The 57,671-nt window shown below is 75.7% G+C and carries 6 protein-coding genes (2 of these 6 running past the window's edge); 3 read left to right on the plus strand and 3 right to left on the minus strand.

Going from position 1 to position 57,671, the window contains the following annotated elements; translation table 11 throughout:
- The 3 genes from HCN08_RS13155 to HCN08_RS13165 all read right to left on the minus strand — a co-directional run.
- Window positions 1-626 carry the start of a helix-turn-helix transcriptional regulator gene (locus HCN08_RS13155; RefSeq protein WP_265738201.1) on the minus strand. It extends 2,206 nt beyond the left edge of the window, so 626 of the gene's 2,832 nt are visible here — the first part of the coding sequence; it begins with the start codon at window positions 624-626; the stop codon falls past the left edge of the window.
- Window positions 627-1,224: 598 nt separating this feature from the next.
- A complete protein-coding gene (locus HCN08_RS13160; RefSeq protein ID WP_167983206.1) occupies window positions 1,225-1,881 on the minus strand; it encodes a response regulator transcription factor in 657 nt (218 codons plus the stop codon).
- Window positions 1,882-1,897: 16 nt separating this feature from the next.
- Complete coding sequence (locus tag HCN08_RS13165; protein WP_206318736.1) at window positions 1,898-2,743, minus strand: thioesterase II family protein; 846 nt, start codon at window positions 2,741-2,743, stop codon at window positions 1,898-1,900.
- Window positions 2,744-3,075: 332 nt separating this feature from the next.
- Between HCN08_RS13165 and HCN08_RS13170 the strand changes: the two genes are divergently transcribed.
- The 3 genes in view from HCN08_RS13170 to HCN08_RS13180 are tightly spaced (at most 8 nt apart) and all read left to right on the plus strand, a layout consistent with a single transcriptional unit that may run on beyond the window.
- The gene (locus tag HCN08_RS13170) at window positions 3,076-29,979 is read left to right on the plus strand and encodes a type I polyketide synthase (RefSeq protein WP_167983207.1); all 26,904 of its coding nucleotides are present in this window, start codon (window positions 3,076-3,078) and stop codon (window positions 29,977-29,979) included.
- Between the two features lie 8 nt (window positions 29,980-29,987).
- Window positions 29,988-46,814: a type I polyketide synthase gene (locus tag HCN08_RS13175; protein WP_167983208.1), complete on the plus strand. Its 16,827-nt coding sequence runs from the start codon at window positions 29,988-29,990 to the stop codon at window positions 46,812-46,814.
- A 1-nt stretch (window position 46,815) separates the two neighbouring features.
- Window positions 46,816-57,671, plus strand: the 5' portion of a protein-coding gene (locus HCN08_RS13180; protein ID WP_407648753.1) for an SDR family NAD(P)-dependent oxidoreductase. Its footprint extends 109 nt past the window's final position; the window shows 10,856 of its 10,965 coding nt (coding positions 1-10,856); the start codon lies at window positions 46,816-46,818; its stop codon lies beyond the right edge, outside the window.

Below are 57,671 nucleotides of genomic sequence, written 5' to 3' on the forward strand. Positions count from 1 at the left end.
CGTTCGGCGAGGGCCTCTAAAACGCCCTCGGTGGACAGCAGTTGCAGCTGGATCCGGTGGCAGTTGGGCTGCCGCAGCAGCTCCGCGCGGAAGGCGGGGTGCGCCGGCCGCGGCCCGGTCCACTCGTTGAGGATCACCATCAGGCGCCCCGCCCGCAGCCGCCGTACGAGATACAGCAGCACTTCGAGCGACGGCTCGTCCACGTGCTGGACGTCATCCACGCCGATGACGACGGGCTGCCGGCCGCACAAGCCCAGCAGGACCTCGCACAGCCCGCGCGACAGCCGCAGCATCGTCTCCCTGCACACGGCGCCGACCGCGCCCGCGGTGACCGCGCACTCGCTCAGCAGCGCCGCCACCGTCTGCCGGGTCTCAGCCGGCAGTCCCAGGTTGAGGAACAGCTGGGTGAGGACGTCGAAGGCGACCGTGTGCTCCACCCTCGACCCGACGGCGGTCAGCATCAGCCCGCCCGACTCGTCGACCTGCTCCCCGAAGACGTGCAGCAACTCGGTCTTGCCGCTCGCCACGACGCCGTCGACCAGTACGATCTGCGCCTTGCCCTCGACGCTTCGGCTGTAGAGGTCTTTCAGCCGATTCATCTCGGAGCATCGTTCGATAAACGCCATACACTATCGCCCCCGTGCGAAAGCATCCAAGCTGCGTCAATCGGTTTGTGAACCGGCTTGGATGAATTACCAGTCGCCAAGCCTGGTTGCCTCGTGACCGCTTCATCGTTGGCCTGAAACCTAGCACTCTCTGCGAATCTCCACCCGTACTCTGAGTGACGACTGCGTGTAGACGGTCGGTTTTCACCGCCGGTAGGGGTAGGGGTTCGGGGGACGGGCGAGGTGCCCGATCAGCAATGTTGTCACATAGGGGCTGGTCGGCGGAGGGGGCCGAACACCCACAGTAAAGCCTTCCTAAAGGATCTGCGGCGGCGCTCGCCACGCAAAGTGACCACATGATCGCTGCACGCTACGCGGTGCGACCCGGGGTGCCGGCACTGAAGACGCCGGGCGCACGCTATGTGTGCGATCCATTCACCTCGTCGTCAGCGGGGCACAGTTGCCGCGACGTCCAGGTGACGAAATTGTCACCGTGTCGTCATGGCCGAAAGTCGGCACCGGGGGACTCGTTGAAATCGATACGGTCCAAAACGCGTACCGCGAAAAGCGGGAGCGCTCCCGGCGGCCCAATGCCGCCACCGTCCGTGAGCGCCCCCGGCTACAGCCAGCCCTGCTCCTCGGCGATCCGCACCGCCTCGGCGCGCGTACTGCCGCCGGTCTTGCTCATCGCGGACGACAGGCAGTTGCGCACCGTCCCGCCCGACAAATGCATCACCGCGGCCACTTCCGCCGCCGTCCCGCCCTTGCGCGCCGCACGCAGCACCTCCTGCTCGCGCGGCGTCAGCGGATTGGACCCGCTCGCCAGCGACTCCGCCGCCAGCGCCGGATCCACCACCCGCAGCCCCGCGTGCACCCGCCGTACGGTGTCGGCCAGTTGCTCCGGCGGCGCGTCCTTCACCACAAAACCCGACACGCCTATCCGCATCGCCCGGTACACATAGCCGGGCCGCCCGTACGTCGTGCAGATCACCACCCGGCACGACGGCAGCGCCTCCCGCAGCTCCGCCGCCGCCGTCAACCCGTCCTTGCCCGGCATCTGCACGTCCAGCAACGCCACGTCCGGGCGCAGCCGCAGCGCGGCCTCGACCGCCTCGTCACCCGAACCGGCCTGCGCCACCACCTCGATGTCGCGCTCAAGGCCCAGCATCGACGCCAACGCGCCCCGGATCAGCGCCTGGTCGTCCGCGAGCAGCACCCGGATGACCGTCCCCGCCGTCCCCGCCGGACGCGCCGCCGGCGCCCCGTCCGCGCTCACCCGCGGACCCCGGCCGTCACCGCTCCCGTACGGCCGGCCGCGCGGAGTCGCCGCACGCCATCAGCACATGGTCGGAAATGGCGTTGATGATCGCCGCCTGATGACCGGTCAGATAGAAGTGGCCGCCGCCGAACACCTGGAGCTCGAAGTCCCCGCTGGTGTGCTCCTGCCACGTGCGCACCTCGTCGAGAGTCGCCTTCGGGTCGTTGTCCCCGACCATCGCCGTGATCGGGCAGCGCAGCTTGCGCGACGCATTGTAGCGGTACGTCTCGATCGCCCGGTAGTCGCTGCGGATCGCCGGCAGGATCATCGACAGGATCTCCTTGTCCGCCAGCAGCCCGGAGTCCGTGCCGTTGAGATTCACGATCTCCGACACCACCCCCTCGTCCGGCATCAGGTGCACCCGCTCGTCCCGGTACGTCGCCGGACCCCGCCGCCCCGACACGAACAACCCCAGCAGCACGGTGTCCGCGTCGTCGAAAAGCCGCGCCACCTCGTACGCGATCACCGCGCCCATGCTGTGCCCGAAGAACACCAGCGGCACGTCCGCCCACGGCTGAAGCGCGTCGAAGGCATTCCGCGCGAAATCCTGCACGGAAGTCAGCGGCTCTTCCGCCCGGCGGTCCTGCCGCCCCGGATATTGCAGCGCCAGCACCTCGATCGAGGACGACATCGCCTCGGAGACCGGAAAGAAGAAGCTCGCCGAACCACCGGCGTGCGGGAAGCAGACAAGGCGCGCGATCGGCCGCGGCGAGGGGTGGAACCGCCGTACCCAGTCCGCACCGATCGCCGGTCCCGTTGCTGCTCCTGCCACGTCAACGCACCTTTCCTCGCACCCCTCGGCAGGGGTGTCCGATGCCAACGTGGCAGCGTGAACACCATGGCCACAACCCCTACGCACCCCCCGCCTCACCCCCGCGGCCCGCCCGCCCCGCACCCGCACCCCTACCACCGCCCGCCGGCGAGGGATCGGGGTGAGCTAGGGGTTGGTCACCCGAAGAGCCGCCCGTAGGTTGTCGTTCGACTGGAAATAGAGGCTATTTGCTTCCGGCACCGCAACGAACGGCCCAAACGACCGGCCGGCACCGATGCGCGAACCGCCCCGGAATAACGGCAGGCCCATTTCCTTCATGCCTGGGCACGCCTTGGCATGCCGAGGTTCATCAAGCCGTACGGGCTCTTGGGGTGGCGTCAGTGGGGAACGAGGAAAAACTTCTCACCTACCTGAAGCGGGCGACCGCCGATCTGCGCGAGACGCGCCGGCGACTGCGCGAGGTGGAGGAGAAGGACCGCGAGCCGATCGCGATCACCGGCATGGCCTGCCGCTACCCCGGGCACGTCAGCAGCCCCGAGGACCTGTGGCGGCTGGTCGCCGGCGGCACCGACGCCATCGCCGGCTTCCCCACCGACCGCGGCTGGGACCTCGACGGCCTCTACCACCCCGACCCCGACCACCCGGGCACCTCCTACGCCCGCGACGGCGGGTTCCTCTACGACGCCGCCGACTTCGACGCCGACTTCTTCGGCATCAGCCCCCGCGAGGCCCTGGCCACGGACCCGCAGCAGCGGCTGCTGCTGGAGGCGTCCTGGGAGGCCATGGAACGCGCCGGCATCGACCCGGCCACCCTGCGCGGCAGCCGCACCGGCGTCTTCGCCGGCGTCATGTACCACGACTACGCCTCCCGCATCACCGACATCCCCGACGGCCTCGACGGCTACCTCGGCAACGGCAGCTCCGGCAGCATCGCCTCCGGCCGGGTCGCCTACGCGCTCGGCCTGGAAGGCCCGGCGGTGACGGTGGACACGGCGTGCTCGTCCTCGCTGGTCGCGCTGCACCTGGCGGCGCAGGCGCTGCGCAACGGCGAGTGCGACCTCGCCCTCGCGGGCGGCGTGACCGTCATGTCGACGCCGGCGACCTTCGTGGAGTTCAGCCGGCAGCGGGGGTTGTCCGCCGACGGGCGTTGCAAGGCGTTCTCCGCGGACGCGGACGGCACCGGGTGGGGCGAGGGCGTCGGCATGCTGCTCGTGGAGCGGCTGTCCGACGCACTGCGCCACGGGCATCCCGTGCTCGCGGTCGTACGCGGCACCGCCGTCAACCAGGACGGCGCCTCCAACAGCCTCACCGCGCCCAACGGCCCCTCCCAGCAGCGGGTGATCCGGCGGGCGCTGGAGAGCGCGGGCCTCACGGCGGCGGATGTCGACGCCGTCGAGGCGCACGGGACCGGTACGCGGCTCGGCGACCCGATCGAGGCGCAGGCGCTGCTGGCGACCTACGGGCAGGAGCGTTCCGGGTCCGAGCCGCTGTGGCTGGGCTCGGTGAAGTCCAACATCGGGCACACGCAGGCCGCCGCGGGTGTCGCGGGGATCATCAAGATGGTCATGGCGATGCGGCACGGCGTGCTGCCGCGGACGCTGCACGTGGACGAGCCGTCGCCGCATGTGGACTGGGCTTCTGGTGCGGTGGAGCTGCTGACGGAGCCGCGGGAGTGGGCGGCCGTCGAGGGGCGGCCACGCCGGGCGGGTGTGTCGTCCTTCGGGATCAGCGGCACGAACGCGCACGTCATCGTCGAGCAGCCGCCGCAGGCGGGTTCCGGCGGGGACGAGGGCGGGGCCGAGGGCGCGGGTGACGGTGCCGACACCGCTGCCGGAACCGCCGCCGAGCCCGTCGCGGGCCTGGGGGTGCTGCCGTGGGTGCTGTCCGGCCGTACGCCCGAGGCCGTACGGGACCAGGCCGCGCGGCTGCGGGCACATGTCGAGGCCGCGCCGCAGACGCCGGCCCACGAGGTCGCGTACGCGCTCGCCACGACGCGGGCCCGCTTCGACCACGGGGCCGTCGTCACCGGCCGCACGCGCGAGGAGCTGCTGCACGCGCTGGACGCCGTGGCGAGCACGCCGCTGGGCGACCGCAGCGGCGGGACGGCGTTCGTCTTCACCGGGCAGGGGTCGCAGCGGGTGGGGATGGGGCGTGAGCTGCACGCTGCTTTCCCGGTGTTCGCTGCTGCTTTTGATGAGGTGTGCGGGCTGGTGGGGCTGGATCCGGCGGTGGTGTTCGAGGGTGCCGGGGATCTGGACCTGACGGGGAACGCGCAACGGGCGCTGTTCGCACTGGAGGTGGCGCTCTTCCGGTTGGTGGAGTCGTGGGGTGTGGCGCCGGACTTCGTGGCCGGGCATTCGGTGGGGGAGATCGCGGCTGCGCATGTGGCCGGGGTGCTGTCGCTGGCTGACGCCTGCACGCTTGTGGAGGCGCGGGGCCGGTTGATGCAGCAACTGCCCGCCGGTGGGGCGATGGTGGCGGTCGGCGCCGGTGAGGACGTGGTGCTGCCGCTGCTGGCGGGGCGTCCTCAGGTGGGGATTGCTGCCGTCAACGGGCCTGCGTCGGTGGTGCTTTCGGGTGCTGAGGGTGATGTCCTCGCGGTGGCGGGGGAGTTGGCTGCCGGCGGGGTGAAGACCCGGCGGTTGACCGTGTCGCATGCCTTCCATTCGCCTTTGATGGAGCCGATGCTCGACGATTTCCGCTCCGTCGTGGAGGGGCTGGACTTCGCCGAGCCGCGGATCGAGTTCGTGTCCGCGCTGGCTGCGGGTGACAGTGTGACCTCGCCTGCCTACTGGGTGCGGCACGTCCGGGAGGCCGTGCGCTTCGCCGACGCCGTACGCGAGCTGGAGTCGTACGGGGCCCGGACGTATCTCGAACTCGGGCCGCACGGCGTGCTGTCGGCGATGGGCCCGGAGTGCCTGGCGCACCCCGGGGCCTCGGCCTTCGTGCCCGTGCTGCGCAAGGACCGGTCCGAGGAGCAGGCGCTCGCCGAGGCGCTGGGCCTGGCGCACCTGCGGGGCACGCCCGTGGACTGGGCGGCGGCACTGCCGGGCGCGGAGCCGGTGGACCTGCCCACGTACGCCTTCCAGCACCAGCGGTACTGGCTGGACAACCCCGCTTCCGGCGCCCTGGACGTGGAGCTGGCCGGGCTCGACGCGACCCGGCACCCGCTGCTCGGGGCGGCGGTCGAACTGCCCGGCGGGGGCTGCCTGTTCACCGGCCGGCTGGCGCTGCGCAGCCACCCGTGGCTGCGCGACCACACGATCGGCGGCACCGCGGTGCTGCCCGGCACGGCGTACGCGGACATGCTGCTGCGGGCCGGCGACCATCTCGGGTGCGACCTGCTGGACGACCTCACGCTGCTGGAGCCGCTGGCCGTCGCCGAGGACGGTGACGTGCAGCTGCGGGTCGCCGTCGAGGGCCCGGACGCCGCCGGCCGGCGTGCCCTGACCGTGCACGCGCGCACCGGGGACGGCGACTGGACGCAGCACGCGAGCGGTGTCCTGGCCACCGGTGCGCCCGTGCCCGAGCCCCCGTCGCAGGAGTGGCCGCCCGCCGGGGCCGAGCCGCTGCCCGTCGACGGCCTCTACGCGGAGTCCGGCTCGGCCCTGCGGTACGGGCCGGTCTTCCAGGGCGTACGGGCCGCGTGGCGGGCCGGCGACGAGGTGTACGCCGAGCTGGTGCTGCCGGAACAGGCCCGGGAGGAGGCCGGGTTCGGCCTGCACCCGGCGCTCTTCGACGCGGCCCTGCATGTCGTCGGGCTCGGCGACCCGGCGGCGGACGGCACCGCGCTGCTGCCCTTCGGCTGGAGCGGGGTCGCCCTGCACGCCGTGGGCGCGACCGCGCTGCGGGCCCGTATCACCCCGGCCGGGAACGGCTCCCTCGCGCTGACCCTCACCGACCCCGCGGGCGCGCCCGTCGCGTCCGTCGGCTCGCTCGCGCTGCGACCGCTCGCCGCGGGGCGGGTGGCCGTGCGCACCGAGTCGCTGTACGAGGTGCGGTGGGCTCCGGTGACCGCGCCGATGGACGTGGCTCCTTCCGCCGTCGCCGCCCTGCACCTGGAGCCGGCGGGCGCCGCGCCCGACGCCGTACGGTCCGCGACCGGGCGCGTACTGGCCGCGGTGCAGGAGCACTTGGCCGGGGACGCCGAGGAGCCGCTGGCCGTCGTGACCCGGCATGCGGTGGCAGCCGGCCGCGAGGACGGCCCGCTCGACCCGGCGCATGCCGCCGTGTGGGGGCTGGTGCGGTCCGCGCAGGCCGAGAACCCGGGGCGCTTCCTGCTCGTCGACGCCGAGGGCCCGCTGGACGAGGGCGCGCTGAAGGCTGCAGTGGCCTGCGCCCTGGCCGCGGACGAGCCGCAACTGGCGCTGCGGGCGGGCGAGTTCCGTGCCCCGCGGCTGCACCGTGTGCCGGCGCCGGCCGCCGCCGCGGTGGAGCGGCCCGGGACCGTCCTGGTGACCGGCGCGTCCGGCAGCCTCGGCGGCCTCGTCGCCCGGCACCTGGTCCGCGACCACGGGGTGCGCAGCCTCGTCCTGGCCTCCCGCAGCGGCGAGTTCGGGGACCTCACCGGCGAACTGGCCGCCCTCGGCGCGTCCGTGACCGCCGCCGCATGCGATGTCGCCGACCGTACGGCGCTGGCCCGACTCCTCGCCGGGATCGGCGACCTGACCGGCGTCGTGCACGCGGCGGGCGTCCTGGACGACGGCCTGGCCGACGCGCTCACGCCCGAGCGGCTGGACGCCGTGCTGCGGCCCAAGGCGGACGCCGCCTGGCACCTGCACGAGCTGACCGCCGACCGCCACCTCACCCTCTTCGTGCTCTTCTCCTCCGTCGCCGGCGTCGTCGAGAGCGCGGGCCAGGCCAACTACGCCGCGGCCAACGCCTACTTGGACGCGCTGGCCGCGTTGCGCCGCTCCCAGGGCCTCGCCGCGACCTCGCTCGCGTGGGGCCCGTGGGCCGCCGGCATGGCCGCCGGGCTGACCGCCGCCGACCGGCAGCGGATGGCCCGCGACGGCTACCTCGCGCTGTCCGAGGCCGAGGGCCTGGCCCTCTTCGACGCCGCCCTCGCGAGCGACGCCGCCGCCCTGGTGCCGGTCCGCCTGGACACCTCGGCGCTGCGCTCCGGCGGCACCGCCGTGCCCACCGTGCTGCGCGGCCTCGTCCGGCAGCCGGCCCGGCGGAACGCCGCCGCTGAGGGCACGGAGGCGGGCGCGGGCTCGCTCGCCGCCCGGCTCGCCGCGGCCGGCACCGAAGGACGCGGACGGCTGCTGCTCGGCCTGGTCCGTACCGCCGTCGCCGGGGTGCTGGGCTTCGCCGGCCCCGAGGCGGTCGAGGAGGAGCGGGCCTTCACCGAGCTGGGCTTCGACTCCCTCATGGCGCTGGAGCTGCGCAACCGGCTCGGCGCGGAGACCGGGCTGCGGCTGCCCGCGACCCTCGTCTTCGACTACCCCAGCGCCCGTGACCTGGCCGGTTTCCTGGCCGCCGAGCTGCTGCCGGGCCTGGCCGCTGCCGAGCCCGCCGAGCCCACCGCCGTGCCGGCCGCCGACGAGCCGCTCGCGATCGTCGGCATGGCCTGCCGCTTCCCCGGCGGTGTCGGCTCGCCCGAGGACCTGTGGCGGCTGCTCGCCGCGGGCGGCGACGGCATCACCGGCTTCCCGACCGACCGCGGCTGGGACCTCGACGCCCTCTACGACCCGGACCCGGACCACCTCGGCACCACCTACGCGCGCGGCGGCGGATTCCTGCACGACGCCGCCGACTTCGACCCCGACCTCTTCGGGATCTCGCCGCGCGAGGCCGTCGCGATGGACCCGCAGCACCGGCTGCTGCTCGAAGCGTCCTGGGAGACCTTCGAACGCGCCGGCATCGACCACGCCGCCCTGCGCGGCAGCCGCACCGGCGTCTTCGCCGGAATCATGTACCACGACTACGCGGGCGTCATGGAGCACGCCGCCGACCCCGCCGAGGGCTTCCTCGGCACCGGCGGCAGCATCGCGTCGGGCCGGGTCGCGTACGCCTTCGGGCTCGAAGGCCCGGCGGTGACGGTGGACACGGCGTGCTCGTCGTCGCTGGTGGCCCTGCACCTGGCGGGGCAGGCGCTGCGCAACGGCGAGTGCGACCTGGCGCTCGCGGGCGGCGTGACGGTGATGGCGACGCCGGCGACGTTCGTGGAGTTCAGCCGGCAGCGGGGGTTGTCGGCGGACGGGCGTTGCAAGGCGTTCTCCGCGGACGCGGACGGCACCGGGTGGGGCGAGGGCGTCGGCATGCTGCTCGTGGAGCGGCTGTCGGACGCCCGCCGCAACGGTCACCCGGTGCTGGCGGTGGTGCGGGGCACGGCCGTCAACCAGGACGGCGCGTCCAACGGGCTGACCGCGCCGAACGGTCCCGCGCAGCAGCGGGTGATCCGGCGGGCGCTGGAGAGCGCGGGCCTCACGGCGGCGGATGTGGACGCCGTCGAGGCGCACGGGACGGGCACGAGCCTGGGTGACCCGATCGAGGCGCAGGCGCTGCTCGCGACGTACGGGCGGGAGCGTTCCGGGGCCGAGCCGCTGTGGCTGGGGTCGGTGAAGTCCAACATCGGGCACACGCAGGCGGCTGCGGGTGTGGCCGGTGTGATCAAGATGGTGATGGCGATGCGGCATGGTGTGCTGCCGCGGACGCTGCATGCCGAGGAGCCCTCGTCGCACGTGGACTGGGCTTCTGGTGCGGTGGAGCTGCTGACGGAGCCGCGGGAGTGGGCGGCCGTCGAGGGGCGGCCCCGCCGGGCCGGTGTGTCGTCCTTCGGGATCAGCGGCACGAACGCGCACGTCATCGTCGAGCAGGCGCCGGCGGAGCAGCCCGTGGCGGTGCCCGCCTCCGCCCCGGGGCTGGGGGTCGTGCCGTGGGTGCTGACCGGGCGGACGCAGCAGGCCGTGCTCGACCAGGCCGCGCGGCTGCGGGAGTTCGTCCAGGGCGAGCGTGAACTGCCCGCTGCCGACGTCGCGTTGTCGCTCGCGCTGGGCCGCAGGCGGCTCGCGTACGGCGCCGTGGTGCTCGGCGGCGACCGGGTCGAGCTGCTGCGCGGCCTGGCCGCGCCCCTCGCCCGCCGCACCGGCGGTGGCACCGGCCGCACCGCGTTCCTCTTCACCGGGCAGGGCTCGCAGCGCGTCGGCATGGGCCGGGACCTGTACTTCTACCAGCCGGTCTTCGCCGACGCCTTCGACGCCGCATGCGCCGGGACGGGCCTGGAGCCGGCTGTCGTCCTCGAAGGCGTCGGCGGCGACCTGGATCAGACGGGCTTCGCCCAGCGGGCGCTGTTCGCCCTGGAGGTGGCGCTCTTCCGGCTGCTGGAGTCGTGGGGCGTGGCGCCCGACGCGGTCGCCGGGCATTCGGTGGGCGAGATCGCGGCTGCGCATGTGGCCGGGGTGCTGTCGCTGGCCGACGCCTGCGCACTGGTCGAGGCGCGGGCGCGGTTGATGCAGCAACTGCCCGCCGGTGGTGCGATGGTGGCCGTCGCGGCGGGGGAGGACGTGGTCCTGCCGCTGCTGGCTGGGCGTCCCGAGGTGGGGATCGCCGCCGTCAACGGGCCTGCTTCGGTGGTGCTTTCCGGCGCCGAGGCCGATGTGCTGGCCGTGGCGGGGGAGTTGGCCGGTCAGGGCGTCAAGACCCGGCGGCTGACCGTCTCGCATGCCTTCCATTCGCCGCTGATGGAGCCGATGCTCGACGACTTCCGCTCCGTCGTCGAGGGGCTGGACTTCGCCGAGCCGCGCATCGAGTTCGTGTCCGCGCTGGCCGCCGGTGACCCGGTGACCTCGCCCGCCTACTGGGTGCGGCACGTCCGCGAGGCCGTACGCTTCGCCGACGCCGTACGGCAGTTGGAGGCCGCGGGCGTCCGGACGTATCTCGAACTCGGGCCGCACGGCGTGCTGTCGGCGATGGGCCCCGACTGCCTGGCCGAGCCCGAGGCCGCCGCCTTCCTGCCCGCGCTGCGCAAGGACCGGCCCGAGGAGCAGGCGCTCGCCGAACTGCTCGGCCAGGCACACCTGCGCGGCACCGCCGTGGACTGGGCGGCCGTGCTGCCCGGCGCCCGGCGCACCGACCTGCCGACGTACGCCTTCCAGCACCGCCGCTACTGGCCGACGCGGGCGCACACCGTCACCGACGCGGGCGGGCTGGGCCAGGGCGCGGCCGGGCATCCGCTGCTGGGCGCGGCCGTCGCGCTGCCGGACGGCTGGCTCTTCACCGGCCGGCTCTCGCTGAGCACCCAGCCGTGGCTCGCCGACCACGCCGTGGCCGGCACGGTGATCCTCCCCGGCACCGCCTTCGTCGAGATGGCCGTACGCGCCGGCGACCAGGCCGGCTGCGACGTCCTGGACGACCTCACCCTGCACGCCCCGCTGGTGCTCGCCCCCGGCGCCTCGACGCAGCTGCGGGTCACCGTGGACGTCGCCGGCGAGGACGGGCGGCGCCCGCTCGCGGTGTACGCGCGGCCCGAGGACGCCCGCCCCGACACCCCCTGGACGCTGCACGCCGAGGGCGCCCTCAGCACCGGCGCGCCCGCCCCCGCCGCCCTCACCGCGTGGCCGCCCGCGGGCGCCGAGCCGGTCCCGGTCGCCGGGCTCTACGACGAACTTGCCGCCGAGGGACTGGAGTACGGCCCGCTCTTCCGCGGGGTCCGGCAGGCGTGGCGGCACGGCGGCGAGGTCTTCGCCGAGGTCGAACTGCCCGGCGCGGACGGCGGTGCGGCGGTCGAGGGCTTCCGGCTGCACCCGGCGCTGCTGGACGCGGCCCTGCACACCATCGGGCTCGGCGACTTCGGCATCGCCTCCGGCGGCGGGCCCGTGCTGCCCTTCGCGTGGGGCGGGGTGTCCGTGCACGCGGTCGGCGCGACCCGGCTGCGGGTGCGGATCTCGCCCGCGCCCGGCGGCGGTGTGCGGCTGGCCGTCGCGGACGGCACCGGCGCGCCCGTCGCCGCCGTCGACTCGCTCGTCCTGCGCGCCGCCCCGGCCGCGCAACTCACCGCCGCCTCGGCCGCGTACGACTCGCTCTTCCGCGTCGAATGGCAGCCCGCCGCCGCCCCCGCGGCCGGTGCGCGGCTGCTGGTGCTGGACGGCGCGGACGGCCTGGCCGGCCTCGGCACGCTCGGCGCCGACGACACCGTGCTGGTGCCCCTCGCCCCGGCGGCCGGCCCCGACCTCGCCGAGGCCACCCACACCGCCGTACGCGACGCCCTCGCGCTGGTGCAACGGTGGCTGGCCGACGAGCGGTTCGCCGCGGCCCGGCTGGCGCTGCTGACCCGCGGCGCGGTCGCCGTACAGCCCGGTGAGCAGGTGTGGGACGCGGCGCAGGCCGCCGTACGCGGCATGGTGCGGGCCGCGCAGGCCGAGCACCCCGGGCGGTTCGTGCTGCTGGACGGCGACCGGCCGCTCGACGAGGAGGCGGTGCGGCTGCTGTCCGCCGCCGTCGCCCTCGACGAGCCCGAAGTGGCGCTGCGCAGCGCCGAGTTGTCGGTGCCGCGACTGGTGCGCGGCCGGGCCGAGGGGCAGTTGGCGCTGCCCGCCGACGGCTCGGCCTGGCGCGTGGACGTCGTCACCGAGGGCGCCCTCGACGGCATCGGCGTCATCGCCGCCCCCGAGGCACGGGACCCGCTGGAGCCCGGGCAGGTGCGGATCGCCGTACGGGCGGCCGGCGTCAACTTCCGCGACGTCCTCAAGGCACTCGGCATGTACCCCGGCGACGCGGGCCAGATGGGCTACGAGGGTGCCGGCGTCGTGACCGAAGTCGCCCCGGACGTGACCCGGTTCGCGGTCGGCGACCGCGTGATGGGCCTGCTCGGCGGCGCCTTCGGGCCCGCGGCCGTCGCCGACGCCCGCGCGCTGACCCGGGTACCCGACGGCTGGACCTACGCCCAGGCCGCGGCCACCCCGCTGGTCTACCTGACCGCTTACTACGGGTTGGTGGATCTGGCGGGGTTGGGTGCGGGGGAGTCGGTGCTGGTGCATGCGGCTGCCGGTGGTGTGGGGATGGCGGCGGTGCAGCTCGCCCGGCATCTGGGTGCCGAGGTTTTTGGTACGGCGTCGGTCGGCAAGTGGGACGTGCTGCGGGCTTCGGGTCTGTCCGATGAGCGGATTGCTTCGTCGCGTGATCTGGGCTTCGAGGGCAGGTTCCTTGCCGCGACCGGTGGTCGGGGCGTGGATGTCGTCCTGGACTCGCTGGCGCGGGAGTTCGTGGACGCCTCGCTGCGGCTGCTGCCGCGCGGTGGCCGGTTCGTGGAGATGGGCAAGACCGACGTCCGGGACGCGGACGAGGTCGCCGCCGCGTATCCGGGCGTCGCCTACCGGGCCTTCGACGTCATGGACGCCGGACTCGACCGCATCCAGCAGATGCTCGACGAACTCGGCGCGCTCTTCGCCGCCGGCGCCCTCACCCCGCTGCCCGTCACCGCATGGGACCTGCGGCACGCCACCGAGGCGCTGCGCCACATGAGCCAGGCCCGGCACATCGGCAAGGTCGTGCTCACCGTCCCCGCGCCGCTCGACCCGCACGGCACCGTCCTGGTCACCGGCGCGTCCGGCGCCCTCGGCGGCCTCGTCGCCCGGCACCTGGCCGCAGAACACGGCGTACGGCACCTGCTGCTGCTCAGCCGGCGCGGCGAACAGGCCCCCAGCGCCGAGCAGTTGCGGGACGACCTCGCCGAACTCGGCGCCACCGCGCACTTCGCCGCCTGCGACGCCGCCGACCGCGACCAGCTCGCCGCCGCCCTCGACGCCGTCCCCGCCGAGCACCCGCTCACCGGCGTCGTGCACACCGCGGGCGTGCTCGCCGACGGGCTCGTCGACTCCCTCACCCCCGAGCGGCTGGCGGCCGTGCTGCGCCCCAAGGTGGACGCCGCCTGGCACCTGCACGAGCTGACCCGCGGCCTCGACCTCGCCGCCTTCGTGCTCTTCTCCTCCGCCGCCGGCGTCCTCGGCAACGCCGGCCAGGCCAACTACGCCGCCGCCAACGCCTTCCTCGACACCCTCGCCGCCCACCGCCACGTCCAGGGCCTCCCCGGCACCGCGCTCGCCTGGGGCCTGTGGGCCGAAAGCGGCGGCATGGCAGGCGAGTTGGGCGCGCAGGACCTGGACCGTATGGCCCGCTCCGGCATGGCCGCCCTCACCGCGGACGACGGCCTCGCGCTGCTCGACCTGGCCCTGGGAACCGGCCAGCCGGCCACCGTCCCCATGCACCTGGACGCCGCCGCGCTCGCCGCCCAGGACGACCTGCCCGCCCTGCTGCGCGGCCTCGTCCGCACCCCCGCCCGGCGCGTCGTCCAGGCCGCGTCCGGCGCCGGCACCAGCCTGCGCGACCGGCTCGCCGCGATGACCCGCACCGACCAGGACGAGCACCTGCGGGAACTCGTCGCCGCCCAGGTCGCGGCCGTCCTCGGGCACGCCTCGTCCTCCGACGTCCTCGACGACGCCCGCTCGTTCAAGGAACTCGGCTTCGACTCGCTCACCGCCGTCGAGTTGCGCAACCGCATCGGCGCCGCCACCGGCCTACGGCTCACCGCGACGCTCGTCTTCGACTACCCGACCTCCGCCGCCCTCGCCGACCACCTGCGCGCCGAACTCGTCGGCGACAGCGCGGCGCCCGCCGGAACCGCGCAGACGGCCCCGGTCGCCGCCGACGAGCCGATCGCGATCGTCGGCATGGCCTGCCGCTTCCCCGGCGGCGTGAGCTCGCCCGAGGACCTGTGGCGGATGCTCGCCGCCGGCAGCGACGTCCTCGGCGGCTTCCCCGAGGACCGCGGCTGGGACCTCGACCGGCTCATCGACCCCGACCTGAGCCGCCCCGGCACCTCCTACGCCTCCCAGGGCGGATTCCTCTACGACGCCGCCGACTTCGACGCCGAGTTCTTCGGCATCAGCCCGCGCGAGGCCGTCGCCATGGACCCGCAGCAGCGGCTGCTGCTGGAGACCTCCTGGGAGGCCATCGAGCGGGCCGGCATCGCCCCCGCCTCACTGCGCGGCAGCGAGACCGGCGTCTTCGCCGGCATCATCTACCACGACTACGGCGCCGGCCTGCTCACCGAGGACGCCGAGGGCTACCTCGGCACCGGCACCAGCGGCGGTGTCGCCTCCGGCCGCGTGTCGTACACCTTCGGCTTCGAGGGCCCGGCCGTCACCGTCGACACCGCGTGCTCCTCCTCGCTGGTCGCCCTGCACTGGGCCATCCAGGCGCTGCGGTCCGGCGAATGCTCGCTCGCGCTCGCGGGCGGCGCGACCGTCATGGCCACCCCCGACACCTTCGTCGACTTCAGCCGCCAGCGCGGCCTCGCCCTCGACGGCCGCTGCAAGGCATTCGCCGCCGCGGCCGACGGCACGGGCTGGGGCGAGGGCGTCGGCATGCTGCTCGTGGAGCGGCTGTCGGACGCCGAGGCCAACGGCCACCCCGTCCTCGCCGTGATCCGCGGCTCCGCGGTCAACCAGGACGGCGCCTCCAACGGCCTCACCGCGCCCAACGGCCCCTCCCAGCAGCGGGTCATCCGCCGCGCCCTGGCAGGTGCCGGGCTCTCCCCGGCCGACGTGGACGCCGTCGAGGCGCACGGCACCGGTACCCGGCTCGGCGACCCGATCGAGGCGCAGGCCATCCTCGCGACCTACGGCCAGGACCGGCCCGGCGACCGGCCGCTGTGGCTCGGCTCCATCAAGTCCAACCTCGGCCACACGCAGGCCGCCGCCGGCGTCGCGGGCGTCATCAAGATGGTCATGGCGATGCGGCACGGCGTGCTGCCGCGCACCCTGCACGTGGACGCGCCCTCGCCGCACGTCGACTGGGCTTCCGGCGCAGTGGAGCTGCTGACCGAGGCCAGGACCTGGACCGCGGACGGCGAGCGCCCGCTGCGGGCCGGCGTGTCCTCCTTCGGCTTCAGCGGCACGAACGCGCACGTCATCATCGAGCAGGCGGGCGCGGGCGTTTCCGCCGCCGCCGAGGTGCCCGCGCCGGCGGACCGCGGGGAGCGGGTCGTGCCGTGGTTCGTCAGCGCCCAGAGCCCCGCCGCCCTCGCCGGGCAGGCGCGGGCGCTGCACACCTACGCGACCGGCGCCGCCGCGGTGTCCCCGGCCGACCTCGGCTACTCCCTGCTCACCTCGCGCTCCCGCTTCCCGTACGGCGGCCTCGCCGTCGGCGCCGGGCGGGACGAGCTGCTCGCCGGCCTGGAGAGCGTGACGGCGAGCCGGGCGGTCGAGGGGCGCACGGCGTTCGTCTTCACCGGGCAGGGGTCGCAGCGGGTGGGGATGGGGCGTGAGCTGCACGCTGCTTTCCCGGTGTTCGCTGCTGCTTTTGATGAGGTGTGCGGGCTGGTGGGGCTGGATCCGGCGGTGGTGTTCGAGGGTGCCGGGGATCTGGACCTGACGGGGAACGCGCAACGGGCGCTGTTCGCACTGGAGGTGGCGCTCTTCCGGTTGGTGGAGTCGTGGGGTGTGGCGCCGGACTTCGTGGCCGGGCATTCGGTGGGGGAGATCGCGGCTGCGCATGTGGCCGGGGTGCTGTCGCTGGCTGACGCCTGCACGCTTGTGGAGGCGCGGGGCCGGTTGATGCAGCAACTGCCCGCCGGTGGGGCGATGGTGGCGGTCGGCGCCGGTGAGGACGTGGTGCTGCCGCTGCTGGCGGGGCGTCCTCAGGTGGGGATTGCTGCCGTCAACGGGCCTGCGTCGGTGGTGCTTTCGGGTGCTGAGGGTGATGTCCTCGACGTGGCAGGGGAGTTGGCTGCCGACGGGGTGAAGACCCGGCGGTTGACCGTCTCGCATGCCTTCCATTCGCCGCTGATGGAGCCGATGCTCGACGACTTCCGCTCCGTCGTGGAGGGGTTGCATTTCGCGCAGCCGCGGATCGAGTTCGTGTCCGCGCTGGCCGCGGGTGACAGCGTGACCTCGCCTTCCTATTGGGTGCGGCACGTCCGCGAGGCCGTGCGCTTCGCCGACGCCGTGCGCGTCCTGGAGATCCAGGGCGTCCGCACGTATCTCGAACTCGGCCCGGACGGCGTGCTGTCGGGCATGGGCCCGGAGTGCCTGGTCGACCAGGAGACCGCCGCCTTCCTGCCGCTGCTGCGCAAGGGGCGCGGCGAGGAGCTGACCCTCGTCGAGGCGGTCGGCCGGGCGTACGCGCGGGGTGTCGCCACCGACTGGGAGGCGTTCTTCGCCGGCACCGGGGCCGTCCGCGTGGAGCTGCCCACATACGCCTTCCAGCGGCAGCGCTACTGGCCCACCGGCCGGCTCGGTGCCGCCGACGCGGCCGGTCTCGGGCTGGACGCGGCCGGGCACCCGCTGCTGGGCGCCGCGCTTGAGTTGCCCGAGGGCCGGCTGCTGACCGGGCGGCTGTCGCTGCGTACGCACCCGTGGCTCGCCGACCACGTCGTCATGGGTGCGGTACTGCTGCCCGGCACCGCCTTCGTGGAGCTTGCCGTGCGGGCCGCCGACGAGGTCGGCTGCGACCTGCTGGACGAGCTGACGCTGCTGGAGCCGCTGGTCCTCGCGGCCGGCACGGCGGTGCAGGTTCGGGTGCTCGTCGGGGCGGCGGACGGCGCCGGGCGGCGCAGCCTCGCGGTCTACTCGCGGCCCGAGGAGGCCGCCCCGGACGAGCCGTGGGCCGAGCACGCCCGGGGCACGCTGGCCGAGGGCGGCACGCCCGGCGAGGCCCTGACGTCCTGGCCGCCGGCCGGCGCCGAGCCGGTCGACGTGGCCGGGCTCTACGGCGCCCTCGCGGCGGACGGCATGGGCTACGGCCCGGCCTTCCAGGGCGTAGGGCGGATGTGGCGGCTCGGTGAGGAGGTGTACGCCGAGGTCGCGCTGCCGGACGACCTGCCGGACGCCGCCGGTTACGGCCTGCACCCGGCGCTGCTGGACGCGGCGCTGCACGGCGTGCAGCTCATGGGCGTGAGCCCCGACGGCACCGCCGCGGTGCCCTTCGCCTGGAGCGGTGTGCGGCTGCACGCCGCCGGCGCGGACACCCTGCGGGTGCGGCTGCGCAGGACGCCGGAGGGCGTGGCGCTGGCCGTCGCGGACGCCTCGGGCGAGCCGGTCGCGTCGGTCGCCTCGCTGGTGCTGCGCGAGGTCGCGGCGGGGCAGGTGGCCGCCGGGCGGCGGGTGGAGTCGCTGTTCGCGGTGGAGTGGGCCGAGGTGGCGCTGCCCGGCGGCGGCACGGTGCCGCAGTCGGTCGCGGTGCCGGCCTTCGCCGGCGAGCCCGTGCCGGACGCGGTGCGGGCGGCGGCGACCTGGGCGCTGGACCTCGTACGGTCGGCCGGGGACGCGCCGCTGGTGGTCGTCACGCGTGGCGCGGTCGCGGCGGTGGACGGCGAGGCCGTGACCGACCTGCCCGCGGCGGCCGTACGCGGCCTGGTCCGTACCGCGCAGTCCGAGCAGCCCGGCCGGTTCGTGCTGGTGGACGCAGACACGGACACCGTCGCCGGTGACGTGCTGGCCGCGGTCGTCGAGTCGGGGCGGTCCGAGGTCGCCCTGCGCGGCGGCGTCGCACTCGCCCCGCGGCTGGTCCGCGAGCGGGCGTCGGTCGCCGAACTGCCGGTGCTGGACTCGGGTTCGGTGCTGGTGACGGGTGCGTCGGGGGCTCTGGGCGGGCTGTTCGCGCGGCATCTGGTGGCGGATTACGGGGTGCGCGGTCTCGTACTGGCGTCCCGGAGTGGTGAGTTCGGTGCGCTGGTGGACGAACTCGCGGCGCAGGGTGTTGCGGTGCGGGCGGTGGCGTGTGATGTGGCCGACCGGGGCGCACTGGCCGAACTGCTGGAGTCCGTACCGGACTTGGTGGGTGTCGTGCATGCGGCGGGTGTGCTGGACGACGGGCTGGTGGGCTCGCTCACGCCCGAGCGTTTCGACAGCGTCCTGCGGCCGAAGGCGGATGCGGCCTGGCATCTGCACGAGCTGACCGCGGGGCGGGAGTTGCGGCTCTTCGCGCTCTTCTCCTCCGTCGCCGGGGTGTTCGGCAACGCGGGGCAGGCCGGATACGCCGCGGCCAACTCCTTCCTCGACGCCCTTGCCTCGCACCGGCGTTCCGCCGGCCTGGCCGCCCTGTCGCTGGCCTGGGGCCCCTGGGCGACCGGCATGGGCGGCGGCCTCGACGACGCCGAGCGGGCCCGGATGGCACGCTCGGGCGTCGCCCCGCTCTCCGCGGACGAGGGCACCGCCCTCTTCGACGCAGCCCTGAGCGCCGCACGGCCCGTGCTCGTACCGCTGCGGCTCGCCCCGGGCGCGGTCGCCGCCGAGGTGCACCCGCTGATGCGCGGGGTCGTACGGGTCGGCGCCCGCCGGTCGGCCACCGCGGGCGGCACGGACGAGACGGCGACGGCCCTCACCGCACGGCTGCTCGGCGCCGACCGGGCCCAGCAGGACCGCATCCTGCTGGACTTCGCGCGCCGCCAGGTCGCCCAGGTGCTCGGCTTCGCCGGGCCCGAGGCAGTCGAACCGGGCCGGGCCTTCAACGAGATCGGCTTCGACTCGCTCACGGCGCTGGAGCTGCGCAACCGGCTCGGCTCGGCGACCGGGCTGCGGCTGCCCGCGACGCTGGTCTTCGACTACCCGACCGCCGACGCGCTCGCCGGCTACCTGCGCACCGAACTCCTCGGCGAGGAGGGGGAGTCGGCGGGCCCGGTCGTCGCCTCGGCCACCGCGGACGACGAGCCGATCGCGATCGTCGGCATGGCCTGCCGCTTCCCCGGCGGTGTCGGCTCGCCCGAGGACCTGTGGCGGCTGGTCGGCGAGGGCGGCGACGCGATCTCCGGCTTCCCGACCGACCGCGGCTGGGACCTCGACACGCTCTTCCACCCCGACCCCGACCACCGCGGCACCTCGGTCTCCCGGCACGGCGGATTCCTGCACGAGGCAGGGCAGTTCGACCCGGAGTTCTTCGGCATCGCGCCGCGCGAGGCCGTCGCCATCGACCCGCAGCAGCGGCTGCTGCTGGAGACCACCTGGGAGGTCTTCGAGCGCGCCGGCATCGACCCGGCGGCCGTCCGCGGCAGCCGCACCGGGGTGTTCGCCGGCGTGATGTACCACGAGTACTCGGCGCGCATGCGGCAGACCCCGGCCGAACTGGAGGGCTACCTCGGTGTCGGCAGCGCCGCGAGCGTCGTCTCCGGCCGGGTCGCGTACACCTTCGGCCTGGAGGGGCCGACTGTCAGCATCGACACCGCGTGCTCGTCGTCGCTGGTCGCCCTGCACCTGGCCACGCAGGCGCTGCGCGCCGGGGAGTGCGAACTCGCTCTGGCCGGCGGCGTCACCGTGATGCCGACACCCGGCGCCTTCGTCGAGTTCAGCCGGCAGCGCGGCCTCGCGCTGGACGGCCGCTGCAAGGCCTTCTCCGCCGACGCCGACGGGGTCGGCTGGTCCGAAGGTGTCGGCATGCTGCTCGTGGAGCGGCTGTCCGACGCACGCCGCAACGGCCACCGCGTCCTCGCGGTCGTCCGGGGCTCGGCGATCAACCAGGACGGCGCGTCCAACGGCCTGACCGCCCCCAACGGCCCCTCGCAGCAGCGGGTGATCCGTCAGGCGCTCGCCAACGCCCGTGTTCCCGCGGGCGAGGTGGACGCCGTCGAGGCGCACGGCACCGGCACCAGCCTGGGCGACCCGATCGAGGCGCAGGCGCTGCTCGCCACCTACGGCCAGGACCGGCCGGCCGACCGGCCGCTGTACCTCGGCACGGTGAAGTCCAACATCGGGCACACGCAGGCCGCCGCCGGTGTCGCCGGGATCATCAAGATGGTCATGGCGATGCGGCACGGCGAACTGCCGCGCACCCTGCACGCCGAGCAGCCGTCGCCGCACGTCGACTGGTCGGCCGGATCGGTCGAGCTGCTGACGCAGGCCCGGCCGTGGGACTCCGCCGGGCGCCCGCGCCGCGCGGGTGTGTCCTCCTTCGGCTTCAGCGGCACCAACGCGCACGTCATCATCGAGCAGGCCCCGGAACCGCAGCCCGTCGCCGCGCTGTCGCCGGCCGCGGACGGGACCGAGCCGGCCGCCGTCGCGTGGGTGGTCTCCGCCCGCACCCCGGACGCGGTACGCGACCAGGCCGCCCGGCTGCGCGCCCTCGCCGAGGACGCCGCGGGGCCGTCCGTCCGCGACATCGCGCACGCCCTGGCCACCACCCGGGCCCGCTTCGAGCACGGCGCCGTCGTGACCGGCGCCGACCGCGCCGAACTGGCCGCCGCGCTGGAGGCGTTGACGGTCGAGCCGGGCGCGGTGGGCGGCCGGACCGCGTTCCTCTTCACCGGGCAGGGCTCGCAGCGCGTCGGCATGGGCCGGGAACTGCACGCCGCACAGCCGGTGTTCGCCGCGGCCTTCGACGAGGCGTGCGGGCTGCTGGGCCTGGACCCGGCGGTGGTGCTGGACGGCGACGCCGCCGACCTCGACCGTACGGGGAACGCCCAACGGGCGCTGTTCGCCCTCGAAGTGGCGCTCTTCCGGCTGCTGGAGTCCTGGGGCCTCAGGCCCGACGCGGTCGCCGGGCACTCGGTCGGCGAGATCGCCGCGGCCCACGCCGCCGGCGTGCTGTCGCTGCCGGACGCCTGCACCCTCGTCGAGGCCCGCGCCCGGCTCATGCAGCAACTGCCCGCCGGTGGCGGCATGCTGGCCGTCGCCGCCGGGGAGGACGTCGTCCTGCCGATGCTCAAGCGGCGCGCGAAGATCGCCGTCGCCGCCGTCAACGGACCCGCCTCGGTCGTCGTCTCCGGTGCGGAGCCGGCGCTCCTCCGGCTGGCCAAGGCGCTGGACAAGCAGGGCGTGAAGACCCGGCGGCTCACCGTCAGCCACGCCTTCCACTCGCCGCTCATGGAGCCGATGCTCGACGAATTCCGCTCCGTCGTTGCGGGGTTGAGCTTCGCCGAGCCCGCCGTCGAGCTGGTCTCGGCGCTGGCCGATCCGGACGTGACCTCGGCCGAGCACTGGGTGCGGCACGTCCGCGACGAGGTGCGGTTCGCCGACGCCGTCAGGGCGTTGGAGGGCACGGGCGTGCGGACGTATGTCGAACTCGGTCCGGACGGTGTGCTGTCGGGCATGGCGCCGGACTGCCTCGCCGACCCCGGGGCCGCTGCCTTCCTGCCGCTGCTGCGCAAGGACCGGCCCGAGGACCGTACGCTCGCCGAGGCCGTGGGCCGGGCGCACCTGCGGGGGACGGCCGTGGACTGGGCGGCCGTACTGCCCGGCGCCCGCCGCACCGACCTGCCCACGTACAGCTTCCAGCACCGCCACTACTGGCTCAGCGACGACCCGGCCGCGGTCGGTGACGTCGCGGCGGCCGGTATGGGCGCGGCCGGACACCCGCTGCTCGGCGCCGCGGTGGCGCTGCCCGAGGGGTGGCTGTTCACCGGGCGGCTGTCGCTGCGCAGCCACCCGTGGCTCACCGACCACGCGGTGGCCGGGACCGTGATCCTGCCCGGAACGGCCTTCGTGGAGCTGGCCGTTCGCGCCGCCGACCAGGTCGGCTGCCGGGCCGTGGACGATCTCACCCTGACGGCACCGCTGGTGCTCGCGCCCGGCGCCGCCGTCCAGACCCGCCTCCTGGTCGGCGAGCCCGGCGCGGACGGCCGCCGCCCCGTCGCCGTATACGCGCGGCCCGAGGACGCGCTCGACGACGAGCCGTGGACCGAGCACGCCACCGGCGCGCTGCTGCCCGCCGGCGGCGACGCCGAACGGCTCGCGGACTGGCCGCCCGCCGGTGCCGAGCCGCTGCCCACCGACACCCTCTACGCCGAACTCGCCGCCGGCGGGCTGGAATACGGCCCGGTCTTCCAGGGCGTACGGCGGATGTGGCGGCTCGGCGACGACGTCTACGCCGAGGTCGCCCTGCCGGACGACGTGCCGGACGCCGCCCGCTACGGCCTGCACCCGGCCCTCCTCGACGCCGCCCTGCACGCCTTGGGCGCGGCCGGCACGGTGGAGGGCGAGGGGCCGCTGCTGCCCTTCGCGTGGAGCGGCGTCACCCTGCACGCGGCCGGCGCGGGCGCGCTGCGGGTGCGGATCGCCAAGGCCGGCGGCGGGGTCGCGCTGACCCTCGCCGACGCCACCGGCGAACCGGTCGCCTCGGTGGGCGAGTTGGTGCTGCGGCCGGTCGCCACCGGCCAACTGGCCGCCGCCCGGCGGCTGGAATCGCTGTTCGCGGTGGAATGGGCGCCGGTCGCCCTGCCCGCCGGGGAAGTCACCCCCGACGCGGTGCATGTGCCCGCCTTCGACGCCGCCGACATGCCCGCCGCGGTCCACGCGGCGGCGACCTGGGCGCTGGATCTCGTCCAGGACCGGCTGACCTCCGACGCCACCGCCCCGCTGGTCGTCGTCACCCGCGGTGCCCTGCCGGTGTCCGACGGCGAGGCCGTCGCCGACCTGCCGGCGTCGGCCGCCCGCGGCCTCCTGCGCGCCGCGCAGGCCGAGCACCCCGGGCGCTTCCTGCTGCTGGACGTCGAGGCGGAGGTTACGACTTCGCAGCCCGGCGCGGCTGGGCAGGACACCGACGCCGGGCCGGACCGGCTCCCCGCCGGGCTGCTCGCCGGCCTCGTCGAGTCGGGCCGGGACGAGATCGCCGTACGGGCCGGGCAGGCGTACGCGCCGCGGCTGGCCCGGACCGCTGTGCCCGAGGGCGGGCTCGACCTCGGCGAAGGCACCGTCCTGGTCACCGGCGCGTCCGGCGGGCTCGGCGCGCTGTTCGCCCGGTACATGGTGCACGACCTCGGTGTCCGCGGGCTGCTGCTCGTCAGCCGGCGGGGCGCGGACGCGCCCGGGGCGGCCGAGCTGCGCGCCGAACTCGTCGCCGCCGGCGCCGAGGTGGACATCGCGGCCTGCGACGTCGCCGACCGCGACAGCCTCGCCGCGGCACTCGCCCTCGTGCCCGGGCACCGGCCGCTCGCCGGCGTCGTGCACGCGGCGGGCGTCCTGGACGACGGCCTCGTCGACTCCCTCACGCCCGAGCGGCTGGCGGCGGTGCTGCGGCCGAAGGTGGACGCAGCCTGGCACCTGCACGAGCTGACCGCCGACCGGGAGCTGCGGCTCTTCGCGCTCTTCTCCTCCGCCGCCGGCGTCCTCGGCAACGCCGGGCAGGCCAACTACGCCGCCGCGAACGTCTTCCTGGACACGCTCGCCGCCCACCGCCGCGCCCAGGGCCTCGCCGCGACCTCGCTCGCCTGGGGCCCGTGGGACCTCGGCATGGCCGGCACCCTCGACGAGGCCGAGCGGCTGCGCATGGCCCGCTCCGGCATCGCCGCCCTGACCGCGGAGGAGGGCACCGCGCTCTTCGACGCGGGCGCCGCCGCCGGCCAGCCGCTGCTGGTGCCGCTGCGGACCGCCGCCTCCGGCGCCGTCGCCGACGAGGTGCACCCGCTGCTGCGGCCTGTCGTACGCGTCACGTCCCGGCGCACCGCGGCAGGCGGCACGTCACAGGCCGCGGCCTCGCTCACCGCACGGCTGCTGGGCCTGGACCGGGCCGAACAGGACCGCGTCCTGCTGGACTTCGCGCGCCGCCAGGTCGCGCAGGTGCTCGGCTTCGCCGGGCCCGAGTCCGTCGAACCGGGCCGCGCCTTCACCGAGTTGGGCTTCGACTCGCTCACCGCGCTGGAACTGCGCAACCGGCTCGGCACCGAGACCGGGCTGCGACTGCCCGCGACGCTGGTCTTCGACTACCCGACCGCCGACGCGCTCGCCGGCTACCTGCGCACCGAACTCCTCGGCGAGCAGGCCGAGTCGGCGGACCCGATCGTTGCCACGGGCAGCGCGGACGACGAGCCGATCGCGATCGTCGGCATGGCCTGCCGCTACCCCGGCGGCGTCACGTCACCCGAGGGGCTGTGGGAGCTGCTGGCGGGCGGCCGGGACGGCATCGGGGATTTCCCCACCGACCGCGGCTGGGACCTGGAGCGGATCTACCACCCCGACCCCGACCACACCGGCACCACCTACGCCCGCGCCGGCGGATTCCTGCGCGACGCCGCCCAGTTCGACCCCGCGCTGTTCGGCATCTCGCCGCGCGAGGCCATGGCGATGGACCCGCAGCACCGGCTGCTGCTCGAAGCGTCCTGGGAGGCCGTCGAGCGGGCCGGTATCGACCCGGCGACCGTGCGCGGCAGCCGCACCGGCGTGTTCGCCGGCGTCATGTACCACGACTACGCCCACGTCCTGGAGCGCGCCGCGGACACCGCGGAGGGCTTCATGAGCGTCGGCGGCGCCATCGCCTCCGGCCGCGTCTCGTACGCCTTCGGTCTTGAGGGCCCGGCGGTGACGGTGGACACCGCGTGCTCGTCCTCGCTGGTCGCCCTGCACCTCGCGACGCAGGCACTGCGCGGCGGGGAGTGCGCGATGGCGCTGGTCGGCGGCGTGACGGTGATGTCCACACCGCAGACCTTCATCGAGTTCAGCCGGCAGCGGGGGTTGTCCGCCGACGGGCGCTGCAAGGCGTTCTCCGCGGACGCGGACGGCACGGGTTGGGGCGAGGGCGTCGGCATGCTGCTCGTGGAGCGGCTGTCCGACGCGCAGGCCAACGGCCATCGGGTGCTGGCGGTGGTGCGCGGCTCCGCGGTGAACCAGGACGGTGCGTCCAATGGTCTGACGGCGCCGAACGGTCCTTCGCAGCAGCGGGTGATCCGGCAGGCGTTGGCGAATGCGCAGGTGTCGGCGGCGGAGGTGGATGTCGTCGAGGCGCACGGGACGGGGACGAGTCTCGGTGATCCGATCGAGGCGCAGGCGCTGCTGGCGACGTATGGGCAGGAGCGCGCGGGGTCCGAGCCGTTGTGGCTCGGCTCGGTGAAGTCGAACATCGGGCACACGCAGGCCGCCGCGGGTGTGGCGGGGATCATCAAGATGGTCATGGCGATGCGGCACGGCGAGTTGCCGCGGACGCTGCACGCCGATGAGCCGTCGCCGCACGTCGATTGGTCGGCGGGTGCGGTGGAGTTGCTGACCGAGCACCGCAGCTGGGAGGTGCCGGAGGGGCGTCCGCGGCGGGCGGCTGTGTCGTCCTTCGGGATCAGCGGCACCAACGCGCACGTCATCCTGGAGCAAGCCCCCGAAGCCGCACCCGCCACCGAGAAGGACCCGGCGGACGAGCTGCCGGTGGCATGGCTGCTGTCGGGCAAGACCCCGCAGGCCGTACGCGACCAGGCCGCGCGCCTGCTCGCCGCCGTGGAGGACGGACCGGCCGACCCCGCCGACATCGGCTGGTCCCTGGCCACCGGGCGGGCTGCCCTGGAGCACCGCGGCGTCGTCATCGGCACCGGCGGTGAACTCACCGGCGCCCTGGCCGCGTTGGCGGCGGACCTGCCCGCGCCGGGCGTGGTCACCGGTGCGGTGGGCGGCGCCGGGAAGACGGTCTTCGTCTTCCCGGGGCAAGGGTCGCAGTGGCTCGGCATGGCGGCGGGGCTGCTGGAAGCCTCACCCGTCTTCGCCGAGCGGATGCGTGAATGTGCCGCCGCGCTTTCGGAGTTCGCGGACTGGTCGCTGCTGGAGGTGCTGGAGGACGAGGCGGCGCTCAAGCGGGTGGACGTCATCCAGCCGGTGCTGTGGGCCGTGAACGTCTCGCTGGCCGCCGTGTGGCGGTCGGTCGGCGTCGAGCCGCAGGCCGTACTCGGGCACTCGCAGGGCGAGATCGCCGCCGCTGCCGTCTCAGGCGTGCTGTCGCTGCGGGACGCGGCAAAGGTCGTGGCCCTGCGGTCGCAGGCGATCATCGCGCTCTCGGGGCTCGGCGGCATGGCCTCGGTGGCCCTGCCGGCCGCCGAGGTGGCCGGCCTCCTGGCCTCGTGGCAGGGGCGGTTGTCGGTCGCGGCGGTCAACGGCACGGCTTCGACAGTGGTTTCGGGCGAGGTCGGGGCGCTGGAGGAACTGCTCGCCCAGTGCGAGCGGGACGGCGTGCGGGCCCGCCGTATCGACGTGGACTACGCCTCGCACTCCGCCCAGGTCGAGATCATCGAGGACGAACTGGCCAAGCTGCTCGCGGGCATCGAGCCGCGCCGCGCCGAGGTGCCCTTCTACTCGACGGTGACCGGCGGTTGGGTGAGCGGCCCGGAGCTGGACGCCGGCTACTGGTACACCAACCTGCGCGGCACGGTCGGCTTCGAGCCCGCCGTCCGTACGCTGCTCGGCGAGGGCTTCACGTCCTTCGTCGAGTCCAGCGCGCACCCGGTGCTGGCGATGGCCGTCCAGGAGACGGCGGAGGCCGCCGAGACGCCCGCGGTCGCCGTGGGCACGCTGCGGCGCGGCGAGGGCGGCTGGGAGCGGTTCCTGGCGTCGGCCGCCGAGGCGTACGTCCGGGGCGTCGCGGTGGACTGGCCGTCGCTCTTCCCGGGCGCCGGCCATGTGGACCTGCCGACGTACGCCTTCCAGCACGAGCGCTACTGGCCGGTGCCCGGCGCGGTCGCGGGTGACACCGCGGGCCTGGGCCTGCGGGCGGCAGAGCACCCGCTGCTGGGCGCGGCCGTGCCGTTCGCGGACTCCGACGCGCTGATGTTCACCGGCCGGCTCGCGCTCGGCACGCACCCGTGGCTGGCCGACCACCGGGTCGGCGGCGCGGTCGTGCTGCCCGGCACCGCGTTCGTCGAGCTCGCGGTGCGGGCGGGCGACGAGGTCGGCTGCGAGGTGCTGGACGAGCTGACCCTGCACGCGCCGCTGGTCGTGCCCGAACAGGGCGGCGTACAACTTCAGTTGCTGGTCCGCGAGCCCGACGAGAGCGGGCGCAGGCCGCTGACCGTGTACGCGCGGCCGGCCGGCGCCGACGACGACCGGCCGTGGACGCGGCACGCGACCGGACTGCTGGCCGCCGGCCCCGCCGAGGAGCCGGCCGGCGCGCCGGGCACCTGGCCGCCGAGCGGCGCGGAAGCCGTGGACCTGGACGACTTCTACGCCCGCTCCGCCGACGGCGGCCTCGGCTACGGCCCGCTCTTCCGCGGCCTGGCCAAGGTGTGGCGGCGCGGCGACGAGGTCTTCGCCGAGGCGGAGCTGCCGGAGGGCGCCGACCCGGCCGCCTTCGGGCTGCACCCGGCGCTGCTGGACAGCGCGCTGCACGCGGTCGGCTTCGGCGCGTTCGTCGCGGAGGCCGCGGACGACGAGGTGCACCTGCCCTTCGCGTGGAGCGGCGTGGCCCTGCACGCGGCCGGTGCCGGCGCCCTGCGGGTGCGGATCGGCGCGGCGGAGGGCGGGATCCGGATCGACCTCGCCGACACCGCGGGCGCCCCGGTCGCCACCGTACGGTCGCTGGCCGTACGCCCGCTCGCCCTCGGTGAGCTGGACGCCGACGCGGCGGCCAAGGGCGCCGACGTCGACTCGCTCTTCCGGCTGGACTGGCAGGAGGCGCCGGTCAAGCCGGCGCAGGGCGGCGGCCGGACGGCGGTGCTCGGCACGGACGCCGGCGAACTCACCGCACTCCTGCGGGAGTCGGGCATCGAGGTCGGTGCCGCGTACGAGGACTGGGCGGACGTCGCGAGCGCGGCCGAGCTGCCGGACACCCTCTTCGTGCCGGCCGCCACGTCCCCGGCGGACGGCGGCGACGCGCTCACGGCCGTACGGGCGGCGGTGCACCGGGCGCTGGAGCTGGTGCAGGCGTTCACCGGCGACGAGCGGTACGCCGACACCCGGCTGGTCGTGGTGAGCCGCGGCGCGGTCGCCGCCCGGGCGGGCGAGGACGTCACCGACCTCGCCGGCGCGGCGGTCCGCGGCCTGATCCGCTCGGCCCAGAGCGAGAACCCGGGCCGGATCGTGCTCCTCGACCTCGATCCCGACCGCGACCTCGATTCCGACCGCGACCTCGACCTCGGCCCGGACGCCGGTGGCGAGCCGGCCGCGGGCGTACTGGACGGGGCGCTGGAATCCGGCGAGCCGCAGCTCGCGCTGCGCGCCGGCACCGTCCTGGTGCCGCGGCTGGCCCGGGTCCCGGCACCCACAGTCGACCCGGTCTCCCCGTGGCGGTCCGCCGCGGAGGGCACCGTCATGGTCACCGGCGCCTCCGGTGTCCTCGGCGGCCTGGTCGCCCGGCACCTAGTGGCAGAACACGGCGTCCGCAGCCTGCTGCTGCTCAGCCGGCGCGGCGAACAGGCGCCGGGCGCGGCGGAGTTGACGGCCGAGCTGGGTGAACTCGGCGCCCTCGTACGGACGGCGGCCTGCGACGTCTCCGACCGCGACCAGCTCGCCGCCGCCCTCGCCGCGATCCCCGCCGACCGCCCGCTCACCGGCGTCGTGCACACCGCGGGCGTACTGGACGACGGCGTGCTCGGGTCGCTCACCCCCGAGCGGATCGACACCGTGCTGCGGCCGAAGGCCGACGCGGCCTGGCACCTGCACGAGCTGACCCGGGACCTGGACCTCGCGCACTTCGTGCTCTTCTCCTCCGCCGCAGGCCTGTTCGGCAACGCGGGCCAGGCCAACTACGCCGCCGCCAACGCCTTCACCGACGCCCTCGCGCAGCACCGGGCGGCCCTGGGCCTGCCTGCGCAGTCCCTCGCGTGGGGCCTGTGGGCCGACGCCAGCGCCATGACCGGCCACCTCAGCGGCACCGACACCGCCCGCGTCGGCGGCGCGGCGGCGCTGACCGCCGCCGAGGGCCTGGCGCTGCTCGACGCGGCCGGCACCGTCGCCGAGACCCTGCTCGTACCGATGCACCTGGACGCCAAGGAGGCCAGGTCCGGCGGCGCCGTACCGCACCTGCTGCACGGGCTGGTGCGCGGCGCGGGCCGGCGGGCGGCGGCGGGCCGGGCGGCGGCCGACGCCGAGGGCCTGCGGCAGCGGCTCGCCGCGATGGCGCCCGCCGAGCGCGAGGGCACGGTCGCGGACCTGGTACGCGGCCATGTAGCCGCCGCCCTCGGCCACCCCAACGCGGCGGCCGTCGATCCCGGGCGGCCCTTCACCGAGCTCGGCTTCGACTCCCTCATGGCGGTCGAGCTGCGCAACCGGCTCGGCGCCGCCACCGGGCTGCGGCTGCCGGCCACGATGGTCTTCGACCACCCGACGCCCCGGGCGCTGGCCGGCTACCTGCTCGGCACCCTCGTGCCCGACAGCGGCAGCGGCGAGGACGCGGTCGAGGAGCAGGTCCGGCAGATCCTGCTCGGCATCCCCATGACCCGGCTGCGCGACGCCGGCCTGATGGACGCCCTGCTCGAACTGGCCGGCCGCAGGGCCCCCGGCGGCCACGGCGGCCCCGAGGCCCACGACGAGCCCGACGCGTCCGAGTCCATCGACGAACTGGACACCGACGCCCTGATCCAACTGGCCCTCGCCGGCGACGACGGCGACGCCGGTGACGGCGACGAGTACCACGAGCACGACGAGCACGACGACATGACGCGGGAGATGTGAGGAAAGCGATGGCAAACTCGCCGGACAAGGTCGTCGAGGCGCTGCGCGCGTCGCTCAAGGAGACCGAGCGGCTGCGCGACCAGAACCGCAAGCTCAGCGCGGCCTCGCGGGAACCGGTCGCGATCGTGGGCATGGCCTGCCGCTACCCCGGCGGCGCCGACACGCCCGAGGAGCTGTGGCAGCTGGTCAGCGCCGGCACCGACGCGATCTCCGGCTTCCCCACCGACCGCGGCTGGGACCTGGGCGAGCTGTTCCACCCCGACCCCGACCACTCCGGGACCTCGTACACCCGTGAGGGCGGCTTCCTGCACGACGTCGCCGACTTCGACCCGGCGCTGTTCGGCATCTCGCCGCGCGAGGCCGTCGCCATGGACCCGCAGCACCGGCTGCTGCTGGAGGTGTCCTGGGAGGTCCTGGAGCGCGCCGGCATCGCCCCCGACAGCCTGCGCGGCAGCCGTACCGGCGTTTTCGCGGGCGTGATGTACCAGGACTACGCGGAGGTGTCCGCGCAGGCGGCGGCGCAGGCCGAGGGCTTCATGGGCATCGGCGGCAGCATCGCCACCGGCCGGGTCGCCTACACCCTGGGCCTGGAGGGCCCGGCGGTGACGGTGGACACCGCGTGCTCGTCGTCGCTGGTGGCGCTGCACCTGGCCGTGCAGTCGCTGCGCTCGGGCGAGAGCACCCTGGCCATCGCGGGCGGCGTCACCGTCATGCCGACGCCCAACGTCTTCATCGAGTTCAGCCGGCAGCGCGCCCTGTCCGCCGACGGCCGCTGCCGCTCCTTCGCCGCCGGCGCCGACGGCACCGGCTGGGCGGAGGGCGCGGGCGTGCTGCTGCTGGAGCGGCTGTCCGACGCCCGCCGCAACGGCCACCCGGTGCTCGCCGTCGTGCGCGGCACCGCCGTCAACCAGGACGGCGCCTCCAACGGCCTGACCGCGCCCAACGGCCCGTCCCAGGAACGGGTCATCCGGCAGGCGCTCGCCAACGCCCGGGTCTCCGCCGACCAGGTGGACGTCGTCGAGGCGCACGGCACAGGCACGAGCCTCGGCGACCCGATCGAGGCGCAGGCGCTGCTCGCGACGTACGGGCGCGACCGCGACCCGGCGCGGCCGTTGTGGCTCGGCTCGCTCAAGTCCAACATCGGGCACACGCAGGCCGCGGCCGGCGTCGGCGGCGTCATCAAGATGGTCATGGCGATGCGGCACGCCACCGTGCCCGCGACGATCCACGTGGACGCGCCCTCCCCGCACGTCGACTGGTCCGCCGGCGCGGTCGAACTCGCCGTCGGGGCACGGGAATGGGCGGCGGCGGAGGGCCGGCCGCGACGGGCGGGCGTGTCGTCCTTCGGCGTGAGCGGCACGAACGCGCACGTCATCCTGGAGGAGGCCGCACCGGCGCCGGCACCGGCGCCCGCCGCCGCTACCGAAGCCGACGCCGCTGCCGCTCCCGGCGCCGGGACGGGCGGCACCGTCCCGTGGGTGCTGTCCGCGCGGTCCGCGGGCGCGCTGCGCGGCCAGGCGGACCGGCTGCTGACCGCGCTGGCCGCGGACGGCGACCGGTTCGACGGCGAACTGGCCGACACCGGTTGGTCGTTGGTGACCACCCGGGCCGCACTGGAGCACCGCGCGGTGGCCGTCGGCGCCGACGCCGCCGCGATGGCCGTGGCCCTGCGCGGCCTCACCGAGGACCGGCCCGCCCCGGGCCTGGTCTCCGGGGCGGTCGCCGGGGGCGTCGGCAAGACGGTGTTCGTCTTCCCGGGGCAGGGTTCGCAGTGGGTCGGGATGGCGGCGGGGTTGCTGGAGTCCTCGCCGGTCTTTGCCGAGCGGATGGCCGAATGCGCGGCTGCGCTGGGGGAGTTCGCGGACTGGTCGCTGCTGGAGGTGCTGGAGGACGAGGCGGCGCTCAAGCGCGTCGATGTGATCCAGCCGGTCCTGTGGGCGGTGATGGTGTCGCTGGCCGCCGTGTGGCGGTCGGTGGGCGTGCAGCCGCAGGCCGTACTCGGGCATTCCCAGGGCGAGATCGCCGCCGCCGCGGTGTCGGGTGTGCTGTCGCTGCGGGACGCGGCGAAGGTCGTGGCGTTGCGGTCGCAGGCGATCATCGCCCTGTCGGGCCTGGGCGGTATGGCGTCGGTGGCGCAGCCGCAGGAGCTGGTACGGGAGCGGATCGCCGCGTGGGACGGCCGGTTGTCGGTCGCGGCGGTCAACGGCACGGCCTCGACGGTGGTGTCGGGTGAGGTCGGGGCGCTGGAGGAGCTGCTGGCGGCCTGCGAGGCCGACGAGGTGCGGGCCCGCCGTATCGATGTGGACTACGCCTCGCACTCCGCCCAAGTGGAGATCATCCGCGACGAGTTGGCGAAGCTGCTGGACGGGATCGAGCCGCGCCGCGCCGAAGTGCCCTTCTACTCGACGGTGACGGGTGGATGGGTGAGCGGCCCCGAGCTGGACGCCACGTACTGGTACACCAACCTGCGGGAGACGGTCGGCTTCGAGCCCGCCGTCCGCACGCTGCTGGCCGAGGGCTTCACCTCGTTCGTCGAGTCCAGCGCGCACCCGGTGCTGGCGATGGCCGTCCAGGAGACGGCGGAGGCCGCCGAGACGCCCGCGGTCGTCGTGGGCACGCTGCGGCGCGGCGAGGGCGGCTGGGACCGGTTCCTGACCTCCGCCGCCGAGGCGTACGTCCGCGGCGTGCCCGTCGACTGGGCCGCGCTGTACGGGCCCGCGCCGCGCCGCGTGGACCTGCCCACGTACGCCTTCGACCGGGACCGCTACTGGCCCAAGGGCGTGCTCAGCGCGGGCAGCGCGACCGGGCTCGGGCTGGACGACGCCGGCCACCCGCTGCTCGGCGCCGCGGTGTCCGTGCCCGGCTCCGGCGGCTTCCTCTTCACCGGCCGGCTGTCGCTCGACGCCCACCCGTGGCTGGTGGACCACGCCGTCGCCGGCTCCGTGCTCGTGCCCGGCACCGCGCTGGTGGACCTCGCGATACGCGCCGGCGACGAGGTCGGCTGCGGCCACCTGGAGGAGCTGACGCTGGAGGCGCCGCTGGTGCTGCCCGAGCGCGGCGCGGTGCAGCTCCAGGTGTGGGTGGACGCCGAGGACGAGACCGGCGCCCGCGCGCTGCGCGTCCACTCCCGCCCCTACGGCGTGGACGGCGCCCCCTGGACGCGGCACGCCGGCGGTGTCGTCACCCCGGGACCCGGCACGTCCCCCGCCGCCGGGGACGCGCTGACGGCGTGGCCGCCGGCCGGCGCGCGGCCGGTCGACCTCGACGGCTTCTACCCGCGGCTGGCCGCGACCGGCCTCGGCTACGGGCCGGTCTTCCAGGGGCTGCGGGCCGCCTGGCGGCACGGCGACGACATCTACGCCGAGGTCGAACTGCCCGACGCCGCCGCGATGGACGCCGGGCGCTTCGGCATCCACCCGGCGCTGCTCGACGCGGCCCTGCACGGCTCGTTCCTGCTCGGCGGCGACGGCGAGCCCGGCGGTGAGCCCGGCGGGTCCGGTGAACCCGGCGACGGCGGCATCGCCCTGCCCTTCGCATGGTCCGGCGTCGCCCTGCACGCCACCGGTGCGACCGCGCTGCGGGTCCGGATCCGCCCCGCGGGCGAGCACGCCACCTCCGTGCAGGTCGCCGACGCCACCGGGCTGCCGGTAGCGACGATCGGCACGCTGGTCGCCCGCCCGCTGCCCACCGGGCCCGCCCCGACCGGGCCGCTCGACGCGATGTACCGGGTCGAGTGGACGCCGCTGGCCGCCCCGCAGGCCGCCCCCGACGCCGCCGCACTCGCCGTCCTGGGCACGGACACCCTCGCCGGGCACCCCTCCTACGCCGACCTCGACGCCCTGGCCGCCGCCCCTGAGCCGCCCACGACCGTCGTCGTACCGCTCACCGCACCGGTGGACGCGGACGGCGGCACGCCCGGCGCCGTACGGCAGGCCACGCACGACGCGCTCGCGCTGCTCCAGCGGTGGCTCGCCGACGAGCGGTTCGAGGCCGCGCGGCTGGTGCTGCTCACCCGGGGCGCGGTCGCCACGCACGCCGGCGAGCGGATCACCGACCTCGCACGGTCCGCCGTGTGGGGCCTGGCGCGCTCGGCGCAGACCGAGAACCCCGGCCGGATCGTGCTCGCCGACCTCGACGGCACCCCCGTCTCGTACAACGCGCTCGCCGCCGCCCTCACCACCGACGAGCCGGAGATCGCGCTGCGGGCCGGCACCGCCCACGCGCCCCGGCTGCTGCGCGCCGCCACCGCCGACGGACTCGTACCGCCGGCCGGCGCGCCCGCCTGGCACCTGGAGCCCACCACCCGCGGCACCTTCGACAACCTCGCCCTCGTCCCCTTCGCCGAGGCCCAACTGCCGCTCGCCGAGGGCGAGGTGCGGATCGCCGTACGGGCCGCGGGCATGAACTTCCGCGACGCCCTCAACGCGCTGGGCATGTACCCCGGCAACGCCGGCCACGTCGGCATCGAGGGCGCGGGCGTCGTGACCGAGGTCGGCCCGGGCGTGACCCGGCTCGCCGTCGGCGACCGCGTGATGGGCATCCTCTCCGGCAGCTTCGGCAACCTCACCGTCGCCGACTCCCGGCTCGTCGTCCCCGTCCCGGACGGCTGGACCTTCACCGAGGCCGCCGCGATCCCCGTCGTCTACCTGACCGCCTACTACGGGTTGGTGGACCTGGCGGGGTTGCGTGCGGGGGAGTCGGTGCTGGTGCATGCGGCTGCCGGTGGTGTGGGGATGGCGGCCGTGCAGCTCGCCCGGTACCTCGGTGCCGAGGTGTTCGGTACGGCGTCGGTCGGCAAGTGGGACGTGCTGCGGGCTTCGGGCCTTTCCGATGAGCGGATTGCTTCGTCGCGTGATCTGGAGTTTGAGGGCAAGTTCCTTGCCGCGACCGGTGGTCGGGGTGTGGATGTGGTGCTGGACTCGCTGGCGCGGGAGTTCGTGGACGCGTCGCTGCGGCTGCTGCCGCGTGGCGGGCGGTTCGTGGAGATGGGCAAGACCGACGTCCGTGACCCGGCCGAGGTCGCCGCCGCGTATCCGGGCGTCGCCTACCGGGCGTTCGAGGTCATGGAGGCCGGGCCCGACCGCATCCAGGAGATGCTCACCGAGATCGTCCGGCTGCTCGCGGACGGGTCGCTCACCGCGCCGCCCTTCCACGCGTGGGACGTACGGCGGGCGCCCGCGGCCTTCCGCTTCATCAGCCAGGCCCGGCACATCGGCAAGCTGGTGCTGACCACCCCCGCCGGCTGGGACCCCGAGGGCGCGGTGCTCGTCACCGGCGCCTCCGGTGTCCTCGGCGGCCTGGTCGCCCGGCACTTGGCCGCGGAACACGGCGTACGGCGGCTCGTCCTGCTCAGCCGGCGCGGCGAACAGGCCCCCAGCGCCCAGGAGTTGCGGGACGACCTCGCCGCGCTCGGCGCCACCGCGCACTTCACCGCCTGCGACGCCGCCGACCGCGACCAACTCGCCGCCGCCCTCGACGGACTGCCCGCCGGGTGGACCCCGCGCGGCGTCGTCCACACCGCGGGCGTGCTCGACGACGGCGTGCTCGGCTCCCTCACGCCCGAGCGGATCGACACCGTGCTGCGGCCCAAGGTGGACGCGGCCTGGCACCTGCACGAGCTGACCCGCGGCCTCGACCTCACGCACTTCGTGCTCTTCTCCTCCGCCGCCGGCGTCTTCGGCAACGCCGGCCAGGCCAACTACGCCGCCGCCAACGCCTTCACCGATGCTCTCGCCGCCCACCGCGTCTCGCTCGGCCTGCCGGCGCAGTCCCTCGCGTGGGGCCTGTGGGCCGACGCCAGCGCCATGACCGGCCACCTCGGCGACGCCGAGACCCAACGCCTCGGCGGGGCGGGCGCGTTGACCGCGGCCGAGGGCCTGGCGCTGCTCGACGCGGCCGGCGCGCTCGGCGAGAGCGCCCTCGTGCCGCTGCGCCTCGACCTCGCGGGCCTGCGCGGCGGCCCGGTGCCGCCGCTCATGCGCGCGCTGGTCCGCGGCACCGCCCGCCGCACCGTCGAGGCCGGCGCGGGCTCCCTCGACGTGCTGCGCCGCCGGCTGCTCGCCATGCCCGACGCCGACCGCGGCCGGCTCGTCCTGGACCTCGTCCGCAGCCACGCCGGCGCCGTCCTCGGCCACGCCACGCCCGAATCGCTGGACGCTGCACGGCCGTTCAAGGAGATCGGGTTCGACTCGCTGACCGCCGTGGAGCTGCGCAACCGGCTCAAGACCGTCGTCGGCCTCAGCCTGCCCGCCACGCTCGTTTTCGACTACCCCACGCCCACCGCGCTCGCCCGCCACCTCACCACCGAACTCCTCGGCGGCGAGGCCGCCGCGGCGGACTCCGCCACCCCCGCCACCCGCACCGGCAGCGGCACCGACGCGGACGAACCGCTCGCGATCGTCGGCATGGCCTGCCGGCTGCCCGGCGGCATCGCCTCGCCCGACGACCTGTGGCAGCTCGTGGCCGCCGGCGGCGACGCCATCACCACCTTCCCCGTCAACCGCGGCTGGGACCTCGACGCGCTCTACGACCCCGACAAGAGCCGCACCGACACCTCCTACACCCGCGAGGGCGGATTCCTGCACGACGCGGGCGACTTCGACCCCGCCTTCTTCGGCATGTCGCCGCGCGAGGCGCTGGCCACCGACCCGCAGCAGCGGCTGCTGCTCGAAGTCGCCGCCGAGACCTTCGAGAACGCCGGCCTGGACCACCACGCGCTGCGCGGCAGCCGCACCGGTGTCTTCGCCGGACTCGTCTACCACGACTACGCCTCGCAGCTGCGCGAGGTGCCCGAGAGCGTCGGCGGCTACCTCGGCACCGGCACCACCGGCAGCGTCGCGTCCGGCCGGATCGCGTACACCTTCGGCCTCGAAGGGCCCGCGCTCACCATCGACACCGCGTGCTCGTCGTCGCTGGTCGCGCTGCACCTGGCGGGGCAGGCGCTGCGCGGCGGCGAGTGCACCATGGCGCTGGTCGGCGGCGTCACCGTGATGGCCACGCCCGGCACCTTCGTCGACTTCAGCCGGCAGGGCGGCCTCGCCTACGACGGCCGCTGCAAGGCCTTCGCCGCCGCGGCCGACGGCACCGGCTGGGCCGAGGGCGCCGCGATGCTGCTCGTCGAACGGCTCTGCGACGCCCGGGCCAACGGCCACCAGGTGCTCGCCGTCGTGCGCGGCTCGGCCATCAACCAGGACGGCGCCTCCAACGGCCTGACCGCCCCCAACGGCCTCGCCCAGCAGCGCGTCATCCGGCAGGCCCTCGCCAACGCCCGGGTCAGCGCGGCCGAGGTGGACGCCGTCGAGGCGCACGGCACCGGCACGACACTCGGCGACCCCATCGAGGCGCATGCGCTGCTCGCCACGTACGGGCGCGAGCACAGCACGCAGCAGCCGCTGTGGCTCGGCTCGGTGAAGTCCAACCTCGGCCACACGCAGGGCGCGGCGGGCGCGGCCGGCGTCATCAAGATGGTCATGGCGATGCGGCACGGCGTCCTCCCGCGCACCCTGCACGTGGACGCGCCGTCCGCTCACGTCGACTGGACCATGGGCGGCGTCGCCCTGCTCACCGAGGACCAGGCATGGGAGGCGCCGGGCGGCCGGCCGCGCCGCGCGGGCGTGTCGTCCTTCGGGATCAGCGGGACCAACGCGCACGTCATCATCGAGCAGGCGCCGGCGGAGGACGAGCCCGAGGCCGCCGCGGAGCCGGCGCCGGTCGCCGCCGTGGGCAGCGCGGTCGTGCCGTGGCTGCTCTCCGCCCGCACCCCCGGGGCCCTCGCCGCCCAGGCCGCCCGGCTGCGCGCCCACGTCGAGGCCGCACCGGACGTGCCCGCCGCCGACATCGGCTACTCCCTCGCCACGACCCGCACCGCGTGGGAGCACCGCGCGGCCGTCGTCGGCGCCGAGCGCGGCGAGCTGCTGGACGCGCTGGACCGGCTGCGCGCGACGGCGGTCGCCGACGGGCGCACGGCGTTCGTCTTCACCGGTCAGGGCTCGCAGCGGGTCGGGATGGGGCGCGAACTGCACGCGGCTTTCTCGGTGTTCGCGGCGTCGTTCGACGAGACGTGCGAGCTGCTGGGCCTGGAGCCGGCGGTGGTGTTCGACGGCGCCGGCGACCTGGACCTGACGGGGAACGCCCAACGGGCGCTGTTCGCGCTGGAGGTGGCGCTCTTCCGGCTGCTGGAGTCGTGGGGCGTGCGGCCCGACGCGGTCGCCGGGCACTCGGTCGGCGAGATCGCGGCGGCGCATGTCGCCGGGGTGCTGTCCTTGAAGGACGCCTGCACGCTGGTCGAGGCACGGGGCCGGCTCATGCAGCAACTGCCCGCCGGTGGCGCGATGGTGGCGGTCGGCGCCGGGGAGGACGCGGTGCTGCCGCTGCTGGCGGGACGCCCCGAGGTCGGGATCGCCGCCGTCAACGGGCCCGCGTCGGTGGTGGTCTCCGGCGCCGAGGACGAAGTCCTCGCCGTGGCGGCGAAGCTGGCCGCGCAGGGCGCCAAGACCCGGCGGCTGACCGTCAGCCACGCCTTCCACTCGCCGCTCATGGAGCCGATGCTCGACGAATTCCGCTCCGTCGTCACGGGGTTGAGCTTCGCCGAGCCCGCCGTCGAGCTGGTCTCGGCGCTCGCCGACGCCGACCCGACCTCGCCCGAGCACTGGGTCCGGCACGTCCGCGAGGCCGTACGGTTCGCCGACGCCGTACGGGCGCTGGAGGCGTACGGCGTGCGGACGTATCTCGAACTCGGCCCGGACGGCGTGCTGTCGGGCATGGCGCCGGACTGCCTCGCCGACCCCGAGGCCGCGGGCTTCCTGCCGCTGCTGCGCAAGGACCGGCCCGAGGACCGCGCCCTCGTCGAGGCGCTGAGCGGCGCGCACACCCGCGGGACGGCCGTGGACTGGGCGGCCTTCTTCGCCGGCCGCGGCGCCCGGCGCACCGCGCTGCCCACCTACGCCTTCCAGCACGAGACCTACTGGCTCACCGACCAGGGCGGGGCGGGCGACGTGACCGCGGCCGGCATCGGCGCGGCCCGGCATCCGCTGCTCGGCGCCGCGGTGGCGCTGCCCGAGGGCTGGCTGTTCACCGGGCGGCTGTCGCTGCGCTCGCACCCCTGGCTCGCCGGCCACGTCGTCATGGGCGCGGTGCTGCTGCCCGGCACCGCCTTCGTGGAGCTCGCCGTACGCGCCGCCGACCAGGTCGGCTGCACCGTCGTGGAGGACCTGACGCTCAGCGCGCCGCTGGTCCTCGCCGGGCACGCGCCCGTCCAGACCCGGGTGCTCGTCGGCGAGCCGGACGCGGCCGGGCGGCGCTCGCTGGCCGTCTACTCGCGGCCCGAGGACGCCGCCGTGGACGAGCCCTGGACCGAGCACGCCACCGGCACCGTCGCCCCCGGCGGCCCGTCCGGCGACCGGCTCACCGCCTGGCCGCCGGCCGGCGCGCAGCCCGTCGACGTCACCGGCACCTACGCCGGCTTCGACGCCCTCGGCCTGGCCTACGGCCCCGCCTTCCGCGGCCTGCGGGCCGCCTGGCGGCTCGGCGAGGAGGTGTACGCCGAGGTCGCGCTGCCCGACGACGTGCCGGACGCCGCCGGTTACGGCCTGCACCCGGCGCTGCTGGACGCCGCCCTGCACGCCACCGGACTGCTCGGCGGCACCGCCGGCACGGTCGCGCTGCCCTTCGCCTGGAGCGGTGTGCGGCTGCACGCGGCCGGCGCCGACACCCTGCGGGTACGCCTCACCCCGGCGGCCGACGGCGTCGCCCTGGCCCTCGCGGACGCCTCCGGCGAGCCGGTGGCCACGGTCGGCTCGCTCGCGCTGCGCGCGGTCTCCGCCGAGCGCTTCACGGCGGGCGGCGGCTACGTCGACTCGCTGTTCCGTACGGGCTGGGCGCCGGTCGCGCTGCCGGACGGTGCCGGGACGGCCGCCACCGGCCGCGTCGAGGTGCTGCCCGGTACGTGGACGGCCGGGGACGACCTGCCCGCCGCCGTCCGCGCGGCCACCGCGTGGGCCCTGGACGTCGTGCGGGCCCGGACAGCCGAGGAGGACCCGGCGGCCGGCCCGGTCGTCGTCGTGACGCGGGGCGCGGTCGCCGCCGCTCCCGGCGAGGCCGTCACCGACCCGGCCGCCGCGGCGGTGTGGGGCCTGCTGGCCTCGGCGCAGTCCGAACACCCCGACGCCTTCGTGCTGGTGGACGCCGACGACCTCGACGCGCTGCGGGCGTCGGCCCCCGCGCTGCTCGCCACCGGCGAGCCCCGGCTGGCACTGCGCGCCGGCGCCGCTTTCGCGTCGCGCCTGGAGCGGGTGCGGGCGGCCGAAGGCGAACTGCCGGTGCTGGACTCCGGTTCGGTGCTGGTGACGGGTGCGTCGGGTGCTCTGGGTGGGCTGTTCGCGCGGCATCTGGTGGTGGAGTACGGGGTGCGCGGTCTCGTACTAGCCTCTCGGAGCGGTGAGTTCGGTGGGCTGGTGGATGAACTCGCGGCGCAGGGTGCTGTGGTGCGGGCGGTGGCGTGTGATGTGGCCGACCGGGGCGCACTGGCCGAACTCCTCGACTCGGTGCCGGACTTGGTGGGTGTCGTGCATGCGGCGGGTGTGCTGGACGACGGGCTGGTGGACTCGCTCACGCCCGGGCGGCTGGCGGCGGTGCTGCGGCCGAAGGTGGATGCGGCCTGGCATCTGCACGAGCTGACCGCGGGGCGGGAGTTGCGGCTCTTCGCGCTCTTCTCCTCCGCCGCCGGCGCCTTCGGCAACCCCGGGCAGGCCAACTACGCCGCCGCGAACGTGTTCCTGGACGCCTTGGCCGCCTACCGCCGCGCCCAGGGCCTCGCCGCGACCTCGCTCGCCTGGGGCCCCTGGGCGACCGGCATGGGCGGCGGCCTCGACGAGGCCGAGCGGGCGCGGATGTCCCGCTCGGGCGTCGCCCCGCTGACCGCCGAGGAGGGCACCGCCCTCTTCGACGCCGCCCTGACCGGCCCCGACGCGGTGCTGCTGCCCATCCGGCTCAACCTGTCCCGTATCGCGAAGTCCGCCGACGGGCCCGTGCCGCCGCTGCTGCGCGGCCTGGTGCGCGGCACCGCCCGGCGTACCGCCGCCACCGGTGCCGCGCTCGCCGACGGGGCGCCGGCCCGCAGGCTGGCCGGGCTCACCGCCGGCGAGCGGGAGCGGGAGCTGCTGGAGCTGGTCAGGACGCAGGTCGCCGAGGTGCTGGCGATGAGCGGACCGGCGGCCGTACTGCCGCAGCAGGCCTTCAACGAGATCGGGTTCGACTCGCTGACCGCCGTGGAGCTGCGCAACCGGCTCATCGCCGAGACCGGGCTGCGGCTGCCCGCGACGCTGGTCTTCGACTATCCGACGCCCGCCGCGATCGCCGGCCACCTGGCGACCGCGCTCGGCGGTTCCACCGCGGCCGACGCCGGCCCGGTACGCGTCGCGGCCACCGCCGACGAGCCGATCGCGATCGTCGGCATGGCCTGCCGCTTCCCCGGCGGGGTCGGTTCGCCCGAGGAGCTGTGGGAGCTGCTGGCGGGCGGCGGCGACGCCATCTCGTACTTCCCCGAGGACCGCGGCTGGGACGTCGCCCGGCTCTACCACCCCGACCCCGACCACGCGGGCACCTCGTACTCGCGCGAGGGCGGATTCCTGCACGACGCCGCGCAGTTCGACGCCGACTTCTTCGGCATCTCGCCGCGCGAGGCCGTCGCGACCGACCCGCAGCAGCGGCTGCTGCTGGAGACGTCGTGGGAGGCGTTCGAGCGGGCCGGTATCGACCCGGCGACCGTACGCGGCAGCCGCACCGGCGTGTTCGCCGGCGTCATGTACCACGACTACACCGAAGTGGTCGGGCAGAGCTCCGACAGCACCGAGGGCTTCGTCGGCACCGGCGGCACGGGCAGCATCCTGTCCGGCCGCATCTCCTACACCTTCGGGCTTGAGGGCCCGGCGGTGACGGTGGACACCGCGTGCTCGTCCTCGCTGGTCGCCCTGCACCTGGCCGCGCAGGCGCTGCGCGGCGGCGAGTGCGACCTCGCCCTCGCGGGGGGCGTCACCGTGATGGCCACGCCCAACGTCTTCGTCGGCTTCAGCCGGCAGCGCGGCCTCGCCGTGGACGGGCGCTGCAAGGCGTTCTCGGCGGACGCGGACGGCACGGGTTGGGGCGAGGGCGCGGGCGTGCTGCTGGTGGAGCGGCTGTCCGACGCGCGGGCGAAGGGCCATCGGGTGCTGGCGGTGGTGCGGGGTTCGGCGGTGAACCAGGACGGTGCGTCCAATGGTCTGACGGCGCCGAACGGTCCTTCGCAGCAGCGGGTGATCCGGCAGGCGCTGGCGAATGCGCAGGTGTCGGCGGCGGAGGTGGATGTCGTCGAGGCGCATGGTACGGGGACGAGTCTCGGTGATCCGATCGAGGCGCAGGCGCTGCTGGCCACGTATGGGCAGGAGCGCGCGGGGTCCGAGCCGTTGTGGCTGGGGTCGGTGAAGTCGAACATCGGGCACACGCAGGCCGCGGCTGGTGTGGCGGGGATCATCAAGATGGTCATGGCGATGCGGCACGGTGAGCTGCCGCGGACGCTGCACGCCGAGGAGCCCTCGCCGCATGTGGACTGGGCCTCCGGCGCCGTGGAGCTGCTGACCGAGCACCGCACCTGGGAGGTGCCGGAGGGGCGTCCGCGCCGGGCCGCGGTGTCGTCCTTCGGGATCAGCGGCACCAACGCGCACGTCATCCTGGAGCAAGCCCCCGACACCGGCGTACCCGCGGCGGACGCGTCCCTGCCGGACGGCGCCCCGCTGGCGTGGGTGCTCTCCGCGCGGTCGCCCGAGGCCGTACGCGACCAGGCCGCACGCCTGGCCGCACACGTGACCGCGCACCCCGAGCTGGCGCCGGCCGACATCGCGCTGTCCCTCGCCACCGGCCGGGCCCGCTTCCCGTACGGCACCGTGGTGACGGGCGCGGGCCGGGACGAACTGCTCGCCGGGCTGGACGCGTTGACGGTCGTGCCCGCGGGCGCCGAGACCGGCGGCAGGACCGGCTTCCTCTTCACCGGTCAGGGCTCGCAGCGGGTCGGGATGGGGCGCGAACTGCACGCCGTCTTCCCGGTGTTCGCGGCGTCGTTCGACGAGACGTGCGAGCTGCTGGGCCTGGACCCGGCGGTGGTGTTCGACGGCGCCGGCGACCTGGACCTGACCGGCAATGCCCAACGGGCGCTGTTCGCGCTGGAGGTGGCGCTCTTCCGGCTGCTGGAGTCCTGGGGCGTGCGGCCCGACGCGGTCGCCGGGCACTCGGTCGGCGAGATCGCGGCGGCGCATGTCGCCGGGGTGCTGTCCTTGAAGGACGCCTGCACGCTGGTCGAGGCACGTGGCCGGCTCATGCAGCAACTGCCGTCCGGCGGCGCCATGGTGGCCGTCGCGGCGGCGGAGGACGTGGTCCTGCCGCTGCTCGAAGGCCGCTCCGGGACCGGCATCGCCGCCGTCAACGGGCCCGCCTCCGTGGTGGTCTCCGGCGATGAGGCCGAAGTCCTCGCACTGGCCGAGGAGTTGGCCGCGCGCGGCGTCAAGACCAAGCGGCTCACCGTCTCGCACGCCTTCCACTCGCCGCTCATGGAGCCGATGCTCGACGAATTCCGCACCGCCGTCGCTCATCTGCGGTTCGCCGAGCCCCGCGTTCCCGTCGTGACCGGCGACCCCGCCGCCGACCTCACCGACCCCGAGCACTGGGTGCGGCATGTCCGGGACGCCGTGCGGTTCGCCGACGCGGTACGGGCGTTGGAGGGTGCGGGGGTCCGTACGTATGTCGAACTCGGCCCGGACGGTGTGCTGTCGGGCATGGCGCCGGACTGCCTCGCCGACCCGGAGGCCGCCGCCTTCCTGCCGCTGCTGCGCAAGGGCCGGCCCGAGGCGAGCACCGTCGCCGCCGCGCTCGGCCGGGCGCACCTGCGGGGCACGGCCGTGGACTGGGCGGCCGTACTGCCCGGCGCGGAACCTGCGGACCTGCCCACGTACGCCTTCCGGCACCGCCGCTACTGGCCGACCCCGTCGGCCGCGCCCGGCGACACCACCGGGCTCGGCCTGGACGCCGCCGGGCACCCGCTGCTCGGCGCCGCGCTGGACGTCCCGGACTCCGACGGCCTGGTCCTGACCGGGCGGCTGTCGGCGGCGACCCACCCGTGGCTGGCCGACCACACCTTCGCCGGCGCGGTCCTGCTGCCCGGCGCGGCCTTCGTGGAGCTGGCCGTGTGCGCCGGCGACCGGGTCGGCTGCGCCCTGGTCGAGGAACTGACGCTGCGGGCGCCGCTGGTGGTGCCCGCGGACGGCGCCGCGCAGCTCCAGGTGGTGGTGCGCGCCCCGGCGGAGGACGGGCGGCGGGCGCTGGAGGTCTACGCCCGCGCCGAGGACGCCGACGACCCGCGCGCCCCCTGGACGCTGCACGCCGCCGGCACCCTCGCGCCGGACGGGCCCGACCCGGCCGGGCCGGCACCGCAGGAGTGGCCGCCGGCCGGCGCCGAGGCGGTGGACCTGGCCGGCTTCTACGACACGATGGCCGACCTCGGGCTGGCCTACGGCCCGGCCTTCCGGGGCCTGCGGGCCGCCTGGCGGCTCGGCGGCGACGTCTACGCCGAGGTCGGGGCGGGCGAGCCCGGCGAACCGGCCGCCGACCCGGCGGGCTACGGGCTGCACCCGGCGCTGCTGGACGCCGCCCTGCACCCGCTCGCCCTCACCGCGGGGGAGGAGGCGCGGGCCCGGCTGCCGTTCTCCTGGAGCGGCGTGCGGCTGCACGCGACCGGCGCGACCGCGCTGCGGGTCCACGCCACCGCCGGCGGGTCGCTGCGGCTGTACGGGCCCGGCGGCCGGCCCGTCGCCACCGTCGAGGCGCTGGCGACCCGCCCGGTCGACGCCGCCGACCTCGCGGCGGGCGGCGGCCACCGCGACGCGCTCTTCCGCGTCGACTGGACCGCGCTGCCCGCCCTGCCCGCCCCGGACGGACCTGCGCCGGCGATCGGCGCGGGCACGTACGCGGTGCTCGGCACCGACCCGCTCGGCCTCGCCGCCGCCCTCGGCGGTACGGGAGCGCAGGCGGCCGGCCTCGGCGACCTGACCGCCGTACCGGGCACCGTCCTGGTGTCCTTCACCGCCGCCGAGGGCCCCGACACCCCGCGGGCCACCCGCGAACTCGCCCACGACGCCCTGCGGTTCACGCAGGAGTGGCTGGCCGGCGAGCGGTACGCCGACGCGCGGCTGGTCGTCGTCACCCGCGGCGCCGTCGCCACCGGACCGGACGACGACGTGACCGACCTGCCCGGCGCCGCGGTGTGGGGCCTGCTGCGGTCCGCGGAGTCCGAGAACCCCGGCCGCTTCGTCCTGCTCGACGTGGACGACCCGGCGGCGGTGACCGCGGCTTGGCCGCACATCCTCGCCGGCGCCGAATCCCAACTCGCCGTCCGGGAAGGGCAGGTGCGGGCCGTACGGCTCGCCCGCGCCGGGGCCGAGCCCGCCGGGGAGCCCGGCTGGGCGGCCGGCGGCACCGTCCTGGTGACCGGCGCGACCGGCGCGCTGGGCCGGCTCGTCGCCCGCCACCTGGTGGCCGAACACGGTGTCCGCGGCCTGCTGCTGGCGAGCCGCCGCGGCCCGGCGGCGGAGGGCGCGGCCGAACTCGCCGCCGAACTCACCGCGCTGGGCGCCGACGTGGACGTCCAGGCGTGCGACGTCGCCGACCGCGAGGCCGTACGCGCCCTGCTCGCGCGGGTCCCGCGGGACCGGCCGCTGACCGCGGTCGTGCACACCGCGGGTGTTCTCGACGACGGTGTCCTCGGCGCGCTCACCCCCGAGCGGATCGACGCGGTGCTGCGGCCCAAGGTGGACGCGGCCTGGCACCTGCACGAGCTGACCGGGGACCTGGACCTCGCGCACTTCGTGCTCTTCTCGTCGGTCTCCGGTGTCGTCGGCGGCCCGGGCCAGGCCAACTACGCCGCCGCCAACGCCTTCCTCGACGCGCTCGCGCAGCACCGCCGCGCCCGCGGCCTGCCCGCGACCTCGCTGGCCTGGGGCCGCTGGGCGGAGACCGGCTCGATGGCCGCGGAACTCTCCGCGGCCGACCGGCAGCGCCTGGACCGCACCGGCATCGGCGCGCTCACCTCGCAGGAGGGCATGGCGCTGCTGGACGACGCGGTCGGCGCGGACCGGGCCGTGCTGGTGCCGGTCCGGCTGCACCAGCCGGCGCTGCGGGCACAGGCGGCGGCCGGGATGCTGCCGCCCGTGCTGTCCGGGCTGGTCCGCGCCTCCGTACGGCGCGCGTCCGCCGACGACGGGCGGGCCGCAGGCGAGGCCCTGGCGGCGCGGCTGGCGTCGCTCACCGCGGAGCAGGGGCACGAGCTGCTGCTCACCGTGGTGCGCGGCTCGGCCGCGAGCGTCCTGGGCCACCAGGGGCACGAACAGATCGCGCCCGACCGGGCGTTCAGCGAACTCGGCTTCGACTCGCTGACCGCCGTCGAGTTCCGCAACCACCTCATCGGCGCGACCGGGCTGCGGCTGCCCGCGACGCTCGTCTTCGACTACCCGACGTCCGACGCGCTCGCGGCCCACCTGCACACCGAGTTGACCGGCGGCAAGGCCCAGGAAGCGGGCGCGCTCAGCGCGTTCGCCGACCTCGACCGGCTGGAGGCGGCGCTCGCGGGCCTGGCCGGCGACGAGACGGCCCGGCAGCGCGTCGCGGAACGCCTCGGCGACCTCCTCGGCCGGCTGACCGGGCAGGGCGAGAGCGCCGACGACGGGCGGGACGGCGGGCAGGCGGTCGCCGACCGCATCGAGTCCGCCAGCGACGACGACATCTTCGCGTTCATCGACAACGAACTGGGCGGGTCCTGACATGGCCGGCCGAACAGCAGCAGGCGACACAGACACAGAAGGTGCGAGGACGACGACCGTGATGACCAACGAGGAAAAACTGCGGGGATACCTCAAGCGCGTCACCACCGACCTGCACCAGACGCGGGAGCGGCTGCGCGAGGCCGAGCAGCGCACCCGCGAGCCCGTCGCCGTCGTCGCCATGGCCTGCCGCTACCCCGGCGGCGTGCGCAGCCCGGAGGACCTGTGGCGGCTGGTCGGCGCGGGCGGCGACGGCATCGGCGACTTCCCCGCCGACCGCGGCTGGGACGTCGAGGACCTCTACGACCCCGAGGGCCTGCGCGAGGGCTCCTCGGCGGCCCGCGAGGGCGGATTCCTCTACGACGCGGGCGACTTCGACCCGACCTTCTTCGGGATCAGCCCGCGCGAGGCACCCACCGTGGACCCGCAGCAGCGGCTGCTGCTGGAGGTCGCGTGGGAGGCGTTCGAGCGCGCCGGCATCGACCCGGCCGGCCTCGCCGGCACCCAGACCGGGGTCTTCTCCGGCCTGATGTACCACGACTACTACGCCAACGCCTCCTCCGGCAGCCTCGTCTCCGGCCGCACCGCCTACACCCTGGGCCTGGAGGGCCCGGCGGTCACGGTGGACACCGCGTGCTCGTCGTCGCTGGTCGCGCTGCACCTGGCCGTGCAGTCGCTGCGCAAGGGCGAGTGCACGATGGCGCTGGCCGGCGGCGTCACCGTGATGGCGACGCCCGGCACCTTCATCGAGTTCACCCGGCAGGGCGCGCTCGCCCGCGACGGGCGCTGCAAGTCCTTCGCGGGCGCCGCCGACGGCACCGGCTGGGCGGAGGGCGCGGGCGTACTGCTGCTGGAGCGGCTGTCGGACGCCCGCCGCAACGGCCACCCGGTGCTCGCGGTCGTGCGCGGCTCGGCGGTCAACCAGGACGGCGCGTCCAACGGCCTGACCGCGCCCAACGGCCCCGCTCAGCAGCGCGTCATCCGGCAGGCGCTGGTCGACGCCGGACTCGCCGTCGACCAGGTCGACGTGGTCGAGGCGCACGGCACCGGCACCGCGCTCGGCGACCCCATCGAGGCGCAGGCGCTGCTCGCCACCTACGGCCAGGACCGCCCGGCCGACCGGCCGCTGCTGCTCGGCTCGGTCAAGTCCAACATCGGCCACACGCAGGCCGCTTCGGGCGTCGCGGGCGTCATCAAGATGGTCATGGCGATACGCCACGGGCTCGTCCCGCGCACCCTGCACGTCGACGAGCCGACGCCGCACGTGGACTGGTCGGCCGGTGCGGTGCGGCTGCTCACCGAGCCGGCCGACTGGCCCGAGACGGGGCGCGCCCGCCGGGCCGCCGTGTCGTCCTTCGGCTTCAGCGGCACCAACGCGCACGTCATCATCGAGCAGCCCGAGCCGCAGGAGCAGCCCGCCGCTTCGGAGGGATCGGAAGAAGCCGGCGGCGTGCTGCCGTGGCTGGTGTCCGGCCGCACCCCCGAGGCGCTGCGCGCCCAGGCCGCCCGGCTGCTCACCCACCTGCGCGACACCCCGGACGCCCCGGCCGCGGACGTCGCCCGCGCGCTCGCCACCACCCGCACCGGATGGGAGCACCGGGCCGCCGTCACCGGCACCGACCGGGCCGGACTCCTCGCCGGACTCGCCGCGCTGACCCGCGGCGAGAGCGCGCCCGGCACCGTCGAGGGCGTCACCGGCTCGGCCGGCAAGACCGCCTTCCTCTTCACCGGGCAGGGCTCGCAGCGCGTCGGCATGGGCCGCGAACTGCACGCCGCCCACCCCGTGTTCGCCGCCGCCTTCGACGAGGTGTGCGGACTGCTCGGCCTCGACCCGGCGCTCACCCTGGAGGGCACGGGCGGGGACCTGGACCAGACGGGCAACGCCCAACGCGCGCTGTTCGCCCTGGAGATCGCGCTCTTCCGGCTGCTGGCCTCGTGGGGCGTCAAGCCCGACCTCGTCGCCGGGCACTCGGTCGGCGAGATCGCCGCCGCGCAGGTCGCCGGCGTCCTGTCGCTCGCGGACGCCTGCACGCTGGTCGGGGCCAGGGCGCGGCTGATGCAGCAACTGCCGTCCGGCGGCGCCATGGTGTCCGTCGCGGCGGGGGAGGACGTGGTCCTGCCGCTGCTCGAAGGCCGCGCCGGGACCGGCATCGCCGCCGTCAACGGCCCGGCGGCCGTGGTGGTCTCCGGTGACGAGGCCGAAGTCCTCGCCGTCGCGGAGGAGTTGGCCGCGCAGGGCGTGAAGACCAAGCGGCTCACCGTCAGCCACGCCTTCCACTCGCCGCTGATGGACCCGATGCTCGACGCATTCCGCGCCGTCGTCGAGGGACTGACGTTCGCCGAGCCCGTCACCGGCATGGTCCGCGCCGAAGTGGCCACACCCGACTACTGGGTACGGCACGTCCGCGAGGCCGTGCGCTTCGCCGACGACATCCGCGCCCTGGAGGAGCGCGGCGCCCGTACCTACGTCGAACTCGGCCCGGACGGCGTCCTGTCGGCCATGGCCCGGGACTGCCTCGCCGACGCCCCCGCCCTGCTGGTGCCCGTGCTGCGCCGCGACCGCGGCGAGCGGCAGTCCGTCGCCGACGCCCTGACCCGGCTGCATGTGGCGGGCGTGCCCGTCGACTGGGCCGCGTACCTGCCGGCGGGCCCGCGCGCGGACCTGCCCACGTACGCCTTCCAGCGGCAGCGCTACTGGATCGACAGCCCCTGGAAGCCCGACGGCGCCACCGCCGTGACGGCCGCGCGGCCCGGCGGGCTCGCCTACCGCAGTGTGTGGCGCCCGCTGGCCGTCGACCCGGCCACCAGCGCGCCCGGCAGCTGGCTCGTCGTGACCTCCGGCGACCCGGCCGGCCGCGCCTGGGCCGACGCCCTCGCCGGCTACGGCCCGCACCTCACGCTCGCCCCCGGCACCGACCGCGCCACCGCCGCCGAGGCCGTCCGCACCGCGCTGGCCGAGGCCGCGGAGCCCCGCCTCGCCGGCGTCCTCGCGCTCACCGGCATGGACGAGCGCACGGACGGCGCGAGCCAGGCCGGCACCGCCGGGCTCGGCACCTCCCTCACCCTCGTGCAGGCGCTCGGCGACGCCGGGGTGGACGCGCCGCTGTGGCTGCTCACCAGCGGCGCCGTCGCCGTCGCCGGGTCCGAGCGCGTCACGGCACCCGCGCAGGCCCGGATCTGGGGCCTGGGGCGGGTCGCGGCGCTGGAGGAGGCCCGCCGGTGGGGCGGCATCGTCGACGTGCCCGCCGAGCCCGACGCGGCCGTCGTCGCCCGCCTCACCGGGCTGCTCGCGGCCGGCGCCCGGCCCGGCGCCGCCGAGACCGAGGCCGCCGTACGCGCCTCCGGTGCCTACGGCCGCCGGCTCGTCCGCCTCCCCGCCGCCGATCCCGAGCCGTGGTCCACCACCGGCACCGCACTGATCACCGGCGGCACCGGCGCCCTCGGCGGCCACGTCGCCCGCTGGCTCGCCGCCCGCGGCGCCGGCCACCTCCTCCTCACCAGCCGTCGCGGCGAACAGGCCCCGGGCGCCGCCGAGTTGCGCGCCGAACTGGAAGCGCTCGGCGCCACCGTCACGATCGCCGCGTGCGACGCGGCGGACGGCGACGCGCTCGCCGCCCTGCTCGCCGGCCTCCCCGCGGACCGCCCGCTCCGGAGCGTCTTCCACGCCGCCGGCGTCCTGAACGACGCGGCCCTTGCCGACCTGACCCCCGAGCGCTTCACCGCCGTCCTGCGGGCGAAGGCCGACGCCGCCGCGCACCTCGACCGGCTCACCCGCGGCCTGGACCTCGACGCGTTCGTGCTCTTCTCCTCCGTCAGCGGCAGCCTCGGCAACCCCGGGCAGGCCAACTACGCCGCCGCCAACGCCCACTTGGACGCCCTCGCCGAGCAGCGCGCCGCCGCCGGGCTGCCCGCCACCTCCGTCGCGTGGGGCCCCTGGGCCGAGCGCGGCATGGCCGACGACGAGACCGTCGCCGTCAAGCTGGACGGCTTCGGCGTCACCCCCATGCCGCCCGCCATCGCACTGGCCGAGCTCGGCCGCGCGCTGGCCCGCGGCGAGGCCGCCGTCACCGTCGCGGACATCGACTGGACGCGCTTCGCCCCGGTCTTCGCCGCCGCCCGCACCACCCACCTCTTCGACGAACTGCCCGAGGCGGCAGGCGCGTTGGCGGCCACCTCCGCCGCCTCGCGGCACGACTCGGCCGCAGCGGGCGCGCTGCGCCGCCGGCTCGCCGGGCTGTCGCAGGCCGAGCAGACCCGCCTCCTGCTGGAGTCGGTACGCGCCGAGATCGCCGGCGTCCTCGGCTACGCCTCACCCGACGCCGTCCTGCCCACCCGCGCCTTCACCGACCTCGGCTTCACCTCGCTGACCGCCGTCGAGTTCCGCAACCGCCTCGACGAGACCACCGGCATGCGGCTGCCCGCCACCCTCGTCTTCGACTACCCCACCCCGCAGGCCCTCGCCGACCACCTGCGCGCCGAACTCACCGAGGGCGAAGGGGCCGGCGGCACCGCCGAGTTCGCGGCCGTCGCCGCCGACGAGCCGATCGCGATCGTCGGCATGGCCTGCCGCTTCCCCGGCGGGGTCAGCACCCCCGAGCAGCTGTGGCGGCTGCTCGCCGACGGCGCCGAGGCCATCGGCCCGATGCCCACCGACCGCGACTGGGACCTCGACACCCTCTTCGACGACGACCCCGACCGGGCCGGCACCAGCTATGTGCGCGAGGGCGGATTCCTCGACGCCGTCGCCGACTTCGACGCCGACTTCTTCGGCATCAGCCCCCGCGAGGCCCTCGTCATGGACCCGCAGCAGCGGCTGGTGCTGGAGACCTGCTGGGAGGCCGTCGAGAACTCCGGCATCGCCCCCGACACCCTGCGCGGCAGCCGCACCGGCGTCTTCGTCGGCATGAACGGCAACGACTACACCCTGCTCTTCCGCGAGGGCTCCGAGGGCGTCGAGGGCTGGCTCGGCACCGGCAACGCCTTCAGCGTCGCCTCGGGGCGCGTCGCGTACGTCCTCGGCCTGGAGGGCCCGGCCGTCACCGTCGACACCGCGTGCTCGGCCTCGCTGGTCTCGCTGCACCAGGCCGTGCAGTCGCTGCGGCAGGGCGAGTGCACCCTCGCGCTCGCCGGCGGCGTCACCGCGATGTCCACCCCGCAGACCTTCGTGGAGTTCTCCCGGCTGCGCGGCCTCGCCGTGGACGGCCGCTGCAAGGCGTTCTCCGCCGACGCCGACGGCACCAACTGGGGCGAGGGCGTCGGCATGCTGCTCGTCGAGCGGCTGTCCGACGCGCAGGCCAACGGCCACCCGGTGCTCGCCGTCGTGCGCGGCTCCGCCATCAACCAGGACGGCGCCTCCAACGGCCTCACCGCCCCCAACGGGCCCTCCCAGCAACGCGTCATCCGGCAGGCGCTCGCCAACTCCGGTGTACGCGCCGCCGAGGTGGACGTCGTCGAGGCGCACGGCACCGGCACGAGCCTCGGCGACCCGATCGAGGCGCAGGCGCTGCTCGCCACCTACGGGCGCGAGCGCACCGCCGAACGGCCGCTGCTGCTCGGCTCGGTGAAGTCCAACATCGGGCACACGCAGGCCGCCGCGGGCGTCGCGGGCGTGATGAAGATGGTGCTGGCCCTCCAGCACCGCACCCTGCCCAAGACGCTGCACGTGGCCGAGCCGACCCCGCACGTCGACTGGTCCGCGGGCGCCGTCGAACTGCTCACCGAGACCCGGGAGTGGGACGCCCCCGAGGGCCTGCCGCGCCGCGCCGGGGTGTCGTCCTTCGGCTTCAGCGGCACGAACGCGCATGTCGTCCTGGAGGAGGCCCCGGCGCCCCTCGCCGCCGGGACCCGGGCCGATTCCGCGTCCGGCTCCGCACCGGGCGGCGTCGTCCCGTGGGTGCTCAGCGCCAAGTCCGCCGCCGCGCTGCGCGGCCAGGCCGCGGCCCTGCTCGCCGCGGTCGAGGACACCGAGGCGGACGCGGGAGACGTCGGCTGGTCGCTCGCCACCGGTCGTGCCGCACTGGACCACCGCGCCGTCCTCGTCGGCGACCGCGCCCAACTCCTCACGGCGCTCGCCGCGTTGGCCGAGGACACCCCGGCGGCGAACGTCGTCACCGCAGTGGCCGCGGGCCCGGGCAGGACCGTCTTCGTCTTCCCGGGTCAGGGTTCGCAGTGGGTCGGCATGGCGGCGGGGTTGCTGGAGTCCTCGCCGGTCTTCGCCGAGCGGATGCGTGAATGTGCCGCTGCCCTCTCGGAGTTCGCGGACTGGTCGCTGCTGGAGGTGCTGGAGGACGAGGCGGCGCTCAAGCGCGTCGATGTGATCCAGCCGGTCCTGTGGGCCGTCATGGTGTCGCTGGCCGCCGTGTGGCGGTCGGTCGGTGTCGAGCCGGACGCCGTACTCGGGCACTCCCAGGGCGAGATCGCGGCGGCGGCCGTGTCGGGTGTGCTGTCGCTGCGGGACGCCGCGAAGGTCGTGGCGCTGCGGTCGCAGGCCATCATCGCGCTGTCCGGTCTCGGCGGCATGGCCTCGATCGCCCGCCCCGCCGCCGAGGTCACCACCCTGCTGGCGCCCTGGGACGGCAAGTTGTCCGTCGCCGCCGTCAACGGCAGCGGCTCCACCGTCGTCTCCGGCGAGGTCGGGGCGCTGGAGGAGCTGCTGGCGGCGTGCGAGGCCGACGAGGTGCGGGCCCGCCGTATCGATGTGGACTACGCCTCGCACTCCGCCCAAGTGGAGATCATCCGCGACGAGTTGGCGAAGCTGCTGGACGGCATCGAGCCGCACCGCGCCGAGGTCCCGTTCTACTCCACCGTCACCGGCGGCTGGGCCACCGGCACCGAACTCGACGCCACGTACTGGTACACCAACCTGCGCGAGACCGTCGGCTTCGAGCCCGCCGTCCGCACGCTGCTGGCCGAGGGCTTCACCTCCTTCGTCGAGTCCAGCGCCCACCCCGTGCTCGCCATGGCCGTCCAGGAGACCGCCGAGGACGCCGACACCGCGGCCACCGCCGTCGGCACCCTGCGCCGCGGCGAAGGCGGCTGGGACCGGTTCCTGCTCTCGCTCGGCGAATTCCACGCCGCCGGGGGAGCGGTCGACTGGGCCGCGCTGTACGGTCCCGGCGCCCGGCGCGTCGCCCTGCCGTCGTACGCCTTCCAGCGGCAGCGCTTCTGGCCCAAGGCGGTGAGCGCGCCCGGCGACGCCTCCGGGCTCGGCCTGGTCGCCGCCGCGCACCCGCTGCTCGCGGCCTCGACCGGGATCGCCGGCGACGAGCGCACCGTCCTGACCGGGCGGCTGTCCGCGCAGAGCCACGGCTGGCTCGCCGACCACGTCATCTCCGGCCGCATCCTGCTGCCCGGCACCGCCTTCGCCGAGATGGCCGTACGCGCCGCCGACGAGGTCGGCTGCTCCCGCGTGGAGGAGCTGACCCTGGAGATGCCGCTCGTGCTGCCCGAGCGCGGCGGCGTACGCGTCCAGGTCACCGTCGGCGCGCCCGACGAGGCCGGGCGGCGGGCCGTCGAGATCTACTCGCGCGCCGAGGACGCCGCCCCCGACGAGCCGTGGACCCGGCACGCGGCCGGCCTGCTTGCCGAGGGCGCGCTGCCCGACGCCTCGCTGGGCCTGGCCGCCTGGCCGCCCGCCGGGGCCGCCGCGATCGACCTCGCCGGGCTCTACGACGGCATGGCCGCCCTCGGCATGCACTACGGCCCGCTCTTCCGCGGCCTCAAGCGCGCCTGGCGGCACGGCGACGAGGTGCTGGCCGAGGTCGAGCTGCCCGGCGGCGAGGCGGGCGGCTACGGCCTGCACCCGGCGCTGCTGGACAGCGCCCTGCACGCCATCGGCCTCGGCGCGTTCGTGGAGCGCGCCGGCGGCCAGGACGGCCCGTGGCTGCCCTTCGCCTGGACGGGCCTGGCCCTGCACGCCTCCGGCGCGACCGCGCTGCGGGTCCGGCTCGCCCCCGCAGGACCCAACGCCGTACGGGTCACGGTCGCCGACCCCGCAGGGGAGGTGGTGGCCGCCGCCGAGTCGCTGACGCTGCGGGCGCTGGCCGCGGGCGCGCTCACCGCGTCCGCCGGGGCCGACCGCGACGCCCTCTTCCGGGTCGCCTGGAGCGCCGTGCCGGCCGCCGGCGAGGCACCCTCCGGCGCGGTCGCGGTGCTCGGGCCCGACGACTTCGGCCTGGCCGCCGCGCTCGGCGCCGGTACGGCCACCGCAGCCGCCGACCTCGCCGCGCTGACCTCCGGACCGCTGCCCGGCACCGTCGTGGCCGGCTGGGCGCCCGCCGCGGACGGCGACCTGCCCGGCCGGGTGCGCACCACCGCGGCCCGCACGCTGGACCTGCTCAAGGAGTGGCTGGCCGACGACCGGCTCACCGCCGTGCGCCTGGTCGTCGTCACCCGGGGCGCCGTCGCGACCGACACCGACACCGACGTCCCCGAGCTGGCCGCCGCCCCGCTGTGGGGACTGCTGCGCTCGGCGCAGTCCGAGAACCCCGGCCGCCTCGCGCTGCTGGACCTCGACGGCAGCCCCGAGTCGCTCGCCGCCCTGCCCGCGGCCCTCACCTGCGAGGAGCCGCAACTCGCCGTGCGCAAGGGCACCCTGTACGCCCCCCGGCTGGCCCGCTCCGGCACCGGCGACCTCGCCCTGCGCCCGCCGGCCGGCCCCGGCCACTGGCGGCTGGACGCCACCGAGCCCGGCTCGCTCGCCTCCCTCGCCCTGGTGCCCTTCGAGACCGCCTCGAAGGAACTGCCCGAGCACGGCGTACGGATCGCGATGCGCGCCGCGGGCCTCAACTTCCGCGACGTGCTGATCGCGCTGAACATGTACCTCGGCGCGGGCGTGCTCGGCGGCGAAGGCGCGGGCGTCGTCACCGAAGTCGGCCCCGGCGTCACCCGGTTCGCGCCCGGCGACCGCGTCATGGGCATCTTCCCCGGCGCGTTCGGCCCGGTCGCCGTCGCCGACCAGCGGATGCTCGTGCGGATGCCGGACGACTGGACCTTCACGCAGGCCGCCGCAGCGCCGATCGCCTTCGCCACCGCCTTCCAGTCCCTGGTGGACCTCGCAGGACTGGAGGAGGGCGAGCGGGTCCTCATCCACGCCGGCGCCGGCGGCGTCGGCATGGCGGCCATCCAGGTCGCCCGGCAGGTCGGCGCCGAGGTCTTCGCGACCGCAAGCCCCGGCAAGTGGGACACCCTGCGCCAACTCGGCCTGGACGACGACCACATCGCCAACTCCCGCACCCTGGACTTCGAGCAGAAGTTCCTCGACGTCACCGGCGGCGACGGCGTGGACGTCGTACTCGACTCGCTCACCGGCGAGTTCGTCGACGCCTCGCTGCGACTGCTGCCCAACGGCGGCCGGTTCATCGAACTCGGCCGGGTCGACATCCGGCAGGCCGACGACGTCGCCGGCTGGTACCCCGGCGTCCAGTACTGGACGTTCGACCTCAGCGAGGCCGGGCCGGTCGCGACCGGGCAGATCCTCACCGACGTCCTCGACCTCGTCGAGCGCGGCGAGCTGGCACCGCTGCCCACCACGACCTGGGACGTACGGCGGGCGCCCGACGCCTTCCGCTACATGGCGCAGGCCCAGCACACCGGCAAGATCGTGCTGACCATGCCCGCCGAGCCCGACCCCGACGGCACCGTGCTCATCACCGGCGGCACCGGCACGCTCGGCGCGCTGTTCGCCCGGCACCTGGTCGCCGACCGCGGCGCCCGGCACCTGCTGCTCACCAGCCGCAGCGGCCAGGACGCCCCCGGCGCGGCCGAACTCGTCGCCGAACTCCAGGAGCTGGGCGCGCAGGTGACCGTCGCCGCGTGCGACACCGCCGACCGGGACGCGCTCGCCGCGCTGCTCGCCTCCGTACCGGCCGCGCACCCGCTCACCGCCGTGGTGCACACCGCGGGCGCCCTCGCCGACGGCCTGCTCGACACCGTCACCCCGGAACGCCTCGACACGGCGCTGCGGCCCAAGGTGGACGCCGCCTGGCACCTGCACGAGCTGACCCGCGACGCCGGGCTCGCCGAATTCACCCTCTTCTCCGCCGCCGCCGGCGTCTTCGGCGGCCCCGGGCAGAGCAACTACGCCGCCGCGAACACCTTCCTCGACGCCCTCGCCCGGCACCGCCGCGCCCAGGGCCTGCCCGCGCAGTCCCTCGCGTGGGGCCTGTGGGCGCAGGCCAGCGGCATGACCGGGCACCTCGACGACGCCGACCGGGCCCGTATCGCCCGCTCCGGCGTCGGGGCGCTCGGCTCCGAGCAGGGCACGCAGCTCTACGACATCGCCCGCGGCCTCGACGACGACCTGCTCGTCCCGGTCAAGCTGCGGATGCCGGCGCTGCGCGACGCCGCCGAGGCGGGCCTGCTCCCGCCGCTGCTGCGCGGGCTGGTCAGGGCGCCGGTCCGGCGGGCGCTGGAGGCCGCGGCGGTCTCCGCCGACTCCCTCCAGCAGCGGCTCGCCGGGCTCTCGCCCGCCGACGTCGACACCGCGCTCACCGACTTCGTCCGCGCGCAGGTCGCGGCGGTGCTCGGGCACGCAGCCGCCGAATCCGTCGAAGCCTCCCGGGCGTTCAAGGAGCTGGGCTTCGACTCGCTGACCGCGGTCGAGTTCCGCAACCGCATGAACGCCGCGACGGGCCTGCGGCTGCCGGTCACGCTCGTCTTCGACTACCCGACGCCCAAGGCGCTCGCCGCCCGGCTGCGCGACGACCTCGCCCCCGAGGCCGCCGACCCGGCGAGCGCGCTGCTCGCCGAACTCGACCGGCTGGAAGCCGCGTTGACCGGCACCGCCGGGGCCGTCGAGGACGACGGGCAGCACGACGCGATCGCCGCCCGGCTCCAGGGCCTGCTGGCGGCGTGGAA

Origin of the sequence: Actinacidiphila epipremni (assembly GCF_012034175.1) — a bacterium.
In the GTDB taxonomy this organism is placed as follows: domain Bacteria; phylum Actinomycetota; class Actinomycetes; order Streptomycetales; family Streptomycetaceae; genus Actinacidiphila; species Actinacidiphila epipremni.

Coding starts and splice junctions, on each gene's coding strand:
- HCN08_RS13175 (WP_167983208.1), top strand. CDS start 29,988: ATGGCAAACTCGCCGGACAAGGTCGTCGAGGCGCTGCGCGCGTCGCTC.